Origin of the sequence: Vibrio sp. 2017_1457_13, assembly GCF_030851525.1 — a bacterium.
In the GTDB taxonomy this organism is placed as follows: Bacteria; Pseudomonadota; Gammaproteobacteria; order Enterobacterales; family Vibrionaceae; genus Vibrio; species Vibrio metschnikovii.
In genome coordinates this window covers 173,015-229,306 of sequence record NZ_VHTA01000008.1, presented here as the reverse complement: position 1 = coordinate 229,306, position 56,292 = coordinate 173,015, and the positions used below count along the sequence as shown (strand labels likewise).

Below are 56,292 nucleotides of genomic sequence, written 5' to 3'. Positions count from 1 at the left end.
TGCTCAAGCAAAACAATCTTTAGATAACGTTAAAGCGGTGGTTGAATCGGCAGGATTAACGGTAGGTGATATCGTTAAAATGACCGTGTTTGTCAAAGATCTCAATGATTTTGCGACCGTAAATCAAGTATACGGTCAATTTTTTGATGATCACAACGTCGCCAATTACCCTGCACGTTCTTGCGTTGAGGTGGCTCGTTTACCGAAAGATGTTGGGATTGAAATTGAAGCGATCGCTGTTCGTCGATAAGCGTTCTCGCGATAAAAAAGGTTGCTTGATAAGCAACCTTTTTTCTTTTCTCTGATGTATTAGCGAGACTTCAACGGCTCAGTGATTCTATAAAAGACAATTATCCACGAGCTGGTTGAGCATCTAATCGCGCCACTTCGGCATCAAGTTCAGCCAATTTGATTTGCATATCATGGTGACACTGCTTAGATAATTCACGGACTTGTTCTCGAGTTAACCCTTCCGTACTAACGGGCGGCAGCATTTCGACAATCACATGACCATTCTTCCAACGATTTAAACGTAAATGATTGGTAGAACTACAGACGATCGGAATAATCGGCACTTTCGCACCTATCGCAGCATGAAAAGCACCCGCTTTAAAAGGCAGTAACCCCCGGCCACGGGAACGCGTTCCTTCAGGGAACATCCAGACCGAAACGTCACTGTTATTCATACTATCCACCACTTGATCAATCGTGCCTTTGGCTTTGGCCTTATTGCTGCGATCAATCAAAATATTGCCGGTTAGCCAATACAACTGACCAAACAACGGCGTCCATAATAGGCTTTTTTTGCCTACCGTGACCACTTTAGGCGTTACCGCCGCAGAGACGGTAAAAAGATCCCAAGTATTTTGATGGTTAGCAATATAAATCGCCTGACCACGATGATAAGCATCCTCAGGAATACGCAGCTCTAAAGTAATACCAAATACCCGAGACATTTTGGCAAACAGACGGCCAAAGGTGAAAACGTGTTTTGGATTGCGCGGACTGAGCAAACAATAGCCACATCCAAAAACAAACATCACAACAGCAAATAGAGCTAATGCCAAAAGACGCAAGACAGCAATCATGCAGATTCTCCAATGGAGCTTAAATAAAAAAGCCGAAATCCTAAAATTTCGGCTCATTAACCCTTGAGCCCGTTAGTTTGGCTCACTGACACGTTCGATATGAGCCCCTAACGCCGACAATTTATCTTCGATGCGTTCATAGCCACGATCGATATGATAAATCCGATCAACGATGGTTTCACCTTTAGCAATACAACCCGCGATCACTAAGCTCGCGGAAGCTCGTAGATCCGTTGCCATCACTTGAGCTCCACTCAATGATTCGACATCACCACAAATCACCGTGTTCCCCTCAACTTCGGCTTTGGCTCCCATACGCATCAATTCAGGTACGTGCATAAAACGGTTTTCAAAGATGGTTTCGGTAATTTTACCGCCACCTTTGGCCATCATATTCAGGAGAGTAAATTGGGCTTGCATATCGGTCGGAAAACCAGGATGGGGAGCGGTGCGAATTGACACGGCTTTCAGCTCTCGCCCAGTCATGTCCAAACTTATCCAATCATCGCCAGTTTCAATTTCTGCGCCAGCTTCTTCTAATTTAGCGAGTACCGCTTCCAGTAAACTGGCTTTGGTATTGCGACAGAGGATCTTGCCATGAGAGACTGCCGCAGCAACTAAAAAGGTGCCCGTTTCAATGCGATCAGCAACCACAGCATGACGACCACCACCAAGACGTTCAACACCCTCGATAGTGATACTGTCTGTACCTGCACCGGTAATTTTAGCGCCGAGTTTATTTAAAAAGGCAGCAGTATCAACAATTTCCGGCTCTCGAGCAGCGTTATCTAATACCGTTTTACCTTCTGCCAATGTCGCGGCACACATGATGGTAATCGTGGCACCGACACTGACTTTGTCCATAACAATATGCGCACCTTGTAAGCGCCCATCAACGCTCGCTTTGACATAACCGTCTTCTAACGTAATCGTCGCACCCAATTGCTCGAGGCCATGAATATGCAAATCGACGGGACGTGCACCAATCGCACAACCACCGGGTAGCGAAACTTGGCCTTGACCAAAGCGCGCAACCAGTGGACCCAATGCCCAAATAGAGGCACGCATGGTTTTTACGAGGTCGTATGGCGCGCAATATTGGTTAATTTGGCTAGCGTCAACATGAACCGAACCATTACGTTCCACTTTTGCGCCTAAGCGTTTGAGCAGTTCCATCGTGGTATTAATGTCACGTAAGTGAGGGACGTTAGCGACTTCAATTGGTTCTTCGGCCAAAATGGACGCAAATAAAATAGGCAGTGCAGCATTTTTTGCACCGGAAATGGTCACTTCACCTTGCAGCGGCTTATCTGACCCAATAACTCGAAATTTTTCCATTAAAAAACCTTACAGCGACATCAACTTTTTATTGCGAGCCCACTCTTGTGGGGTGAACGTTTTGATTGATACCGCGTGAATATCATTACGCTGAATGTACGCCATTAATGGAGCATAAATCAGTTGCTGTTTTTTCACTCGACTCATCGTCTCGAAGCTCGCATCAATCGCGATCACTTCATAATGGCTACCCTCACCTTTGACATGTAGCTCTTCAAGGTTGAGCGCTTGTTGTAATAATTGTTGTACTTGTGTGCTATCCACAATTCACCCCTGCTAATGGTTGAATATGTTGAGCCATCATCGCTTCGATGTTGCTCAACTGAAATAATGTGCGCAGTTGTTGTGGCACAAAACTCAGCATTATATGACAGTTTTGTGTTTTTGCATGCTCTATTAAGTGAATGAGCATTACCATCCCCGCAGAATCGATACGTTGTACCTCTGCTAAAGAAATCTCGCATTGCAAAGCCGTCGGTTGCCAAGTTTGTAAATGACGCCACAAGTTAGGAACGGTTTCTCTATCCAGCGCGCCTTTTAATAAGGCGTGTTCAGGATTGGTCATTTGCCATTGCTCACTCATTGTGACTCACTCTCAAAACGGATCGGTTGCTCTGATAAGCGTTGCAACTCTTTCGCGACCGCTAAGATCCCGTCTTGACGGATTTTACCGCTCCACTCAGATTGCTTACTTGATAACAAACTGATCCCTTCTGCAATCATATCAAATCCTTTCCATTCTCCATTTCTCTCCTGACGCAGACGGAATTCAATTTTCACATTCGGTCTTGGTGGGTCGATCAGTTCCACCTGTACGCCAGTAATCCGTCGCCCTTCTGGGACTGGAACTTCAGGAGCAAACTCAACGCGCTGATCGTTATATTGAGTTAAGGCTTGTGCATAGCTTGTCACCATATAAGCGCGAAACGCCGTAATGAACTGGCCAACCTCTTCACGATTAGCCCCTTGTAAATGTGTGCCGAGTAGTTTCAACGCTGCATACTGCTCATTGATGTAAGGCATCAGCTCTTCTTCAACAATGACTTTAAGATACTCAGGATTGTCGCGAATCTTAGGTTGTTCGGCTTTTAAACGAGCAAATGACTTTTCTGCCACTTGTTTCATCATCTGATAAGGCTGCGTTTTATCAATCACTTCGGCTTGAATTGCCAATGAAAAAAACAGGCCTAGTACTAAAACCCAATACCGTTTCAACATGATTTACTCCTGTTTTTTACTGTCTGAACTGCCGACGCTGTACAGCACTTGGCCGATTAAATCTTCCAATACCAGCGCTGATTTGGTGTCTTCAATATGATCACCATCTTTGAGCATTTGCTCATCATCAAAGACAAATCCGGGCACTAAACCTATGTATTGCTCACCAATTAATCCTGAAGTGAGTATTTTCACACTGGAGTTTTCAGAAAACTGATCATATCGACTATCGATTGCCATGGTCACAACCGGCAATAAACGATGACGATCCAGCTGAATATCGGATACGCGCCCCACGACTACACCACCCACTTTGACTGGTGAGCGAACTTTCAAATTGCCGATATTATCGAACTCAGCGGTTAATGAGTAAGTATCGTTTGAACCTAACCCTTTCACGTCAGCTACGTGAAAAATCATAATAAGAATTGCGCAAATTCCTGCTAGCACAAAACTCCCTACCCAAAATTCTACTTTTCGTGTTTGCTGCATGTTTAATTCCCAAACATCAATGCGGTCAGAACAAAATCCAGTGCTAACACCGCCAAAGACGAGTGTACCACGGTACGTGTTGTCGCTCGGCTAATCCCTTCTGAAGTAGGAATAGCGTCATAACCGTTAAACAGCGCGATCCAAGTTACCGTGATCGCAAAGACCACACATTTGATCACGCTGTTACCAATATCTCTACCTAATTCAACCGACGATTGCATTACCGACCAAAAACTACCTTGATCAATACCTTTCCAATCAACGCCGACTAAATGCCCACCCCAAATGCCTACTGCCATAAAGATCATCGCCAGTAAAGGCATAGAAATCAGTCCAGCCCACAAACGTGGGGCAATGATTCGCTTAAGCGGATCCACGGCCATCATTTCTAAACTGGAGATTTGTTCGGTAGCTTTCATTAAGCCAATTTCCGCCGTCAACGCCGAACCGGCTCGTCCCGCGAACAGCAATGCCGTGACAACAGGGCCAAGCTCACGCAATAACGACAAGGCCACCATTTGCCCTAAGCTGGTTTCAGCCCCAAAATCAACTAGGATTACATAACCTTGCAAGCTGAGAACCATGCCAATAAACAGGCCTGAGACGATAATAATCGCCAGAGACTGTACGCCAACGCTGTACAATTGTTTAATCAGCAGAGGTAAATGTTGGATCGGTCTTGGTCTTCCCACCAGAGCCCCAAACAGCATCAAGCTCGCTCGCCCAAAAGATTCGCCAACGCCTAAACAGCGCCGACCAAAGCGACTGATTGCTTGCTCCCAATTATTGGCCATCAAACAAGTCCTTCTCTATCGACTGCGCAGGAAAACGAAAAGGAACAGGCCCATCCGCTTCACCGCGTAAAAATTGTTGCACGCGTGGATCTGGGTTATTTTCCAGTTCTTGCGGCGTACCAAAAGCAATCACCTTGCCATCCGCCAATAAATAAACCCAATCAGCAATACTCATCACTTCAGGCACATCATGAGACACCACCACCGACGTTAAACCTAATGCTTGATTTAAGTTACGGATCAGCTCAACCAGAACTCCCATGGTGATAGGATCTTGGCCAACAAACGGTTCATCGTACATGATCAGTTCCGGATCAAGCGCGATGGCTCGCGCCAAGGCGGCTCGACGTGCCATACCACCAGACAGCTCGCTTGGCATTAAATGGGCAGCTCCGCGTAAACCCACCGCTTCAAGCTTAAGAAGGACCAGTGTTTTTATCAACGCCTCGTTTAATTTCGTATGTTCGCGAAGTGGAAAGGCGACATTATCAAACACATTAAGATCGGTAAATAGAGCACCTGATTGGAAAAGCATGCTCATTTTTTTACGGGCTTGATAAAGCTGTTTACGTGATAAATGGGGAATATTATCGCCATCAAACCAAATGTCACCGGCTTCAGGCAGGAGTTGACCACCAATCAAACGTAACAAGGTCGTCTTGCCTATTCCAGAAGGCCCCATAATGGCGGTGATTTTCCCTTTCGGTACCTGCAGACTCACCTGATCAAAGATGAGACGATTGGCTCGGGAAAAGGTTAACTTATTGATGGTCACTAGATCAGTTTCGGACATACTCTCGATTCGCTGTTGTGGTTTTCCATCCAGATAATGCGCAATCATAAGCAGATTAGGCCTAAATTAAAAGCGCTGTTCAATTAGTCATTCGACAAGCCCTCTCTCCGGCCAGTGATATTTTGCTCTAATAACCTTACATCACTGACGATAAGAAGAGTGATGAAAACGTCATCGAACCTTTGACTATCCGGAAAAATCGGTAACAAAGTGTAAGTAAAGCGTCCGATTTCTCTCAATTAAGCGCAATCACGCATGAAAACCCTTGATAAAAATGCCACAATAAATGTTATCTTCGACTTCCCTTTTAGTGACCAACACGTCAAAATTAGCGGTTACTCATTCATTTTTTATTGAGATTAGGAATCGCCATGCTCGAAGCCACTGGATTACTGATTGTCGGCCTGATTCTACTGGTTTGGAGTGCCGATAAGCTGGTTTTTGGCGCTGCCGCCATCGCACGTAACGTCGGTATTTCTCCCTTAGTTATCGGGATGACTATTTTAGCGATGGGCTCATCAGCCCCTGAAATGATGGTTTCAGCTACCGCCGCTTTAGATGGCAAAACGGATACCGCGGTGGGTAACGTACTCGGTTCGAACATCGCCAATATTGCGTTGATCCTCGGCATCACGGCATTAATTAAACCATTATCAATCAGTTCAATGGTCTTGCGTCGCGAATTACCACTGATGGTTGGCGTGACGTTATTATCCGGTCTTCTGCTCTGGAATAGCTATTTAGGCTTTTATGAAGGTATTCTGCTGTTTGTTCTCTTTGCGGTGTTTATCTTAGCGATGTTACACATTAGTCGTAAAGAGCAGCAAAATGGTGATGCCTTATTGGCTGAATGTGAATCAGAGATTCCAAGCGATGTGAGTAATAAAAAAGCCATCATCTGGGTCGTTATTGGTCTAATACTACTGCCTTTTGCGGCCAGCATGCTTGTTGATAACTCAGTGATCATTGCCAAGTATTTTGGTATGAGTGATTTGGTTATCGGACTGACGATTATTGCCGTCGGAACCAGCTTACCAGAACTTGCTGCCTCGCTGGCTGGAGTATTAAAAGGTGAAGATGATATGGCCGTCGGCAATATCATCGGCTCGAATGTGTTTAATATTCTTGCCGTAATGGGTATTCCTGGGATTTTAAACCCATCGATACTGAGCGATAGCGTCATGGGCCGTGACTTTTGGGTCATGTTAGCGGTCTCATTATTACTAGTGATCATGGCCCTTGGTAAATCACGCAGTATTAACCGTCTCGAGGGTGCTGTACTGTTTATCATATTCATTGCCTATCAAGGGTATTTATTGATGAATATGGCTGCTTAATGTAGGGAATGGGAATGTCTGAAAACTTTGATTACCGCCGTGTTGCTCAGCAAGTGCTGGCCACTGAAATTGCCGGATTACAACAATTAGAACAGTACTTTAATGCTGATTTTACTCAAGCGTGTGAAATGATTATCGCGAATAAACAGGGTAAAGTCGCCGTAATGGGGATCGGTAAATCTGGGCATATTGGTAAAAAAATTGCCGCGACGTTAGCCAGTACAGGCACTTCGGCTTTTTTCGTACACCCAGGCGAAGCCTCGCATGGCGATCTTGGTATGATAGAACGCGGTGATATTGTGCTTGCCATTTCTAACTCTGGTGAATCTTCTGAGATTCTAGCGCTATTTCCGGTATTAAAACGGCTCAATAATCGCATCATCAGTATGACTGGTAACCCCCGTTCAACCATGGCGAACTTGGCCGATATCCATTTACAAATCACCGTTCCTGAAGAAGCCTGTCCGCTAGGTTTAGCGCCGACATCAAGCACCACAGCGACGTTAGTCATGGGCGATGCATTAGCCGTTGCACTTCTGCAAGCACGGGGGTTTACCGCTGAAGATTTTGCGTTATCACATCCTGGTGGTGCTCTTGGCCGTAAATTACTGCTTAAGCTATCGGATATCATGCACCAAGGAGAAGCGCTGCCTAAAGTTTCGCCTAATGCACTGATCAGAGAAGCACTACTAGAAATCAGTCAAAAAGGCTTAGGCATGACCGCCGTCGTCAGCGACGATGATCGCTTAGTGGGGATTTTCACTGATGGCGATCTGCGCCGAATTCTCGATAAACGAGTGGATATTCATAGCGCGACTATCGAGCAAGTCATGACGCAAAACCCAACCGTTGCTTCCCCCCACCTACTCGCGGTAGAAGGGCTAAACTTAATGCAAGAGAAACGCATTAATGGCTTAATGCTGGTCGATAACCATAAGTTGGTTGGCGCTTTAAATATGCACGATCTACTCAAAGCAGGAGTGATGTGATGACTCAACCAATCACCACTTTATATGGCCAAGTGGATGCCAACGTATTCGCCATCGCTAAGCAGATCCAACTGCTGATTTGTGATGTTGACGGTGTGTTCTCTGACGGGTTGGTCTACATGGGTAACCAGGGGGAAGAGCTAAAAACCTTCCATACCCGCGATGGCTATGGCGTAAAGTCTCTAATGAAAGCGGGAATTCAGATTGCGATCATTACAGGTCGTCAGTCAAAAATAGTCGAAAATCGCATGAAAGCGTTAGGTATTTCACTGGTTTACCAAGGCCAAGATGATAAGCTCAGTGCTTATCACGATATTTATCAAAAGCTGGCCATTGCCCCAGAACACACCGCTTATATTGGCGATGATCTGATCGATTGGCCCGTCATGGACAAGGTCGCACTCAAAGTATGTGTCGCTGATGGACACCCTTTGCTGGTTCAAAAAGCCAATTATGTCACTCATATTAAAGGGGGACATGGGGCGGTACGTGAAGTCTGTGATCTTATTTTACAAGCTCGAGATCAACTGGAAACCTATCAAGGTCTGAGCATATGAGCTTGACTCGTATCCTTTATCTTTGTTTATTTTTTGTTGCTGCTTGGTCGGGGTATTATCTGCTGGATAAAGATCAATCGACGGCGATTCAAGTTACCCCAAATTTTGAGCTGCCGATGTTCAGCGGCAAACATCTCAACAACGTCACCTACAATCAACAAGGTGTACGGAATTATGAGATTATCTCACAACACTTAGATTTTTATGCGGAAAGTGGCAACACGACGTTTGAGTATCCCGTCCTTAAAGTGTATCGAGATGGAACAACCCAAGAGTGGCAATTAACGGCAAAACGCGGAATTCTCACTAAACAGCAAGTGTTGATCCTTTATGATGACGTTGTGGCCCATAATTTATTGGCCGATTCTAGCTTTGAACGACTCACAACCAGTAAATTTAGCATTCAACTTGATAATCGTGACTTTTGGTCTGATAGCCAAGTCACGTTGATCGGGCCACAGTTTGAAACTCACGGGCAGGCGATGAAGGGTAATTTGTCTGACCATTCGGCGGTTCTCTATAACCATGTACAAGGTAGATATGAAACTTTCACACCTTAGTCTTTTGGCTTGTTTATTTGCTTCGGCACCGACATTGGCTCTGTCTACTGATACCCAACAGCCCATTCATATCAACTCAGATAGCCTGCAGTTGGATATGAAGAACAACCGAGTGACCTATATTTCTAATGTTAAACTGGTTCAGGGCAGTATTAATATCAATGCTGAACGACTGGTCGTGATTCGTAATCCGGAAAACGGCAAAATCGAACAAATTGAAGGTTATGGCAATCCTGCCACCTTTTCCCAGTTGACCGATGAGGGAAAAACCTTGCACGGTCAAGCAAAGCAGCTGTATTACAAAATGGCTGACGACGAACTGCTGATGATTGGTCAAGCGATGTTAGCTCAAGATGACAGCGAGATCCGGGGTCAGCAAATTCGCTATCAGATCTCATCACAAAAACTGATTGCTGATGGACAGGGATCGGAACGCGTCTCTACCATTCTTCAACCTCAAGCCGTGCAGCAAGATTAATTATGTCGATACTCAAAGCAGAACATTTAGCCAAAAGCTATAAAAAACGTAAAGTTGTCTCCGATGTGAGCCTACAAGTTGAATCTGGGCAGATCGTCGGTTTACTTGGCCCCAATGGTGCCGGTAAAACCACCTCATTCTATATGATTGTTGGCTTGGTCGCGCGCGATGAAGGTTCGATCATGATCGACGATAAAGACATTAGCATTTTGCCGATGCACAGCCGATCACGACTAGGCATTGGTTATCTACCGCAAGAAGCCTCGATTTTTCGCAAATTATCGGTCGAGGATAACATCATGGCGGTCTTACAAACGCGTGAAGAAATGACCCATGAAGAGCGACAAGATAAACTTGAAGATCTTCTCGAAGAGTTTCATATCCAACATATTCGTCATAGTGCCGGCATGGCACTGTCAGGCGGTGAACGCCGCCGAGTAGAAATTGCCCGCGCATTGGCTGCCAATCCGAAATTTATCTTACTCGATGAGCCATTTGCTGGCGTCGATCCGATTTCAGTCATTGATATTAAGAAAATCATTGAGCACTTGCGCGATCGTGGACTGGGTGTGCTGATCACCGACCATAACGTACGAGAAACCCTCGACGTGTGTGAAAAAGCCTATATTGTCAGTCAAGGACGTTTGATTGCCGAAGGTACACCACACGAAGTCCTGAATAATGAACAAGTAAAACAGGTTTATCTTGGTGAACAATTCCGTCTATGATTACAGTACGACTACTTATCGATGATCAGTAGGATAGGCATTAACGTCGCAGGATAAACATCAAGTAAGGCATCACCTAGACAAGGTAGTTAATACTGAATGAAACCTTCATTACAGCTCAAGCTTGGTCAACAGTTAGCCATGACTCCCCAGTTGCAGCAAGCCATCCGTTTGCTGCAACTCTCTACCTTGGATCTACAACAAGAGATCCAAGAAGCTTTGATCTCTAACCCGCTACTGGATGTTGAAGAGACCATTGAAGAGTTCTCCGCTAACGACAACTCTGCGCGCAATGAAGACCCAGCTCCCAGTGCAGAGGCGAGCGAACCAGAAGACAGTTCACAATTAATCGAAAAATCAGAAATCAGTGCCGAACTAGAAATGGACGCCACTTGGGATGATGTCTACAGCGCTAACAGTGGCAGTACGGGGTTAGCCTTCGACGATGACTTACCGGTTTATCAAGGAGAGACCACCGAAACGCTACAAGATTATTTATTGTGGCAACTGGATCTGACCCCCTTTAGTGATACCGATCGTACCATCGCCCGAGCGTTAATCGACGCGATCGACGATCACGGTTACCTCACTGTCCCGCTGAGTGAGATTTTAGAAAACTTCGCAGAACAAGAGATCGAACTCGATGAAGTAGAAGCGGTTCGCAAACGTATCCAACAGTTTGATCCCCTTGGCGTCGCGTCGATCAATCTGCAAGATTGCTTATTACTGCAATTGGCAACCTATCCGAGTGAGACACCTTGGTTAAGCGAAGCCAAACTGCTACTCACTGATTACATCGACCTGTTGGGTAATCGTGACTTTAAATTGATTGTTAAAGAGAGCAAACTCAAAGAAGAGGCCTTACGTGACGCGCTACAACTGATTCAACAGTTAGATCCTCGTCCAGGTAATCGAATCTCTCAAGAACAAGCAGAATATGTCGTTCCCGATGTCTCGGTTTATAAAGACCGAGGTAAATGGCAAGTCAGCATTAATCCCGATAGCGTCCCGAAATTAAAGATCAATCAGCAATACGCTAGTCTTGCCCGCGGTAATAATCCTGACAGCAACTACATTCGGTCGAATTTGCAAGAGGCAAAGTGGTTAATTAAGAGCCTAGAAAGCCGAAACGAGACCTTGCTCAAAGTTGCCAAGTGCATAGTTGAACATCAACGCGATTTCTTCGAATATGGCGAAGAAGCCATGAAACCGATGGTGTTAAATGACGTGGCACAGATCGTGGAAATGCATGAGTCAACCATTTCTCGAGTGACGACCCAGAAATACATGCACACCCCACGGGGTATTTTTGAATTAAAGTACTTTTTCTCAAGTCATGTCAGTACCGATAATGGCGGAGAGTGTTCATCGACTGCGATTCGCGCCCTGATTAAAAAATTGGTGGCGGCAGAAAACCCAGCGAAACCATTAAGTGATAGCAAAATCGCAGCCCTACTCGCTGATCAAGGGATTCAGGTAGCAAGACGGACCATTGCAAAATACCGTGAATCCTTGGCGATTGCGCCCTCGAGTCAGCGGAAACGCCTGTTATAAGGCCCAACAGAGAAGGAATGTCTATGCAAATCAATATCCAAGGCCACCACATTGATCTTACCGATGCAATGCAAGACTATGTTCATTCGAAGTTTCAAAAGCTTGAGCGCTTTTTCGAGCATATCAATACCACTCAAGTGATTTTACGGGTTGAAAAACTTCGCCAGATCGCCGAAGCTACGCTCCACGTAAACCAGGGAGAAATCCACGCGACGGCAGACGATGAAAATATGTACGCCGCGATCGACAGTTTAGTGGATAAACTCTCTCGTCAACTCAACAAGCATAAAGAAAAGCTAAGTAGCCATTAACATGCAATTAAGCGAAGTACTCTCATTGGACTGCACCAAAAGTGCAGTCCAATGTTCTAGCAAGAAACGAGCATTAGAAATCATCAGTGAAATCGCCGCTCAACATACTGGTCAAAATGCCACTGAGCTGTTTGAATGCATGCTCAGTCGTGAAAAAATGGGCAGCACTGGCATCGGCAATGGTATTGCGATTCCCCATGCCCGAATGACTGACAGTGAAAAGGCGGTCGCCGTATTGATTCAGTGTGCTGAACCGATTGAGTTTGATGCCATTGATAACCGACCGGTTGATCTTTTATTTGCTTTACTGGTTCCAGAAGAGCAGTGTAAAGAACACTTGAAAACCTTATCTTGCATGGCCGAACGCCTCAACGACAAGCAAATTCTTAAGCAGCTCAGACACGCCGAAAGCGACCAAGAGCTATACGATATTATGCTCAATCAACCTCAATAGGTCTTGTGATGCGTTTAATTGTAGTGAGTGGTCAATCTGGCGCGGGGAAAAGTGTCGCCTTACGAGTCCTTGAAGACTTAGGTTACTATTGTGTCGATAACCTGCCCGTTAGCTTATTAGATGCCTTCATACAATCGGTGCAAGACAGCAAACAAAATGTCGCGGTGAGTATTGATATACGTAACTTACCGAAAGAACCGAGTTTGGTGGAAGATGTCTTAGACCAACTCAAAAAAAATAATGATGTCAGTGTACTCTTTCTGGACGCCAGTAAAGAGACACTGCTCAAACGCTACAGTGAAACACGCCGCATTCATCCCTTATCATTACAAGATGATAAACCGACCTTAGCTCAAGCCATCGAGCGGGAAAAGTGTCTATTAGCGCCATTAAAAGAGCAGGCGGATCTGTTACTAGACAGCAGCAATCAATCTTTGCATGAGCTGAGTGAGACCGTACGTATGCGAGTCGAAGGGCGTGAACGGCGTGATTTAGTGATGGTCTTCCAATCCTTTGGCTTTAAATATGGTATACCAAGCGACGCGGATTACGTATTTGATGTGCGTTTTTTACCCAACCCTCACTGGGAGCCAGATTTACGCCCTCTCACTGGACTGGATGCACCGATCAAATCGTTTCTTGAAAGTCACAGCGATGTGATTGAATTAAAACTGCATATTCAACGTTTTTTTGAATATTGGTTACCGCTACTGGAAAAAAACAATCGCAGTTATTTAACCATTGCGATTGGCTGTACAGGCGGCAAACATCGCTCGGTGTATCTCACTCAACAGCTCGGTGAGTACTTCGCCCAACTGGGTCATCAAGTCCAGATACGCCATCATTCATTAGAGAAACATCAAGGATAATCCCTTATGGCACACGAGCATCGTACAGTCTTCATTCAAAATAAACTGGGGCTACATGCGCGAGCTGCCGTTAAACTGGTCGAGCTTGCTCAATCTTTTCAAGCTGTGATTACCATTAAAGGCGAAGATGAGAAGCAAGCCACCGCGGACAGTGTGATGGGCTTACTGATGCTCGAATCGGCTCAAGGACAGAGAATCTCTATTTGTGCCGATGGTGACGATGCCAGCACCGCTCTGGATGCGGTATGCCAACTGATTGAAAGTAAATTTGATGAGAGCGAATAAGCGTTATCGAATCTTCTTCACCTATCCCTACCGTCGAATGTTAATTCGTTGTTAATCCCATTGACATTGACCGCTCCAATATCTTCAGGTTACTTGATTCGTAAATTAAGTTACTATTCTGTCTATTGTCAAAAACTTAATAACCGTGAGGAGGAAGCATGGCCGAACCGATTGAATTTGACCAAGCTCATAACACCCTCCAAGAAATTACCGAAGCGCTAGAAAATGGTCGCTTTGTTCATGTGCGCAGGCAACTGCAGGACATGGAACCGGAAGATATCGCCCACCTGTTAGAAGCCTCTCCCCGCAAAGCTCGTGATGTTTTGTGGCAATTGACCGACCCTGAAGATTACGGCGAGATCCTTGAAGAGCTCAACGAAGACGTCAAAGATGCGTTAGTCTCGAAGATGGCCCCAGAGATGCTCATCGAAGCAACCGAAGGGATGCACAGTGACGATTTAGCTTATGTACTGCGTAGCTTACCAGATGACGTCTCTCGTGAAGTATTGGCACAAATGGATGCCGCCGAGCGTCAACGTGTCGAAACAGCAATGTCTTATCCAGAAGATACCGCTGGCGGTCTGATGAATACTGACGTCATCACTATTCGTGGTGACGTTGATGTTGATGTTGTGCTGCGTTATTTACGGATGAAAGGCCAACTGCCCTATGCCACAGACTCACTGTACGTCATTGACGAAGAGAGCAAACTGATTGGTTACCTACCTTTAGCCACCCTCATCACCACTCAGCCTGACATTCAAGTCAGTGAAGTGATGGAAGATGCCGATGAAGCGATTAAGGTCGATGCCAAAGACTCGGATGTCGCTAGTCTGTTTGAGCGACGTAACTGGGTCTCTGCTCCAGTGGTCGATGAGCACCAACATTTAGTAGGTCGAATTACCATCGATGATGTGGTGGATGTAATTCGTGAAGATGCCGAGCACTCAATGATGAGTATGGCGGGTATGAACGACGATGAAGATACCTTTGCCCCCGTGTTAAAATCAACTCGTAAGCGCAGTATTTGGCTGGGTGCCAACGTCTTAGCGGCACTGACCGCGGCTTCGGTGTCGAATATGTTTGAAGCAACATTGGAGCAAATGGCTGCCATTGCGGTATTAATGACCATCGTCCCCTCTATGGGGGGGGTAGCCGGTAATCAAACCGTAGCGTTGGTGATCCGTGGATTGGCTCTTGGCCACATTGGTGATAGTAATAAACGCGAACTGTTGCTTAAAGAGGCCGCGATCGGCTTTTTTAATGGCATATTATGGGCACTGATCATTGGTGCCATCGTCGTGTTATGGAAAGGAGAATGGCTGTTGGGTGGGATTATTTCTGCCGCCATGATGGCCAACCTATTCATTGCGGGCGTCGCGGGTGTGACGATTCCTATCCTACTCAAAAAAATGAATATCGATCCCGCATTAGCTGGTGGTATGGCATTAACCACCGTGACCGATGTAGTCGGTTTATCGGTTTTCTTGGGTTTAGCGACACTACTGATTTAGCGACATCGTTTTAATGTCGGATGACTCAAAGCGCTGATGGTATTCAGCGCTTTGTGGCCTAGCCGTTAGCGTTATTCGCCAGCAACTTTCATTGATTCGATCAACATCGAACCCGTTTGAATTTGTGAACGAGTTTCGACATCAGTTCCGACCGCCAGCAATTGCTTAAACATGGTTTTTAAGTTACCAGCAATGGTCACACCAGAAACGGGATACTGAATTTGGCCATCTTCCACCCAAAATCCTGCTGCGCCGCGAGAATAATCCCCAGTCACCGTATTCACACCTTGCCCCATCACCTCAGTAACCAACAAACCACTGCCCATTGTTTTGAGTAATTGATCAAAGTCTTGTCCTGTAGAGGTTATAAACCAGTTATGGATCCCACCGGCATGGCCTGTTGGCTGCATATTCATCTTCCGTGCGGCGTAGCTGGTTAATAAGTATGTTGCTAGAACACCATCGGTGATGATCTCTCGGTCAATCGTCGCCACCCCTTCACTATCGAAAGGGGTCGAAGCAAGGCCGCGCAATAAGTGTGGACGCTCATTAATCGTGAACCAACTAGGCAAAATTTGCTGACCTAAATGATCCAACAAAAAAGAGGATTTACGATACAGACTGCCACCACTGATCGCCGTCACTAAATGGCCCATTAAGCCAGTCGCGACTTCGGCAGCAAACATCACCGGATATTGACCCGTTTTCAGTTGGCGAGCATCCAAACGTTGGATGGTTTTCTCTGCCGCTTGTTGACCAACACGCTGGGGTGTCCATAAGTCATCCCGATGACGTGCCACCGTATAGCTGTAGTCACGCTCCATCTCGCCATTTTTGCCTTCACCGATGACGCTACAACTGATGCTGTGACGACTCGAAGCATAACTGGCTAATAAACCGTGGCTATTACCATAAACTTTGACGCCGTAGTGACTGTCGTAGCTCGCCCCATCGCTTTGTTTGATTTTACTGCTGTAGTTGAGAGCTTCACGCTCTGCAGCAATGGCAATCGAAGCAGCGCGATCAGGGTTTGGCTCATCAGGATGAAACAAATCTAACTCTGGAATATCTTTAACCATTAACGCTTTGGGCGCTGGGCCAGCATACGGATCTTCTGAGGTATAGTGAGCAATATCTAAAGCCGCTAATACGGTCTGATGAATGGCTTTCTCACTCAAATCAGAGGTTGATGCACTGCCTTTACGTTGACCTCGATAGACGGTAATCCCCAAGGCACCATCGCTATTAAATTCAACATTTTCCACTTCACACATATGAGTGGAAACACTTAACCCGGTACTTTTGCTGATTGCCACTTCGGCGGCATCCGCTTGAGCAGAGGCCATATCGAGTGCTTTAGCTACCGCCGCTTCAAGTTCGGCACGTTGGATCATCACTTGCTGTCTAATATCCATCTCTCATCCACAACTAATTGAGCTTTTATCGTCTTAGGATAACAAGAATTTCGCTTTCTCCCCACGATTCTTGCTAAAATAGCAGAGATAAATAACTAATTAGTGAAGACTATGGCGCGTAAAAACCAGAAAGCCCCTTGGGAAGAGGAAGAAGAGATCATCTTAGTCAGTAAGACTGAGCTGAAAAATGACATGATTGTCTTACAAAAACTCGGTGAAGAGTTGGTGGAGTTAAAACCATCTGCCTTGCAAAAAGTCCCGCTACCAGAAGAGTTAGCCGAAGCGGTGAAAGATGCACAACGCTTTAAAAACGAGGCACGTCGCCGTCAATTACAGTACATTGGTAAAATGATGCGCCACGTTGATCCGGAGCCGATTCAAATCGCTTTGGATAAATTGCGCAATAAACACGCTCAAACTACCGCTATCTTGCATAAGATAGAGCAATGGCGGGATAAAATTGTTGAACAAGGTGATAGCGCGATTGAAGCTTTGATGGAGCACTATCCTGAAGCCGATAGACAGCGTTTACGCCAATTGGCTCGTCAAGCCAGTAAAGAGAAACAAGGTCAAAAGCCGCCCAAAGCGGCGCGAGAAATTTATCAAATGATCAAAACCCTTTATGGGCAAGATAGCTAAACTTCTCAGCCGTAGGAATAAAAACGTTCGCCTTCAATAACCTTCACTCACGGGGGATTGAGGGCAAAACGGAGCAAAGGTTAACGAGCAGATCAACCGGTCATCGTGACCATTAGCTACGATGACTTCCTGCTCGAACAAACTCGCTAAATAATGGGTGAGCGTTGCGCTCGTGCAACTGCTCAATCTCGCCGGTCACCTGAACTTGACCTTGAGCTAAAAACGCAAAGTGACTAGCAATGGTTTGAGTATCGTTAAGATGATGCGTGACCATCAATACCGTCACTGAGCGCGCTTTAGCTAATGATTTAACTAATTCCAACATTTCTTCACGTAATAACGGGTCAAGAGCCGAGAAAGGTTCATCCAACAACCAAATAGGATGAGCTTGTACAAAACATCGCGCCAAGGCTACCCGTTGTTTTTGGCCGCCGGAGAGTTGCTCAGGCAAACGCGTTAGTAACGCTTCAAGCCCGACTTGCCGTGCGGCCTCAACCACTTGTTGTCGCTGGCTATCAGTTAATTTAAGACTTGGATTTAGCCCGAGTGCAATATTTTCCCAGACGGTGAGATGATGAAATAAATTGTGGTCTTGAAACAACATTGCAAAAGGTCGCTGATGCGGCGGTTGACCGAGCACAGAGTGCCCCTCAACCTCAACCTGACCACTTTGAGGGTCGATAAAACCGGCAATTAAACTGAGCAACGTTGACTTACCTGCCCCACTGGGTCCCATCAACGCCATGATACTGCCTTGCTTGATCGTTAAATCAAACATGAAACTCTCATCTTGATATTGATAAGTAAGCTTTGCAATATTTAGCATGATTTACTCTCTCTGTTTAATCTGCAATAGCCGTTCAACGCCGTAATAAAGCCCCACGCTAAAGACCAATAAAGCCAATGACACTACTGCGGCAGCCTGCATCTGATAGCTACCCATGAGTTGGTATAAGTACAGCGGGAGGGTGCGAAACTGCTGACTACCAAATAGCGCTACCGCACTCAGGTCCCCCATGGAGACTAAAAAACTAATGATGAAAGCGTGGGCAAACGGCTTTTTCAGCGCTCGCCACTCAATCAGTCGCAAACGCTGCCAACCCCTTAAACCAAGGCTGGCACACAATAAATGGTACTGCTGAGCAATATGCAACATCGGTTGCGATAAGGTTTTAATCACATAAGGCAGAGCCATAACACTATTGACGACGACCACCAACCAATAAGCCATGCTAAAGATATCGACCATTTGACGCAGCAACAAAAATAACCCGGTACTGATCACTAAGCCGGGCGTAACCAGAATAATGGTGCCAATCCATTCAATACTATTGGCTTTAATAGGTTGTTGATTGATTCGCCAATGACGACTCGTTATAACAATCGCACATCCTGCAAGTAACGCTATCGCACCGGTAACACTGGCCACTTGAAAAGAGGCTGCGGTGGCAAGCCAAAATTCCTGACTACTCAACACTTGCCACAGGTAGCTATTTAAACCACTTAAAACCACCATCAGTAAAGGAGGAATGACTAATAAGATCACCACACCAATCCACATTCCATCCCAGAGTTGTTTTAGTCGACTGTCCCCCCCCCAAACTTGGACAGGATAATTTCCCCCTTGAGTTGCGGGCAAACAACGACTAAACCATTGCATCGAAAAGTATAACAATCCACACAATAACATCTGCCAAATGGCTAACAGTGCCCCCGTAGCCAAATCAAAATCAAACTTAATCGCTTGATAAATCGCTAGCTCAATCGTTGTCGCTTTCGGTCCTCCGCCTAATGCCATAACCGTAGCAAAGCTGGTAAAACAGAGCATGAATACTAGGCTAGCGACATGAGGTAATTGTTGGCGCAGTCTTGGCCACTCAACCCATTTAAATTTTTGCCAACTGCTCATGCCTAAATGGGCGCATAACTTGTGCTGCTCAAGTGGAATCGCGACCAAACTTTGCAACAATAATCGACTTGCGTAAGGTAAATTAAAAAACACATGAGCCAATAAAATTCCGTTTAAACCATAAATCGAAAAAGGCAGACGGATGTGCCAATAGCCAAGTATCTTGGCGACTAATCCTTGATTACCGTAAATCGCGAGTAAACCAAATACCCCGACTAAAACGGGTAACACCAAGGTCATCGCAAACAGCTTGAGGAGAAGTTCTTTACCTTTAAAGCGGCGACGACTTAAAGCGTGAGCGACTGGAATAGCAAAGCCCACACTCAGTAACGTAGAAAAAAATGCTTGATAGAAACTAAACCAAGTAACATGACGGTAATAAGCGTCATGCCATAATTGACTAATCGCAAAAGAAGGGGCTTGCCACAATAAAGCGGCCAATGCACTAATAACTAGGGCCGCAACTAATGCTGCGACCCCTATACCTAATTTAGGCGTCGTTGATAAGATCATCGATTAAAAAGTCAATGCGTGTTGCCACTCACGAATCCAATGACGACGCTGTGCCGCTACTTCGTTGGCACTAAAGGTCAATGATTGGCTGGGTTGTTGTAATTCAGAGAAAGCGTCAGGCAAAGCTACATTGGTTACAGGATACATCCAGTTGGTGGTTGGGATAGCCGATTGGAAGGCATCACTGACGATAAATTGCATAAATTGAGCCGCTAATGCTTGGTTAGGACTACTTTTCACCTTAGCCGCGACTTCAACCTGCATGTAGTGACCTTCAGCAAAGTTAGCCGTGGTATAACGATGGTCATTTTCAGCCATCTTATGGTAAGCAGGAGAAGTCGTATAAGAGAGCACCATATCGGCCTCCCCTTTTAAAAACATTGAATAAGCTTCCGACCACCCTTTGGTCACCGTGACGGTTTTTTTCGCCAGTTGCTGCCATGCGGTGGCGACTTGATCACCGTAGACCGACTTCATCCATAGTAGCAATCCTTGACCTGGAGTTGAGGTCCGCGGATCTTGATAAATAATCGTCAAGTCATCGCGCTGTTCGACCAGTTCTCTCAGGCTCTGCGGTGGATGAGTTAAGGTTTGCTGGTTATACACAAACGCAAAATAGCCATAATCGTAAGGGATAAAGGTCTCATCACTCCAACCATTCGGCAGAGTCAGTGCTGATAAATCGACAGAATGAGGGGCTAACAGTCCTGTTTGTTCTGCTTCGGTCATCAAGTTATCATCTAAACCCAACAAAACATCGGCCTTAGTATGGCGACCTTCAAGACGTAAGCGATTTAAAATCGATACGCCGTCATCCAAACCAACCAAGTTCAGTTGACAGTTACACTCGGCTTCAAACGCTTTTTTAATCACCGGACCCGGCCCCCAATCCGCGATAAATGAACTATAGGTATACACCGTCAAGGTTGGTTTATCGGTTGTCGTGGGTGGCGCGGCAATCGCGAGGGAAGAACAGAATAGGCTAGTTAATGCGATGATAGAGTATTGATTTTTCAAGGCTTGCGCTCCATGGTGAGCGGCACAGGCTTGAGAAAGAGTGAGACAGCGTCCATGAGTCTGTGTCGAATCTCCTGCTCAATTCCTACGCCAGTATTATCTGGTTCAGGTGTTTAGTCAGTATCGCTTGACGGCCAAGGCGATGACTAATGCGGGTCCCAAGCATGGCTTGATCTCAGCGCCATTCGATGATGAATGGTTGGCTCCCCGATGAGTGAATAAGATTGTAATGCTAAAACATGAAAGAAGCTACTTAACGCTGATCATAACCCCAGCGCGGCACAAGTCCCTGTTCAATCCCTAGATGGTCGAGAATTCGAGCTACCATAAAATCAACCAAATCATCGATCGATTTAGGCTGATGATAAAAACCGGGCGCTGCCGGCATAATGGTAACGCCCATTTGCGATAATTTATGCATATTCTCTAAATGCAGGGTAGAGAACGGGGTTTCGCGAACCACCAGCAGTAACTGTCCTCGCTCTTTGAGCACCACATCTGCAGCGCGCTCAATCAAGTTGTCCGACATGCCATGAGCGATAGCAGCAACGCTGCCTGCTGAACAAGGACAAACCACCATTTTTTTCGGTGCCGCAGAGCCTGAAGCCACGGGGGAAAACCACTCTTCTTTGCCACAGACGATCAGTTTACTCGGATCGCAATTAAACTGCTTAACCAACTGCTGCTGCGCCGCTTGGGGTTGACTAGACAATTGCAAACCATGTTCCGTCGCTAATACCACTCTGGCGGCCGATGAGATAAGCAAATACACGGTGTGATCACTGGCGAGTAAACATTCTAAAAGACGCAGCCCATAGGGTGCGCCAGAGGCTCCGGTCCAGGCTAAGGTAATGGCTTGGCTATGTGTTGTCATGTCGGTCACTTTTTATTTAATGCCTAAAGTGTTACTGAGCGCGCTTTTTAAGCGTGGCAAGTAACTTGTTATGTATGCCGCCAAAACCACCATTACTCATCACTAAAATGTGCGTGCCCGGTTTGGCTGCTGCGCAAATTTTCTCAACTAAGTCGTCGATATTATTGCTCACATAAGCGGGTGAGGAGCATCGCTGAGCCACCTCATCAACCGACCACGCTAATTCGTTAGGCTGAAAAAAATAGACTGAATCAGCTTGCGCGAGTGATGCCGCCAGCGTGCCTTTGTGCACACCTAATTTCATGGTTGCAGAGCGAGGTTCGACGACAGCAATGATCTTCTCATTGCCGACCTTGTTACGTAAGCCAGACAAAGTTAGTTCAATCGCCGTCGGATGATGAGCAAAATCATCATAAACAGTCACGCCATTTTCCTGACCTTTTTGCTCTAAACGGCGCTTAGTATTGATAAAACTTGCTAATGCCTGACAGGCCAAATCTGGCGTAACGCCCACATGTCGCGCGGCGGCAATCGCCATTAAGGCATTATTTACATTGTGATCACCAATCAATGACCACTCAACGTCGCCCACTCGTTGATCTTGAAAATAGACCGCAAATTGTGAGCCTTGCGGGTTGTGCTTTTTAGCCTGCCATTGCCCCTGCTGACCCATTAATTCTCGTTCACTCCAGCATCCTCGACTCAACACATCCGCCAAAGCAGAGTCTTGCTGGGGAGCAAACACTCGTCCATTACCCGGTAAGGTGCGGATTAAGTGATGGAACTGACGCTTGATCGCTTCGAGATCATCAAAAATATCCGCATGATCAAACTCCAAATTATTCAAGATCAAGGTTCGTGGGTGATAATGAACAAACTTAGAACGCTTATCGAAAAAAGCACTGTCATATTCATCGGCTTCAACCACAAAAAACATGCTTTCTCCCAAACGGGCAGAGAGATCAAAGTTGCCTAATACGCCACCGACAAGAAAACCGGGCTGATAGCCACACTGTTCTAAAATCCACGTCAACATACTCGCGGTGGTCGTTTTACCATGCGTTCCCGCCACAGCCAGAACCCAACGATCTTGCAATAAGAAATCATGTAACCATTGCGGCCCAGAGGTATAACGTAAATTGTGGTTTAAAACATACTCAACACAAGGATTACCACGACTCATCGCGTTACCAATCACCACCAGATCAGGACGTGGGGTTAGCTGATCAGGATCAAAACCCTCAATAATTTCAATACCTTGTGATGATAACATCGTACTCATTGGTGGATAGACATTCGCATCACTGCCCGTCACTTGATGACCTAACTGACGAGCGAGGATCGCCAATCCGCCCATAAAAGTGCCACAAATCCCTAAAATATGAATATGCATCAACCTGATCTCACTTGTGCTGTTTGTCTGCCTGACCATTATCCTGATCCATACCATAAAAGCGAGTACCGCAAATCGCCATAATGTAATTTATCGAAAGTCGACATCTAAATTGAGATCTTCGGCAGTTAGTTTATTACTCGTAAAAAGTTCTAGGATTTAAAATCACCGCTATAACGAAACACCTTGAAAAGGTAGCTAAATTTGCTTTCTTCTCAAGGAGTAAGAACACCAACGCTGATGACCCTACTCTTTCGCGTTACCTTTCTCCCCCAGAACCAATAAGTGTTAAGGAAATAACATGTCGAAGATGCGCACCCTTGGTGAGTTTATTGTTGAAAAACAACACGACTTCCCCCATGCAAGCGGTGAACTCTCCTCTCTACTTGCGTCCATTCGTCTTGCCGCTAAAATCGTTAACCGAGAAATCAATAAAGCTGGATTAGCTGATATTACTGGCGCATCGGGTAACGATAATATTCAAGGTGAAGAGCAACAAAAACTGGATGTCTACGCTAACGATAAGTTTAAAGCGGCTTTAGAAGCGCGCGATCAAGTCTGCGGCGTAGCTAGTGAAGAAGAAGACGAGGCGGTCGCCTTCAATAAAGAGCTCAACCAAAATGCGAAATATGTCGTGTTAATGGATCCGCTCGATGGCTCATCGAATATTGATGTCAACGTTTCAGTGGGGACCATTTTCTCAATTTATCGCCGTATCTCTCCCGTTGGCGGACCACCAACCGCAGAGGATTTCCTTCAGCCTGGTCATAAACAAGTAGCCGCTGGCTATGTGATTTATGGCTCCTCGACTATGTTGGTGTACACCACCGGCAATGGCGTCAATGGCTTTACTTACGATCCGTCGATTGGTTCATTTTGTCTCTCTCATGAAAATATGCGCATCCCAGAGCAGGGCAAAATTTACTCCATCAACGAAGGTAACTACATTCGTTTTCCAACCGGCGTTAAAAAATACATTAAATACTGCCAAGAGAGCGTACCGGAAGATAACCGCCCTTACACCTCACGTTATATTGGTTCATTAGTCGCCGATTTTCACCGCAACTTACTCAAAGGCGGCATCTATCTTTATCCAAGCACTCAAAGTCACCCCAACGGTAAGCTGCGTTTGCTGTATGAATGCAACCCGATGGCACTATTGATTGAGCAAGCGGGGGGCTTAGCGACAGATGGCAGACAACGTATCCTTGATATCAAACCTACCGAGTTACACCAGCGTGTGCCGTTTTTTGTCGGTTCAAAACAGATGGTTGAAAAAGTCTCTCAGTTCCTTGAAACCTACCCAGATGAATAGTCATCTGAACGGGACTCAACTGACTGAGCGTTGTCGATAAATATCGAACAACCATAGAACAAATCTAACCCATAGCGCTGATCCTTAAAGTTAGCAGGAGCTAAAAGCCCATCGAGTTGAGCACTGCTACTTGGGTATCCGGCTTTTTACAGGTAAACTTCGCCTTTTTCTGCACGTCGGTTTTGCACCGACGTGCAGTTTGCATAATAATGAGCGACACTTTTTAAAATCCGGCTAACCAAAAGGAAACCGTAATGAGCTTAAATAATGTGCCAGCAGGAAAATCTCTGCCAGACGATATCTATGTAGTGATTGAGATCCCAGCGAACGCTGATCCAATCAAATACGAAGTAGATAAAGATTCTGGTGCTGTATTCGTTGACCGTTTTATGTCTGCGCCTATGTTCTACCCATGTAACTACGGTTATGTGAACCACACACTATCTCTTGATGGTGACCCAGTTGATGTATTGGTTCCAACACCCTACCCATTAATCCCGGGTTCTGTGATTCGTTGTCGTCCAGTGGGTGTTCTGAAGATGAGTGATGAGTCAGGTGAAGATGCCAAAGTCATCGCCGTTCCACACTCTAAGCTGTCTAAAGAGTACGACCACATTCAAGATGTGAATGATATTCCAGCACTACTGAAAGCTCAGATCACGCATTTCTTCGAGCGTTATAAAGAGCTAGAAAGCGGTAAATGGGTAAAAGTAGAAGGTTGGGAAGATGCCGCTTCTGCGCGTGCTGAAATCCTCTCTTCTTACGAGCGTGCACAGCAAAAATAAGGCTCTTTCCCCTGATTAAGTCAGGGTGAATAAGCTCAAAAAGCCAGCATTGCTGGCTTTTTTCATTGAGAAAACACGGCTTAAATACGTTGGCACCAATCGCCAGATTCAATTTCAGAATCAAGCCGCGACGCCTCTTGATAAATGTATATCCAAGCCAGACCGTAAGGAGTATCAATCGTTTCACGTCGATATTCAACGGGGACATCTTCTAATACATCAAGTTTTGCCAATGTGCGCTCATCAACTTGATACACTTCCCCTTTGATCGATTGCTGACCAGCAATCAATCCCGGATACGGACCAAGATCATGCAACGCATAGCTTGGCGGTGTTTCAAAATAGCCCAAAAGCTTACTTTCGCTTAAATAATCGTGATGGCTTTGCCCTTGTCGTAAGGTGCCATAAACAAACACTAGAGACAGCAATATAACCCTCCTTAGTTAAATTCGAAGCGATAGAGCAAATCAATCGCACTATCGACTCCAGAGACCGCCTCCAAATAGAGGTCCCTCATTAAACGATAACGAATGGTAAATTGACCGACAGAGTTGAAAATTCCCACCCCATATTTAACTTGTAAACCAGGTAAAATATAGCCACTCACAGTAATTTGTGCATCATCCCCCGAACCGGCAGTATCCAATTGCAGATCTTGTACGCCAAACTCCTCGCCAATTCGACCCACCACTTTACCGCTTTGCGCTAAGCTTAGCCCAATCAGCGTCATGGTCATCGCATTACCGCCAGCTTCACCATCAATATCTTGTCCACGTAATAAATAAGATAAAGCATTCGCTTGTGGCATCGCTGGCTCAGAGAAAATGGTGATCATCGGCTCATCAGCGGGCCCTGTTACTTGGATACCGGCAATCACACCATCTTGAGTATTATTTGGATTACGAATCGCTTTAATCGACACAAAAGGCTGATCGACTGGGCCATTCATTAAAATTTTACCTTCTTGGATCTGTAAATCCTGACCAAATGAGCGATACTGACCCTGCAAAATATTTATCTCACCAATCACCAATGGCCCACGATCGCGCTGCGTGACATTCAATCGGCCTCGTAGCCCACCTTCTAAGCCAAAAGCACTCAGACGAACATCGTCACCAATTACGATCTCAACATCCGTTTCAATGCGCAGTGGTAAACGGCTCTGCTCACTTAAAGGCTGTAAATCTTTACTCAGTATGACTTGATCTTTAGACACTTCGATGGCGCTCGGAGGTAGCTCTTCGACCGTAATCCGTCCCCAAGGAAGATGGATAGAACCGGTGACTTGTGCCACATCCGGTTGCATGGTTAAGGTTAAATCAGGGATCACCTTCATTTTTACAATCGGTGGCATATCCACCAACAGCGAATCGGCAAACACTCGACTGTTCACTCGCCACTCAGCCATGTTGTGCCAATCAGCATCACCAGTGACATTCAGTAAGCCCTCGGGCGTACCAATTTGTGCATGCAGCGCCGCTTGGTAACCAGAAAAGTCTAGCGTAACTTGGCCCGAATCCATATCAACCGGAGAGATATCACCTTTGAGCTGCAACCCCGTCAACTCAATATTACCCAGCACTTGAGGATGAAGCACGGCCCCTTGCAAACTTAAATCCGCCGTTATCGTCGCATCCGCTTGACTAAACTCACCGACTAATGGCTGTAGAAAATCAAGATGAAAGGGGGTCAGTTTTAGTCCGGCCTGCCACTGTTTTTCTTCTGCAGTGACATCGGGGATCTGTACATGACCAGAAAACTGACCATTATTTGTCACCTGCAACGACCAGTCCGCTTGTAAGGAATTATTGGCTAATTCAGCATTAAGCTGCATCGCATCCCATCCCAAAATAATCGGTTGTGACAAATTTTGCTCAACTTCGCCGGCTGGTAAGGTAACGGAAAGCTTAACTTGTGGTGCCGCCTGTGCTGACCACTGAGCCGATAACTGACCATTCAGTTCCCCCTTTATCTGGGTTTCTGATGGCAGTAATCCTTGAATTTGACTGAATTGGAAATGGTTGATAGCGAGTTGAACTGCACCGCTATCCCCTACACTGGCGCTTTCTTCAAGACACAGAGAGGCATCCGCTTGTAACCAACAGTGCGGCGCTATCATCGCACGAGCTTGGTCGAGGTCAACATTGATATCCGTAGCATGACTCAACTGCCATGGCCCTTGTATGGACTCGATATTCATACGCTCAAGCTGGCCATCCCAACGCCAAGCGGTCGACTCAGTAAGCCGTCCTGATATCGCCAGTTGGCTAGACACAAGGGGAGATTTAACCTCTAACGTCAAATGATGTTGCTCTTGCTGACCACTCAAGGATAACAAAAGTGACTCAATGCTCTGATCTTGATAATGAATATCAGCAACAGAGAGGTGTAAATCCGCTTGAGGTAAAGGCAGCGGCGTTAACTGGCCGACTAACGATAATTCACGAATCGTTGCCTCGTTTAACCAAGCCAACTGTTCGGCGCGAAGATCAAGCTGAATATCAGGTTTCGCCAATTGCCCACGTAGCGTCACTTGACCTGCTACTTGCCCCGATAGATCCGGCACTGTTTTCGCTAAATCCTTTAACGATAAAGCAATATCCATTTGCCACTGTTGGTCTAATTGGCCTTTAGCGGTCAATCGATTTGGTCCGTGCGCGAAGGTTAACCCAGAGGTAGAGATGCGATACTCCCCTTGACCTCGCGGATCGGCGGCGTTGAGTTGCCCTTTAATATCCAACGGATAGCCACGAAAATCACCATTAATAGCCAGTAATGGCAGGGCAATCTCAAAGCCGCCTTGCTCGGTCAACTTGCCAGAAGTGATTAACTGGCCGCTGATCATCCCTGGTGCTTCAGGCCATTGCAAACCGGGATTAATCTGCTTAACGTTGAGCTTGGCTTGCCAATCAATGTTTGGTTGCCAGTTGGCTTGCAGTTCGCCCTCAATCTCACCATTTAGGGTCTTCAAAAGCAGTGAATGCAAGGCTATCTGGGTCAATGAACCCTGTCCTTGAACTACCAAGCTCATCTCAGGGAGATCCAGTCCTGCTAGTGTTGCTTCGATGGCTAGCTGATAATCATTGAGCTTCCCCTTTGCGTTAAGCAAAGGGGCTTGCACAACATAATCGCCTTCACCGACCAGCGGCCACTGGGCTTTTAGCTGCTGCACCTTGATATCAAAAGGCATATCGGGTTGTAACGGTTTTAATTTCGCCTGCAACTGGGCCTGTGCCAGTCCGGCAAGTTGCGCCTCCAAAGCGAGATCGGCCATACTGCCTGAGGCCTTTAATTGTAAAGTTTGTCCCTTCGCTTCTGGTAACTTCAGCAATGACTGAAAAGTGAGATTCAGAGGATAATCACCACGCAAAGTCGCCCGCCCCGTTAGAGAGGCATCCAGCTCTGGCATATCAAGGGTTATGTTTTTTACGTCAATTTGAGACTGAAAGGCTTGAGCTTGTAGCACCAAGTGATTAATGGCGATCGGTGATGCTTGCTCGAGGAGAAAATCGCGCAATTCAAAGCGACTCAGCTCGATTCGCAATGGAATAATAACCTCAGGTAAGCTTATCGGCAGCGCATCGGATGAAGAAGCGCTCGTCGCAGCCGACGGCTCCGTCTGTTCTTCAGCCAACGCAATGCGTACGCCTCGCCATAACGTGCGATCAATCGTTAATCGATCGCCTTGTAGTGAGCCACTGGTCGTAAAGTGCTGCCAGTCAATCTGATTACCAAGCAGATTAAGCTGAATATTATTCAAGGTTAATCGGCCCAATTTGATTGGCACGGGTGTAGAAATCGCGGTCACTGGCGCTGATGCCGTCTCTGCCGATTGATGTGTTGAATCGGCAATAGATTCCAAATTAAACTGCAATCCCGAGACAATCACCTCATTAATACAGATCATCGGTTCGAGCAAACAGTTCGCATTTACCGCGAGCGTTAATTGCTCAAGCTGCAGATCAATAGCGGATGATGGCTCTTGATATTCAATGCCATAAAGAGTAAAACGGGGGAAAATAGCCCCTTGGGTCGATTGAACCGAGAAATCAGGTAACGCTTTTTGAGCACCCCAGACTAAGACATTTAAGCCACTGTTGGTAAAAAATAACCCAGCAAACAACAGCAACAAAAGCGTGACAATGCCAGCAAAGCTTGCGGATAACCAACCGGTCCATTTCATCGCTCGCTTAATCATAATTCAGGCCCTAACGTAAAATGCAGTTTGAATCGATCGCCGGGTTCAGAATCTAATCCCCATGCAAAATCAAGTCGCAGCGGCCCCACGGGTGAAACCCAACGCAAACCAAATCCGGTCCCCGTTTTCCAATCAGGGGTGTCATTAAAGGCGTCACCATAATCGACAAACAGCGCAGCCCACCAATTACCACCAATTCGATATTGATATTCTAATGAGCTGGTGGCCATGTATTTAGCCCCCGTTAACGAGCCACTGGCATCCCGCGGCGAAATAGATTGATAACCATAACCACGTAGATTGTTGTCTCCACCTGCAAAAAAACGCAGCGAAGGGGAGAGCTTATCGAACTCGTCGGCAAAGTTGGCACTACCGTCAATTCTGAATAGACCACGATGACGCTCACCTAAGCTTCTGACCCAAGAGCTACCAGCTTGGACTCGAGTGGCTCGCGTTTCCGAAATCACTGAGGGATCGGCGTATTCTAAGGTGATGGTTTGCTTATCGCCCCAAGTTAATAACGAGCGATTCAGCCGTGTACGAGTACGGGTATAAGTAATGCCTGGCATTAAAAATTGCGCTCCATCATCTTGTAAACCCTGCTCATAACTTTCAATCAGATAGCGCAAAAACACCGTTCGATGCCAGCTACTATCGAGCAACCAATGACGCTCTAGCACGAGATTAGATTCAAGACTTTCAGTATCTCGATTATCGACATGCTTCATCCCATATTGGATACGGTAATACTGCCGAAGTACATCTTCGAGAGGAATTTTATACCCTGCGGTAATACTCTGTTCAGGGCCCGATATCGATAGACTACTATCAAAACTGTGGCCATATTCATTTAACCACGGCTTCTTCCATTTTAATGAGCCTCTTACGCCAACATCGGTTGAATAACCAATACCCGTTTCTAGTTGATTACGCGCTTTTGGCGCTAAAGCAACCACCATAGGTAATTCACGCTGTTCAGGATTTAACTGTTCCAAATCGGGTTTGACGAATACCGATGAAAACCAATCCGTATTGGCTAGGTTAAGGTTAAATTGACCAACTTGTGAGACTAAATAAGGATCGCCTTGTTTAAACGGTTGCAGTGAACGAACACGAACCTCTTCAATTTGACTCCCAGAGATCGACGTGGCGCCAAAATGATAACGAATGCCACTGTCAAAGTGTAAACGAACAAATGCTTGATGCCGATCGGGAACCACTTCCAAACGACTTAACTGAAAATCGCCATCGAAATACCCCTTTTGGAGCGCTAAGTTACGCAAGGAGGATTTAAGGCTATCGTATTGGCTATGATTCAGTGTCTCACCAACCTTTAAGCCACTACGTTCAATCACGCGAGCAAAATCCGCATCTTGCTGCGCTTCTCCCTCAATCACGATCTCAACCACCGCCAAACGTACCACTTCTCCGGGAGAAACATGCACCGTCATCGCTCGATCCGGTTCCGTGACTTCAAAAACAAACGTCGGGTGATAATAACCTAGCGCATTTAATGCAGCGGTTATCCTTTGTTCTAGACGCGACTGAAAACGTAACTGGGTCGAGTAATCGCTGGTCGATATTGAGGACAGATAGGCATCGACGTTATCTTTTAGATCGCCGCTTAATCCTCGAATGGTTAAATCGACTTTCGCCAACACAGTGCAGGAGAAGAATAACGTCGCGAATAGTACATAGAATGGGAGTGATCTCATGTTAAATAGTGGTTAAGCGCCTTACCGCAATTCAGGTTAATAGACTTTAAATCATACCGACTATAGGATAAGAAGTCTGTAGGATAATCGCTCACGCGCCAATAGATTACACGCAGATGTGGCGATAAAGCGATCTCGGCACGTAAGACGAACAACGAACGTCATCACATCATCAATGCTGATATTCCAGAACAATACTCTGGATCAATCGCATCCGATGTTGAATAAAAATTGTATCAGTGAGACACAGAATTTCACTCAACGTTCCATTGACTATGACTAATAAGGAATTGCTATGCTCAACAAATCTTCGCTTATTTCAGCGGATCAAGCCTTACCAGGCCGTGCTACTCCCATCGAGTTTGAAGACAAACATTTTATCCATCATACCCCCCTAAGCAGCAAACCTAGCGCGGGACAAGAGCAATTACTGATTGGAATGGGCTGTTTTTGGGGAGCGGAACGTTTATTTTGGCGTTTAGACGGTGTCGTTTCTACTTCTGTCGGCTATGCTGGCGGCTTTACTCCAAACCCAACCTATCAAGAAGTTTGTACGGGTAAAACTGGCCATGCGGAAGTCGTCCGAGTGATCTACGATCCTAAGGTGTTACCCTTGAGAACACTGTTGCAAGCCTTCTGGGAAAATCACGATCCAACCCAAGGTATGCGCCAAGGCAATGATTTAGGAACTCAATATCGTTCTGTGATCTACACTTACACCGATGAACAGCAAACGCTAGCAGAGCAAAGCCGCGCAGAATATCAAGCTTTGCTAAACGAACACCATAAAACGGAGATCACCACCGAAATTACTCCTGCTGGCGCTTATTATTTTGCGGAAAGTTCTCACCAGCAATACCTCGCTAAAAACCCGCAAGGATATTGTGGCCTTGGTGGCACAGGGGTGTGCTTTTTGTGAGTAATAATCGAGCTCACTAATATAACGCTCGCTTCAGCAATATCAACGAAGCGAGCTGATTAATGGCTCATTAAATGATGAAAGAGCATTCTGTTATGATCAATTATTTAAGAACGAGCGTTATTTTTACTCTTTGCTATAGCCTCCCAATTTGCGCTATTGAGCTCAATCTGGGTCTACAATTAACCACCAACAACATTGATGTGCGCGACGAGTCCGATCAAAACATTGCACAAATGAATAATAAGCTCGCTCTTTCTCCAACGGTCTCTCTCTTATCAAAAGGCTATTATCTTTCAGAGCAAAGCTCGTTGGGCGTACAATTTCAACTGGATGGCAATCTCGTCAAAGTTAATCGACAAACGCTTCATCAAAACAATCAGCTAACCAATCTTGATACCAAAATATCTGGCTATGCGCTGTATGCGATGCCATTATTTTTTTACCATTTTAATCGCCACCAGCCAGAAAAATGGCAAGTAAAAACGGGGATTGGTATTGGGCTAGGTTATCTTAATCTGAGTGGTAATTATCAAATTACTCAGCCCCTACATCCCGAGTTTGGCGAGACAAAAAACATCAAACTTAGTGAGTTTGGTCAGGCGGTCGGGGTTTATTTAGAGATCAAAAAAGGCAAACATGCGTTCTTGCTCTATAATTTTAGTCCCTACGTCAATAACAGTAATTACCAATTTCAAGAACACAATGCGGTCCTTGCATACCGATACACCATCAACTTAAACCACTTATTTACTAAAACGGACTTACCATGATAAAAAAAATACTACTCACTCTATTGATCACCACTCATAGTCTCGTTGCGTCAGCACACAATCTAGTACTCGGTCAGCCACTCCCAGCCGTCGACGTCGCAAAATATGGCGAAGTGATATTGGAGGGTAAAGACACTCAGTTTGTACCATGGAGTAGCACTCAACTCCCAGGTAAGGTTCGAGTGATTCAAGCTATTGCTGGTCGAAGCGCCGCCAAGGAAATGAACGCCCCTCTCATGGCCGCCCTCACCGCAGCAGAGTTTCCTCGTGATGCATACCAAACTACAACGATCATTAATCAAAATGATGCGGTATGGGGAACGGGCTCGTTTGTAAAATCATCGGCTCAAAGCAGCAAAACCGATTTCCCTTGGTCGTCGATTGTCCTTGACCAAGCGGGTATCGTGGCACAAAGTTGGCAGTTACAAAACCGCTCATCAGCGATCATCGTGCTCGATAAACAGGGTATCGTGCAATTTGTCCAAGAAGGATCTTTAAATGACGATGCTATTCAAAACCTACTATCGCTCATTCAACAACAGCTAGAAAAATAACCTTAAGGCTTGCCAGACAAGAAGATTGTTATACTATAACAATCTTCTTGTTGTATTGGGTATAAGATGATGGTCAAACCACAGCCTTTACGTCTATCGACCAACACTGTCAGTATACTGGCCGTATTGTTGGTGCTGTGGCTCAATATCGCTGTGATAAATCATCAATTAGACATTCATCCAACTCAACATACCGATCATCATTGCCAACTGTTTTCCGTAATGAAACACGGCCTTGAGCATGCCACTCTGATCATCCCTATTTGGCCAGCACAGGGTTTTATACCAGCCATCGTTAGCCCATTTTGTTTGGTACTCGACTACATTACTTATGTAGCACGTTCACCACCAAAACGTTGAACCGTTCAATACATTAACCAACACAATATTTACTATCCCTATGTTATGGAATCAACACTATGCTAACTAAACCTTTGCTTGCCTTAAGTATTTCTGCCGTATTATCAACCGCCGCGTTTGCCCATCAAGAATTTCGTCAACACGATGCTCATGTTCATGGACAAGTTGAGCTTAACATCGCTCAAGATGGCACGGATTTGCTGATTGAGATCACTGCTCCGGGCGCAGATGTGGTGGGTTTTGAGCACGCACCACACAACGAAACCCAAGTTCAAGCACTTAATCGCGCATTAGATATCTTAGGACAAGCAGAATCACTGTTTACCTTAAGCTCGGCAGCGAAATGTCAATTGGAAGAAACCCATGTTAGCCACACCCTAAGTGGCGACAAAGATAACCATGATCATAGCGATCATGCTCATCATGATCACGGACATGATCATAAGCATGACCATGACCATGACCATGACCATCATAAGCATCACGATCACAAGCATCAACACGGTGAATTTACTGCGCAATATCACTATCAATGTGAAAATGTTGGCGCGCTCACTCAGATCAACACAGAATGGTTCGCCTTATTCCCAAGCACGGAAAAAATGCTGGTCAATTTACTCACCGAGCGTACACAAACTGCCGTTGAGCTGACCAAGCAACAAACTCGTCTGTCACTGTAAATGCATCAACCGATGTAAGCGTTCACGCCCCAATCGGGTAAGCCTGGCTTACCCGATTTTCCATCAAATAAGGATAAGTGATGAACAGCCAACCGCTGCCAAGCGCCACTCCCGTAATTGACCTTATCGATGTACAATTTCAGTGGCCAAATAATCCTCAACCGACCCTCCATATTGATGCTTTGAGCGTGCTTGCCAAGCAACATCTGTTTATAAAGGGGCCAAGTGGTTGTGGTAAATCGACCTTACTAAGCTTACTGACCGGAATTAATACCGCCACTCAAGGCCATGTCCACTTACTCGGTCATGACTTAGCTAAACTCAAATCTCGCCAACGAGATAAATTTCGCGCTGACAATATTGGTTATATTTTCCAACAATTTAACTTATTACCTTACTTATCAGTGATTGATAACGTCATCCTACCCTGTCAATTTTCAGCTCATCGCCGCGCGAACGTCTCTGGAGATATTCGCGAGCGAGCCAAACAGTTACTCGCTCAGTTGAAGCTCAGTGACACACTGCTTAATAAGCCGGTGACGGAATTAAGTATCGGTCAACAACAACGCGTCGCCGCGGCAAGGGCATTGATTGGCGATCCGCCACTACTGATTGCCGATGAGCCCACTTCCGCACTCGATTACGATAACCGCAGTGCCTTTATCGAACTGTTATTAGATGAAGCCAATCGTGTCGGCACAACCCTAGTTTTTGTTAGCCACGATCCAACTTTAGAGAAACTGTTTGAACGAAGTGTGTACTTACCTACTATTAATCAAGCACGAGGTGTTGCATGAGCGTAGTCACCAAGTTAGCGTGGAAAAGCTTACTGAATCGCAAAACTACCGCTTTATTAACCATTCTTACCGTAGCGATTTCCGTCATTTTATTAATGGGGGTTGAGCGCATTCGCACCCAAGCAAAGAGCAGTTTTGCTAATACCATTTCAGGTACCGATCTGATTGTCGGAGGGCGTTCAGGACAAGTGAATCTTCTGCTTTATTCGGTATTTCGGATTGGCAATGCGACCAATAATATTGATTGGAAAAGCTATCAAGAATTTAGCCAGCATCGCGCCGTAAAATGGGCTATCCCGATTTCACTGGGCGATTCGCACCGTGGTTTTCGTGTCATGGGCACCAACCATAACTACTTTGAACACTTTCGCTATGGAAGTAAGCAACCACTTACTTTTTCTCAAGGCAGAGAGTTTTCCGGCTTATTTGAGACTGTACTCGGTGCCGACGTCGCCAAACAACTCGGTTATCACTTAGGCAGTGAGATCATTATCGCTCATGGCATCAGCGATGTCGGCTTCAGTCGGCACGATAATCTGCCTTTTACTGTCGTCGGTATTTTAGCGCCAACCGGCACGCCGGTAGATAAAACCGTCCACGTCTCTCTTGAAGCCATTGAAGCTATCCATGTTGGCTGGGAGTCTGGGGCTAATTTAGGCAATACCCCGAGCAAAGAAGAGTTAAAGCAGCGCGAATTTGAACCGCAGCAAATCACGGCGATGCTACTCGGTTTGCATTCAAAAATTCAGACCTTTGCGCTACAAAGACAAATTAACCAATACCGAGCGGAACCATTAAGTGCCATTCTACCCGGTGTAGCACTGCATGAACTGTGGGGAATGATGTCCGTTGCAGAGCAAGCGTTAATGACGGTGTCGGTTTTTGTCGTTATTGCCGGGTTACTCGGCATGCTAAGTAGCTTACTGACTAGCCTACAAGAACGTCGTCGTGAAATGTCGATTTTACGTGCGATGGGGGCACAACCAAAACACATTTTTGCCTTACTGATCAGCGAAGCGAGTGTTTTAACCTTATTAGGCATTGTCACCGGTTTAATCGGCTTATATCTTGTTCTTGCGGTCGCTTCCCCTATCGTCGCGAGTCAATATGGTATTCAACTGCAACTCCAAGCCCTGACTCATTATGAGTGGCAACTGCTGGGCTATGTGCAAGTGGCTGGCACCATGATAGGCTTTATTCCTGCACTGCGTGCTTACCGTCAATCACTCAGTGATGGTATGACGATACGACTCTAGGAGAAACAATAAGATGTATAAATGGTTACTGAGCTTATTGGTGTCACTACTTACGGCGATAAGCTTTAACGTCTACGCCAATGGTGAACCGCTGCAATTAGACTGGATTGATCTCATTCCAGAAAATGAGCGCAACCAATTTAACGCGATGGGCATGCCGATGATCGATCACAACCTCGATCTACCCGCCCAACAAATCAAAGTGGGCAGTGTACGCAGTGAGCTCAATGGCAGTCAGGTAAAAATCCCAGGTTTTGTCATTCCTCTTGAGGGAGACGAAAACTCCATCACCGAGTTTTTACTGGTTCCCTATTTTGGGGCCTGTATTCATGTCCCACCACCGCCACCGAATCAGATCATTTACGTCAAGTACCCTCAAGGGGCTCCGATTCAACAGTTATGGGATGTGGTGTATGTGATAGGAACATTGAAAACCGAAGTGGTCAGTGCTGAGCTGGCGGAAACCGCCTATCTGATTGAAGGAACCGCGATCGAAGATTACGATGACATGTAACCATTTGTTAAATAATTGCTAACTCAAAGACCACCTTACTCGTTACATCATGTATTTGGCTAAATAACTTAATAACCCCAAATAGATCAAAAACAGTAAAGTGGTCGATAGATGCTTAAACCAGCGATTTTCTTTATCGTACTTCATTGCGTCAGTGTGCCCCCACAGTTGTTGATAACAATTTTAACAAGTTATTATCATTTATGATAGCGCAAATTTGTGCGCTATCACCAAGAGTTTCACTGGTTACCTTAGCCAATCCACGGTACATTTTAGAGTATGATTCAATGGTAAAATTTGGTAACCCATGGCTGAGCTGAAATCCTCGGTTGTGATTGAGCATCCAACCACAACCCATTCCAATACAGAGAAAAAATCCAGTTATCTAAAAGATAGCGCGAGTCGTATCTCATCGATTGCTCAGCAACATGGGTTAGATGCCTTATTACTGGATGAGAAGCCGCAAAAAACGCCGTTAGATAGAGCGTTAAAACGTGAGCGAGAGAGAAAAGAGCAGCGACAAAAAAATCTGGAGCAAATCGTACGTCTTGCACATCTCTCGTGTCATAACGAAACGGCGGGAGACCCTGACCAAGACTGGCTATACCGTTTCTTCGATATGGCGCAAGATATTCATAACTCATCAATGCAGCGTCTGTGGGCGCAAGTTCTGAAACGTGAAGTGACCAACCCAGGGTTTACTTCAATGAAAGCACTGAGTATTTTGCAAAACATGACTCCCAAAGAAGCGCAAATTTTACAACGTGCCGCCGGTTTGAGTTGCAGTTTCGGCAGCGATCCGAGTTTAAAATTACTGTTTGGTCTTAAAGTACAAAACAGTATTTTTAGTTTAGGCAAACGCAATATCACCTCAACATTAAATATTGGTAGTCACCAATTACCTTATTCCAGCTTACTGGTATTAATCGAACTTGGCTTACTGCATGCCACAGAATTAGAATCGGGGGCAATTGAATTTGATCCGCCGCTAACGCTAAGCTACCAAGGTAAACAGCTCACATTAAACGTCACTGCCAAAGGGGTGCACTTGCTGTACTATCGCTTCACTCCTACCGGCAATGAACTCTGCCGACTATTAGGCAATAAACCCAATAGTGGTTACTATGATCAACTGATCGCTCTGTTAGGACAAAAATTTATTGTCCATAGTGACGCCAGCAGTACCATTCATCACACGGTATAAATCGCACACATAAAAAAAGCCACTCATCAGGATGAATGGCTTTCACGATCAAAGGGTGAGTGGTATCGCTTTAACCAATAATCCCTCGTTGCTGTAACGCCACAATGCAGCGCTCAACCAATGCCTCGACCGGCTCTTCACCAGCGGGCAAATCAATCTCTGCCTCCAGCGGCGCTTCATACACCGAATCAATCCCAGTAAACTGAGTCAGTTCACCCGCTCGTGCTTTCTTATACAACCCTTTTGGATCACGCTGCTCACACACCGCTAAGTGAGTATTCACAAACACTTCCAAAAATTCACCTTCAGGCATTAATGCTCGAACTCGTTGCCTTTCAGCACGATGCGGTGAGATAAAAGCCGTTAACACAATCAATCCTGCATCGGCCATTAACTTGGCAAGCTCACCGATGCGGCGAATGTTCTCCCGGCGATCTTGCTCTGAAAAACCTAAATCTGCGCACAATCCGTGACGCACATTATCGCCATCCAATAAATAGGTATGGTAACCAAGCTCAGCAAGGCGTTGTTCTAGAGCTCCCGCAATGGTTGACTTTCCAGCTCCAGATAGCCCAGTGAACCACAATACCGCTGGGCGCTGTTGTTTCAATCGTGCTCGATGGGCTTTATCAACATGATGCTCATGCCAAACGATCGTCGGTTCAGTGACATTATCGATAGTGTGCATTATTGCCCCTTGAACTGGCTGAGATCTTTCGCATCCCAATGAGGGAAATGTTTTCGGACCAACGCATTAAATTCTAACTCAAAAGCCGACAATCCCGTTGCAGTTGGTAAATCTACGGCTTGCAGCGACTCGCGAATCAAACCCGCTCCGACCGTGACGTTAGTCAAACGATCAATAATAATAAAACCGCCAGTATCCGCACAATCTTGATAGTTATCCACCGCCAGTTGATGGGTAAAGCGCCATTGACAACGGGCAATACCATTCAGTGGTAGCTGTTCAGTATTGAAGGTGCTTAGCTGATTAATATCGTATTGATGCTCAATGTTGGTCACTCGACCCAGAGTTTTCTTACCTGCGATTTTAATGTCGTATTCACGATCAAGTTGTAGTGGCTGCTCTGTCATCCATACCACATCCGCGACGAGTTGCGAGGTTAGCGAAACATCAGCATCGGCCAACACTAACAGATCACCACGACTGATATCGATCTCATCTTGTAACGTCAAGGTGACCGCTTGTCCAGCATTGGCATGGCTTAAGTCTCCGTCAAAAGTAACAATCCGCGTAATCGCAGAGGTTTTTCCAGACGGTAACACTTTGACCTTATCACCAACATGAATTGTGCCCGCGGCAACCGTACCAGCAAAACCACGAAAATCTAAATGGGGACGATTGACATACTGAACGGGAAAACGAAAATCTGCGTTGAGACTCGGTGGCTTAATCTGCACGTTTTCTAGTCGCTCGAGCAGTGATTCACCTTGATACCAAGACATAAATTGGCTTTTCTCGACGACATTGTCACCTTCTAGCGCAGAGATAGGAATCAACTGAATAGCAATATCTTGGGCAAGATGCTTTGAAAAATCAGCGTATTGCTGAGCAATTTCTTCAAATCGCGCTTGGGAATAATCCACTAAATCCATCTTATTGATCGCGACGATAAAGTGTTTGATCCCCAATAAATGGGCAATAAACGAATGTCGGCGGGTTTGATCTAATACCCCTTTACGAGCATCAATCAAGATAATCGCTAAGTCGCAGGTCGACGCCCCGGTAGCCATATTACGCGTATACTGTTCATGCCCTGGGGTATCGGCAATGATAAATTTGCGTTTTTGAGTGGAAAAATAGCGATAAGCGACGTCGATAGTGATTCCTTGCTCACGCTCGGCTTGTAAGCCATCGACCAATAGCGCAAGATCGGGCCGCTCTCCGGTGGTTCCCACGCGCTGACTGTCCGAATGAACCGCGGCGAGCTGATCTTCATAGATCTGCTTAGAATCATGCAACAGACGACCAATTAACGTACTTTTTCCATCATCAACCGAGCCGCAGGTTAGAAAGCGTAATAATGATTTATGTTGATGTTGGCTGAGGTATCCTTCAATACCCAGCTCAGCAAGTTGAGCATGCACTGCACTGTTCATTTTCTTTCCTCAAATCCTTAGAAGTAACCCTGGCGTTTTTTCAGTTCCATCGATCCAGACTGATCGTGATCGATCGCCCGCCCCTGTCGCTCACTGGACGTTGCCACCAACATCTCTTCAATAATCCCGGTCAACGTATCGGCTTCAGATTCTACGGCTCCGGTTAGGGGATAGCAGCCGAGGGTTCTGAACCGAACTCGCTTGTATTGAACCTCTTCACCCGGTTGCAATGGCATCCGCTGATCATCGACCATAATTAACATGCCATTTCGTTCAACTACCGGGCGGACATCAGCAAGATACAGCGGCACAATATCGATGTTTTCTAGATAGATGTATTGCCAAATATCCAATTCCGTCCAGTTCGATAAAGGGAATACGCGAATACTTTCCCCTTTATTAATTTGCCCGTTATAGGTTTTCCATAGCTCTGGACGTTGGTTTTTCGGATCCCAAGTGTGGTTTTGATCTCGAAACGAATACACTCGCTCTTTAGCTCGGGATTTTTCTTCATCACGACGAGCACCACCAAAAGCGGCATCAAACCCATAATGGTTCAGCGCTTGTTTAAGCCCCTGAGTTTTCATGATGTCGGTGTGTTTCGAGGAGCCATGCACAAAAGGATTAATCCCCATCGCCAATCCTTCTGGGTTTTTATGTACCAAAAGCTCAAAGCCATACTTTTCAGCTGCCGCATCACGAAACTCGATCATCTCGCGAAATTTCCAATCCGTATCCACATGCAGTAAAGGAAAAGGAATTTTTCCCGGATAAAATGCTTTGCGAGCCAGATGCAACATCACGGAGGAGTCTTTACCTATCGAGTACATCATCACTGGGTTCGCAAATTCTGCTGCCACCTCGCGAAGAATATGAATACTCTCCGCCTCAAGCTGCTGTAAATGGGTTAAACGTTGTGGATCCATTCTGTCGGTTTCCTTTTCGCTGCCTCGTCATTGTCTCGAACAAGAAAATGGCAAGAGTAAAATAATCAATTAGGCATAGTGGTAGTGAGTGGGACGCTCAGTTTGCTCTCCAAACCAAGCCAATTTATCGGCTAACGCGACCACCTCACCAATCACAATTAAGGCCGGTGATTGCGCTTGAGTCGCTAATTGGGGTAAATCTTGCAAAACGCCTCGAAAGACTTTTTGGGCTTGTTGAGTACCGCGCTCGATGATCGCAATCGGCGTCGAGGCTTGACGTCCATGTAGGAGGAGTTGTTGCGTGATCATCGTGGCATTCATCAATCCCATATAGATGACTAAGGTTTGATGACCGCGCGCTAAGGTCGGCCACTCCATCTCATCAATGGTGTCATTTTTTAAGTGTCCGGTAATAAATAAAGCCGATTGTGCATAATCACGGTGGGTTAATGGAATACCAGCGTACGCGGTCGCTCCTGCTGCTGCAGTAATACCAGGGATCACTTGAAATGCGATGCCAGCATCCGCCAACACTTCCAACTCTTCACCACCACGACCAAACATAAAAGGATCACCGCCTTTGATCCTCACCACGCGATGACCCAATTGGGCAAAATCGACCAGCAGTTGATTGGTTTTTTCTTGTGGAACACTATGATGACCAGCCCGTTTCCCCACACAAACTAAAATGGTTGTGCTGGGGATCAGCGCCATAATGTCCTCTGAGACCAAATAGTCATAGAGCACAACATCCGCTTGTTGTAGATAATTGAGCGCTTTGACCGTCAGCAGTTCAGGATCGCCAGGACCGGCACCAATCAACGCCACTTCGCCGGCGCGCAATTGACTACGAGACAGGCGAGTATAAGGGCTCGATGTTGCCCCTCCATCCAATGCCACCAGCGTTGCCTGTTTGACCTTTGTGGTCGTAACGTGTTGAAAACCCGCCATCGTTGTCATCCTTAACTCAAATTGATGACGTCATTATGAGCGGTGGATGTTATTACTCGAAATTCTAAAATTTCATTTTTTATACTAAAAGCTGATAAGCAGTCACTCACCTGACTTTTAAGCGGTAAAAGACCCGGAATAACTCACACTTTGTGATGTTCAGTCCGACACATTGCATCACAATTTGTTACATTTGCAGCCATTGCCAATGAGGTAACTCAAACCGTACCCCAGATAATCAACAGGAAATTACCTATGCCATCAGTACATCACTCTTTATCCATCGCCGTGTTAACGGGTCTTTTAAGCATGGCAGGACCAGCAATGGCGGAAACACTCCAACTCAGGATTATTGAAACTACTGATATTCATACCAATTTAATGGATTATGATTACTACAAAGATATGCCATCCAAACAATTAGGGTTGGCTCGTGCGGCAAGCTTAGTCAAGCAAGCTCAGCAAGAAGTGACCAACTCGGTACTGGTCGATAACGGTGATTTACTGCAAGGTAGCCCTATGGGTGACTATATGGCGGCAAAAGGCATCACTCCAGGCGAGATTCACCCGGCTTATAAAGCAATGAATCAACTCGGCTACGATGTGGGCAATATTGGTAACCACGAGTTTAATTACGGTTTAGATTTTCTCCAGCAGGCGATCAAGGGAGCGGACTTTCCTTACATTAATGCCAATGTGTTTGATCAACACACTGGCAAGCACTATTTCCAACCCTATTTGATTAAAACCCATACTTTTACTGATCAAAGTGGTCAATCTCAAACCGTGAAGGTGGGTTACATTGGCTTTGTCCCTCCGCAGATCATGGTCTGGGATAAGAAAAATCTTGAAGGCAAAGTGTTTGCTAAAGACATTAAGCAAACCGCAGAAACGCTCATTCCACAAATGAAACAGCAAGGCGCCGAGGTGATCATCGCGATTCCTCATTCAGGGATCTCGACCGATCCTTATCAAGCTGGGGCGGAAAACTCGGTTTATTATCTCACCCAAGTCAAAGGTATTGATGCAATCGCCTTTGGACACTCACACGCGGTATTCCCAAGTGCAGACTATGCCAACTTACCAGGTGCTGATATTAATCAAGGTACTATCAATGGCATTCCTGCTGTGATGCCCGGTCGTTGGGGTAGCCATGTCGGCGTGATGGATTTAACCTTAAAAAATGAACATGGCCAATGGCAAGTGGTCAATGGACGTGCAGAAGCACGGCCAATTTTCGATCGTAAAACGCAACAAGCACTGGTGTCGGCAGATAAGAATATCGTCAAAGCCTTAACTAATGACCATCAAGCAACACGAGAGTTTGTCAATCAACCCATAGGTAAAGCCGATGATGTGATGTACAGCTTTTTAGCTCTAGTGCAAGATGACCCAACCATACAAATCGTCAACTTAGCCCAAAAAGATTATGTCGAGCGCTTTATTCAAGGCGATGCTAATCTGGCTGGATTACCCGTTTTATCAGCAGCTGCCCCTTTTAAAGTCGGGGGTCGTAAAGATGATCCTAATGGCTTCACTGAAGTCGAAGCTGGACAACTGACCTTCCGTAACGCGGCGGATCTTTATCTCTACCCTAACACACTGGTGGCGCTGAAAATGACCGGTAAAGAGGTCAAAGAGTGGTTAGAGTGCAGTGCTGGTCAATTTAATCAGATTGACCCACACAGTACAGAGCCACAAAGTCTGATTAATTGGCAGGGTTTCCGTACTTATAATTTTGATGTCATCGATGGGGTCAATTATCAAATTGATATCACTCAACCGGCAAAATACGACGGTGATTGTAAGCTAATCAATAAAGAGGCTGAGCGTATTGTCGGTTTAACTTATCAAGGTCAACCGCTGGATCTTAAGCAAACGTTTTTGGTTGCTACCAATAACTATCGCGCCTACAGTAATAAATTTGCTGGTACGGGCAGTGAGTTTGTTGCCTTTGATTCACCAGATGAAAACCGCACCGTGGTAGCAAGCTATATTTCGCGCATCAGCGCAGAAAAAGGCCACGTTACCCCTAGTGCTGATAACAATTGGTCATTTGCGCCTATCAAAACCAATGCTCGCTTAGATGTGCGTTTTGAAACCTCGCCTAGCGACAAGGCGGCACAATTTATTGAGGCCAAAGGCCAGTACCCCATGCAAAAAGTCGCTCGCGATCCACTCGGCTTTGCTATTTACCGGATTGATCTCACCCAATAAGTTTTTTATCGCTTACCCATGAACCGAATAATGAGGTTCATGGGTTTTGATGATGTTAACTGACCTTCAAGTTCGTCTCGTCTCACCACACAACATGACATTGCCAGTCGACGCTAAATAAAGCTATCTCTATCAGTATCAATAACGATGTCATTGAGCGAACGAAGCTAACCAATACCGCTACAATTTCAGGTAATATGGCGATATCAATTTCTTATTTCAATTGGACAGCCTGATATGTATGTCGAGTTTGAACAACAACTCTCAAGTGATGGATTTGAACCACATGAGATCAATCAATTAATTTCATGCAGCCAACCACTTGAACTACCGACGCGACATATTTTAATTCACCAAGGCGACATCCCCCAACAGATCTATTTCGTGTTAGAGGGCGTGTGTCATGCTTGCTATCTAACCGAGCAAGGTAAGTCGTTCAGTAAAGAATTTTATTGGGCTCAAGACTGGGTAATTGGTTTTGAAAGTCTCATCAAGCATCAAGCTTCTCCCTATTTATTAGAAACGTTAACCCCGGTGCGTTTAATTGAATTGCCGATCCACATCTTACATTCTTGGCGCGCAACTCGTCACTCTCTCTACCTCAAACTACTGGAAACTCAGTTGATGCATAAAGAAAATAAAGAACGCTTTATGCTGCTTTATAGCCCCGAAGAACGTTATCAACTTTTTAATGACCATTTTTCAGCCCTTAAAAAACAGTTGACCAATGGTCAGATTGCCGCCTACTTAGGGATCACTCCCATCAGCTTAAGTCGAATTAAAGCCCGCATAAACGCAAAAGCCAGCGATTAAACGCTGGCCTTGTCGCAACACCGCAGGGCGGCTTTATTTCAATAAACGAGCGCGAAATTGGCGGCCTTTCATTTTCCCGGTTTCCATTTTCTGCAACGCTCGTTTAGCCACCGACTTATGCACGGCAACATAAGCGCGCATCGGCAAAACATTAATCTTACCGACGAACTGGCCATCGATCCCATCATCACTGGTTAAAGCGCCTAAAATATCACCTGGACGAACTTTTTGTTTTTTACCACCATCGATCTGGATCGTCACCATATTCGCTTGATAAGGCGCGGCATTCTGTCCACTCATGTCTGGCAATTGAGCTGGCTCAATCGGCATATCCATGTATTCATCAATCATCGCCACGCGATGCATCTCATTGTCGCTAAAGAAACTGATCGCTAATCCTTGACTACCAGCGCGCCCCGTACGACCAATACGATGCACATGCACTTCAGGATCGCGGGACAACTCAAAGTTAAACACGGCATCTAAGTTATCGACATCCAGTCCACGAGCGGCCACATCGGTAGCGACCAAAATCGAGATACTTTTATTGGCAAACTGCACCAAGGCTTGGTCACGATCGCGCTGCTCTAAATCACCGTGTAGCTCAATCACACTGAACCCTTTATGCTTTAACTGCTCGGCAACATGAGTCACTTCCTTTTTGGTATTACAAAATACCACCGCTGATTCTGGTTGATGATGCAATAACAACTGGGCTAACGCTTTATCTCGCGCCTCCGCACCTTCAAGTTTATAAAAGTATTGTTTAATTGTGGTTGAGCTATGGGTAGATTCAACTTTAACCATTTCCGGATTACGCATGATCCGCTCAGCCACCTGCTTGATTTGTGCAGGAAAAGTGGCACTGAATAGTAAGGTTTGTCTGACTGTTGGCGCTTGAGCAATAATCGCATCTAATGCATCTTGAAAGCCCATCTCCAACATTCGATCTGCTTCATCGAGTACTAAAGTGTTCAGCTCGGAAAGATCAATCCGTCCTTTTTCAAGATGATCCAAAATACGTCCTGGTGTGCCAACCAGAATATGCGCGCCATGCTCTAATGAACCGATTTGCGGCCCCATCGGCATACCACCGCACAAGGTGAGAATTTTAATATTATGGATAGCGCGACCTAACGTACGGATTTCAGTCGCCACTTGATCGGCTAACTCACGAGTAGGACAGAGCACTAGCGCTTGCACGCGAAAGCGTTTGACATCAAGATTGGATAAAACGCCTAATCCAAAAGCGGCCGTTTTCCCTGAGCCTGTCTTTCCTTGGCCGATAACGTCCCTGCCCGCTAAAATGGTCGGTAAACTTAATGCCTGAATGGGAGTCATTTGGGTGTATCCCAACGTCTCAAGGTTAGAAAGTAGTTCAGGTTTTAGTGGTACGGTCGAAAATGCACAATTACTCAAGGGGCGTCCTTTGGTTAGACGAAATTAAACGTCTATTATCGTTATTTAACCTCGTGTGGCTAGTGAATCTTTAATGATCTATACCCAAACAACGTGGAGTTGCAGATGGGCGGCAAGTGAGTTCATCTCCATGAACATAGAAAGACTCTATGATTGGGGTGAACGAACGTAGCCAACACCCCGCAGCTTCAAGTAGAAAGGGGATAGCGGTGAAATTCTTCATCAATATTAACCTTTGTTAATGAATCCTGTTGTTAAGCTTGCTAGAGTCAAGTTTTCATTTTCAAAGGAAGCTCACGATGATCACTTGGCAATGCCTTCCCTTTACGGGTTTAACCACTCAACAATTGTATGAATTACTCAAACTGCGAGTGGATGTGTTTGTCGTCGAACAAGCCTGCGCTTATCCGGAACTCGATGATAAAGATATTCAGTCTGACGTATGGCATTTGTTAGGCTATCAAGATCAATCCTTGATTGCTTATGCAAGACTACTCGCTCCGGGAATCAGCTACCCTTCTGCAAGTATTGGCAGAGTCGCCACCCAACAACAAGCAAGGGGAAACGGCCTTGGACGTCAATTGCTAGATCAAGCATTGGTCGAGTGCCAACATCAATGGCCAGATAAGGACATAGAAATCGGTGCACAGCATTATCTAGAGAATTTTTATCAGAGCTATGGTTTCCAACCAACCTCTGCTGTCTACTTAGAAGATGGTATTCCTCACATCGATATGAAGCTGGTTAAGTAGCGTGTTTATCACTCTCGATTATTGACTGCGCCCAAAACCGCCATCCGATAATCGGAAAAACATCACTGACTGATTATTACGTTCTAACTGTAAAATATCCAGTTGCCCATCTGCGGCTAACTTAAAACGGATCCGTTGCCCTTGCTGTATTTGACTCAAGGGCTTATCACTACCTTCAATTCTCACTAACGCATTAAGATCAGCTAAGGGCAAGTTGTTGCTTCTAAACACCTGTGACAAAGTATCCCCTTGCTTAATAATATATTCTTGCCATACCTTTTCCTGAGGGGTCGCAGAGATAGTCACCGCTGTAGGTTGCTCGACGCTTTGTTCACTTAAACCTTGGGTATTAAGAGCAATCGAGACTCGAGTACTGGCTGGTGCGGGAGTACGAGTTGGAGCATCCTGTTTCGGTGAGGAAGGGAAAAATAACAACAAGATCACAACCGGAATCAAAACCATTAAGCCGCGTTGATGATAAACAGGCAGTTGCCCCCAAAGAAGCTTAAGACGTAACCAGATAGGATACTGAGCCAGCCGCTTAGCATAAGATCGCCAATCAATAGCCGCCCACTGATGCAACCATTGTTGTTTAATTTTCCCCAGAGAATGGGGCTGTTGCTTTTTTCTGTGTCGACGATTCATTTTTATCCGCCCTTCATTGACTTGGTACAGTATAAAAACTCATGCGCTAAGAGTATAGAGCATGACCCTGCTTCAACCAAAGGTTGACACAATCTTGAAGATTAAAGCTTGAAGTCTCGATCTGAATCACACCTTGGCACCTTTATAACATGAATCTTCGTCAAGCATTTCATCATAGCGCTGAAGCTGGTATTCTGTGGGCTTTCTTTTTGTGACAAAGAGTGACGTGTATGTCTGACGTAAAATTTGAAACCGTAGAACAAAAAGCCAGCTACGGTATTGGTCTACAAATGGGCCAACAACTAGCGGGCAGCGGCCTTGAAGGGCTAAATGTGGATGCCATTGCTGCTGGTATCGCGACAGCGCTTGTCGGTGATATGCCGGCAATTGAAATCGACGAAATTAACCAAGCCTTACAAGCGATGCATATGCGTGCTGAAGAAGCAATGCAAGCGGCCGCTAAAGTCGCTGCTGCAGAAGGTGAAACGTTCCTTAAAGATAATGCTCTACGCTCAGAAGTTACCGTGCTTGACTCAGGCTTACAGTATGAAGTGATCACTCAAGGTTCTGGTGAAATTCCGACGTCTGATAAATCTGTCCGTGTCCATTATCATGGTGAGCTGACGGATGGTACCGTTTTTGATAGTTCAGTTTCTCGTGGCCAGCCTGCAGAGTTCCCTGTAACTGGCGTTATTAAAGGCTGGGTCGAAGCCCTACAATTGATGCCTGTAGGCTCAAAGTGGAAACTGTATATTCCACATGATCTCGCATACGGTGAACGTGGCGCTGGCGCAGCAATTCCACCCTTTGCCGCACTCGTGTTTGAAGTAGAATTGCTCGATATTCTTTAATCATCATTAATACGCTATTCTATTGTTAAGCGGTGCAATGCACCGCTTTTTTTATACGAATTTTCTGAGATTAATCGCCAGAGATGAATCAGTCATCATAGGTTTGCTACACTGTTCAGACACATAACCTCTATTTACGACAAAAAGTGATCAATAGCATTTTAGGAGCCTATCCCCCCATGAACAAAACCTTATTCCGTACACTACTGATCTCAACGCTACTCAGTAGTACACCTAGCATGGCTTTTATCAAAATTGGTGGACAATCAAATCAAGACCTAGCCACATTAGTTGGTAGTGGCTTATTGGAAACCAAGCAACATACCACACTGATTAACCAAGTAAAAAGTCAACTTCCAATCTCAGACCAACAGGCTGGTGGTGGAATAGCAGCATTATTAGCCCTCGCCGAGAATCAATTAGCGGATCAACATCAAACTGAACTTAACGGATTAATCCCTAATCTTGAGCAACTCACTCAATTAGGCTTATCGACAACCGGTTTATCGCCAGCAAGGATGGCTAATCTCAGCGACGTTACTCATGTCTTTAACCAATTAGGTTTGGATGCCAATATGATCGGACAATTTACACCAATTATTATTCAGTATTTAACAAGTCAGGGCGCTGGAAGCAGTTTAGTTGGTGCGTTGCAAGGTCTCTGGAAATAACAACAAGAGAACGGTCCAATATTAAAGGACAAAGAAAATCCAAGCAGAGGATCGGAAGACAAGATTATGTTTGACGTGAGCTATAGATAAGATACCCCGATAGGGTAATAAAAAAGCCGAGCTAATGCTCGGCCTTTTATTCGCGAACTGATTACTCAGCAGCAGCTTCAACAGCTACTTCTGGGCGGTCAACAAGCTCAATGTAAGCCATTGGAGCTTTATCGCCAGCACGGAAACCACACTTAAGAATACGAGTGTAGCCACCTTGACGTGCAGCAAAACGTGGACCTAATTCGTTAAATAGTTTTGCAACAACTTCGTTATCACGAGTACGTGCAAATGCAAGACGACGGTTAGCAACACTGTCAGTCTTAGCTAGTGTAATCAAAGGCTCAACGACGCGACGCAGCTCTTTCGCTTTTGGCAAAGTAGTCTTGATAACTTCATGACGTACTAAAGAGCTAGCCATGTTGCTGAACATCGCTTTGCGATGACTGCTGTTGCGGTTGAGTTGACGACCACTCTTACGATGGCGCATGACCAAATCCTTCTAACTAATATCGATTAATCTTCAGCGATTGACGCTGGCGGCCAGTTTTCTAGGCGCATGCCCAGAGAAAGACCACGTGATGCAAGCACGTCTTTAATCTCAGTAAGAGATTTCTTACCAAGGTTAGGCGTTTTCAGTAGCTCAACCTCAGTGCGCTGTACTAGATCACCGATGTAGTGAATCGCTTCTGCTTTCAAACAGTTAGCAGAGCGAACTGTTAGTTCAAGATCGTCTACAGGACGCAGTAGGATCGGATCGAATTCTGGCTTCTCTTCCTTCTCCTCAGGAACGCGTACATCACGAAGATCTACGAACGCATCCAACTGTTCAGCAAGAATCGTTGCTGCACGGCGGATAGCTTCCTCAGGTTCTAGAGTACCGTTCGTTTCCATATCGATGACGAGTTTGTCTAAGTCTGTACGTTGCTCAACACGAGCAGCATCAACAGAGTAGGCAATTTTGTCTACTGGGCTGAATGTTGCGTCGACAAGCAAACGACCGATTGGACGTTCATCTTCTTCAGTATGAATACGAGCAGAAGCAGGAACATAACCACGTCCACGTTCTACTTTGATACGCATAGCGATCTCAGCGTTGTCATCAGTGAGATGACAAATAACGTGTTCAGGGTTTACGATCTCTACATCACCATCATGGGTGATGTCACCTGCAACCACAGGGCCCGAGCCTGATTTATTTAATGTAATGAACACTTCATCTTTATTTTCGCCTAAGCGAACAGCCAGTCCTTTCAGGTTAAGAAGAATCTCAAGGATATCTTCTTGTACACCTTCTTTGGTACTGTACTCATGAAGTACGCCTTCAATTTCTACCTCTGTTACGGCACAACCCGGCATAGATGATAAAAGAATTCGGCGAAGTGCATTACCAAGAGTATGGCCGAAACCACGCTCTAATGGCTCAAGAGTTACTTTTGCGTGTGTCGTGCTGACCTGTTCGATATCAACAAGACGTGGCTTAAGAAATTCTGTTACAGAACCCTGCATTGTGTCCTCTCTTTAGTTTAAACCTTACTTAGAGTAAAGCTCGACGATCAATTGTTCGTTGATGTCAGCAGATAGGTCTGAACGTTCAGGCTTACGCTTGAATGTACCTTCCATCTGGCTTGCATCTACTTCAATCCAAGTTGGTTTTTCGCGTTGTTCTGCAACTTCTAGAGCTGCTTTAATGCGAGATTGCTTTTTCGCTTTCTCACGGATTGCAACAACGTCGTTAGCCGCAACATTGAAAGAAGGTACGTTTACAACGCTACCGTTTACTAGGATAGCTTTATGGCTAACTAGCTGACGAGCTTCAGCGCGAGTCGCACCAAAACCCATACGGTAAACTACGTTGTCCAAACGGCCTTCAAGAAGCTGAAGTAAGTTTTCACCTGTGTTACCTTTTAGGCGAGCAGCTTCTTTGTAGTAGTTACGGAATTGTTTTTCTAGAACGCCATAGATACGACGAACTTTTTGCTTCTCACGAAGCTGAACGCCATACTCAGATAGACGACCGCGACGAGCGCCGTGTACACCTGGTGCGTTATCAATTTTACACTTGGTATCAATCGCACGAACGCCTGACTTAAGGAACAAGTCAGTACCTTCGCGGCGGCTAAGCTTCAGCTTAGGACCCAAATATCTTGCCATGATCTTTCTCCAATGTTCCCAGAAACGTTAAACGCGACGTTTCTTAGGTGGACGACAACCGTTATGAGGGATTGGTGTCGCATCAACGATGTTTGTGATACGGAAACCAGCAGCATTCAGTGCGCGAACTGTAGATTCACGACCTGGACCTGGACCCTTAACCATAACCTCTAGGTTCTTTAGGCCATATTCTTTAGCCATTTCAGCACAACGTTCAGCAGCAACCTGTGCAGCAAACGGTGTTGATTTACGAGAACCGCGGAAACCTGAACCACCAGCAGTAGCCCAAGCTAATGCGTTACCTTGACGGTCAGTGATGGTTACGATTGTGTTGTTGAAAGATGCGTGGATATGCGCTACGCCATCAGCAACTTGCTTGCGTACACGCTTACGTGCGCGAGTTGGTTGTTTAGCCATTGTACTCTACCCTTCCCGATTATTTCTTGATCGGCTTACGCGGACCCTTGCGGGTGCGAGCGTTGGTTTTAGTACGCTGTCCACGTAGTGGTAGACTGCGACGATGACGAAGACCACGGTAACAACCAAGGTCCATAAGACGCTTGATGTTCATGGAAACTTCACGACGAAGATCACCCTCTACAGTGTATTTAGCTACACCATCACGCAGTTGATCGATCTGCTCTTCAGTTAGTTCACTGATCTTAACACTTTCAGCAATACCCACGTCAGCTAGGATAGCTTTTGAACGGGTTTTACCGATGCCGTAGATTGCAGTTAATGCGATCACAGCATGCTTTTGATCAGGAATGTTAATGCCTGCTATACGGGCCACTATTCACTCCTAGTACTTTCTATAAAAGAATTATCCGCAGCAAAGCCCGTCGAGGATACGCTGCGGGATACTACTTCTTTTGCACGCAAAAGGTAGGCCGAGAAATATACTCGACCACCCTTTAATTTTCAAGTAAAAATTTCTGCTTATTAGCCTTGGCGCTGCTTGTGCTTTGGCTCACTGCAAATCACGCGAACGACACCGTTACGCTTGATAACTTTACAGTTACGGCAGATTTTTTTAACGGAAGCACGAACTTTCATTGCTAAACTCCGTAAATCTAACTTAAATGGCGACCGTATTAGCGGCCATAGCCTTTTAAATTTGCCTTTTTCAACACAGAGTCATATTGATTTGACATCAAATGAGTCTGTACCTGTGCCATAAAGTCCATAATAACCACTACTACAATCAGTAATGATGTACCGCCGAAGTAGAAACGTACGTTCCACGCGACCATCATGAACTCAGGGATCAGACAGATAAAGGTAATGTATAACGCACCGGCTAGGGTTAAACGAGTCATTACTTTATCAATGTATCTTGCTGTCTGTTCGCCTGGGCGGATACCGGGTACGAATGCACCTGACTTCTTCAGGTTATCAGCTGTTTCACGTGGGTTGAAAACCAACGCCGTATAAAAGAAACAGAAGAAAATAATCGCTGCGGCATAAAGCATTACATACAATGGTTGACCAGGGCTAAGCGCTAATGATACGTCGGTTAACCAACCGAACCATTGGCTCTCACCATTTTGACCAAACCACTGAGCGAGTGTTCCTGGGAACAAAATAATGCTTGATGCAAAAATTGCAGGTATAACACCAGCCATATTGATTTTTAATGGCAAGTGAGTACTTTGCGCTGCAAAAACTTTACGACCTTGTTGACGTTTTGCGTAGTTAACAACGATACGACGTTGACCACGCTCCATGAAAACAACAAAGTAGATAACAGCAAAAGCTAATACCGCAATCAACAACAGAAGAAGCACATGCAGTTCACCTTGACGCGCTTGCTCGATAGTATGTCCTATTGCCGATGGCAATCCAGCAACAATACCTGCAAATATAAGAATGGAGATACCATTCCCAATCCCTCGCTCTGTAATCTGTTCACCTAACCACATCAAAAACATGGTACCGGTTACTAAACTCACGGTCGCAATCAGGGTAAACATGGTTTGGTCAATAACAACCAGATTGTTGACCATGTTTGGTAGGCCTGTTGCAATACCTATCGCTTGGAATGTTGCAAGTACAAGCGTGCCGTAGCGTGTATATTGGCTTATCTTACGACGGCCTGCTTCACCCTCTTTTTTGAGCTCGGCTAACGCTGGATGAACTACAGTTAGCAACTGGACAACAATTGACGCCGAAATATACGGCATGATGCCCAGTGCTAATATAGATGCACGCTCAAGAGCACCACCAGAGAACATGTTAAACATTTCTATGATGGTACCTTTTTGCTGTTCGAACAAATCGGCAAGTACAGCAGCGTCAATACCAGGAATCGGCACAAAAGAGCCCGCTCGGAATACTAAAAGTGCACCAATTACGAATAATAAGCGCGACTTTAACTCACCTAAGCCGCTCTGAGCACTACGAAAATCTTGTCCTGGTTTCTTAGCCATCTGTACCTCAATCCTCGAGATTATTCCTCGATTTTACCGCCTGCAGCTTCGATTGCAGCTTTAGCGCCTTTAGTCACGCGTAGACCTTTAACAGTCACTGCTTTATTGATCTCGCCAGAAAGAACAACTTTAACGAATTCAATATTCTTCGTTACAAGGTTTGCTGCTTTCAAGCTGTTTAGATCAATAACATCACCCGTTACTTTCGCTAGCTCAGCTAGACGAATTTCAGCAGTCACAAGGCTCTTACGAGAAGTGAAACCGAATTTAGGTAGACGTTGTTTCAGAGGCATCTGACCGCCTTCAAAACCTGGACGAACACCGCCGCCAGAACGTGACTTTTGACCTTTGTGACCACGGCCACCAGTTTTACCAAGGCCAGAACCGATACCACGACCTAAACGCTTCTTAGAAGGCTTAGAACCCGCAGCCGGCGATAGAGTATTCAAATGCATTCTGATTACTCCTCAACTTTAACCATGTAGTAAACCTTGTTGATCATACCGCGTACACACGGTGTATCTTCAAGTTCTACTGTATGGTTGATTTTACGAAGACCTAAACCGCGCAAAGTAGCTTTATGCTTTGGTAGGCGACCAATTGAGCTTTTAGTTTGAGTTACTTTAATCGTTGCCATGTGTTCTTACTCCGAAATCGCTTCAACAGTTAGACCACGTTTAGCTGCAACCATTTCTGGTGACTTAACATCTACTAGAGCATCGATCGTAGCACGAACGATGTTGATAGGGTTCGTAGAACCGTATGCTTTAGATAGAACGTTATGTACACCGGCAACTTCAAGTACAGCACGCATCGCACCACCGGCGATAACACCTGTACCTTCTGCAGCTGGCTGCATGTAAACTTTAGAGCCCGAGTGGCGACCTTTCACTGGATGGTGAAGAGTGCCTTCGTTAAGTGCGATAGTAAACATGTTACGACGCGCTTTTTCCATTGCTTTTTGAATCGCTGCAGGTACTTCACGTGCTTTGCCGTAACCGAAACCTACACGACCATTACCGTCACCAACAACTGTTAGTGCAGTGAAGCTCATGATTCGACCACCTTTAACCGTTTTAGAAACACGGTTAACTGCGATTAATTTTTCTTGCAAATCATTCGCTTGAACTTGTTGTTCTTTAGCCATCTTCCAACCCTACCTTAGAATTTCAGACCAGCTTCGCGAGCAGATTCTGCTAGCGCGGCTACTCGACCGTGGTATTGGAAACCAGAACGATCAAACGCAACTGACGATACGCCTTTTTCAAGCGCACGCTCAGCAACAGTTTTACCTACTGCTTTTGCTGCATCGATGTTACCAGTATTCTTCACTTGCTCACGGATCGCTTTTTCTACAGTAGAAGCTGCGGCGATAACCTCAGAGCCATTAGCTGCAATCACTTGAGCGTACACGTGACGAGGAGTACGGTGTACTACTAGGCGAGTTGCACCCAGTTCTGCAATCTTACGACGTGCGCGTGTAGCACGACGGATGCGAGATGCTTTCTTATCCATAGTGTTACCTTACTTCTTCTTAGCTTCTTTAGTACGCACATTTTCATCTGCGTAACGAATACCTTTACCTTTATAAGGCTCAGGCGCGCGGTAAGAACGAATGTCAGCCGCAACTTGACCAACTTCTTGCTTATCACAACCAGTTAGGACAATTTCAGTTTGGCTTGGACATTCGGCTTTAACACCCGCTGGCAACTCGTGCTCAACTGGGTGAGAGAAGCCTAGAGTTAGACCTACAGCGTTGCCTTTCATAGCAGCACGGTAACCTACACCCTTAAGAACGAGCTTCTTAGTAAAGCCTTCAGTAACACCAACAACCATATTGTTCACTAGAGCACGAGCAGTACCTGCTTGAGCCCAAGCGTTTGCGATTCCCTCACGAGGACCGAACGTTAGGTTGTTTTCTTCCTGTGCGATCACGACGCCAGTATGAACTACACGAGATAGTTCACCTTTAGGACCTTTAACCGTGATCTCTTGGCCGTTTAGTTTCACCTCTACGCCAGCTGGAATAGCGACAGGTGCTTTAGCAACACGAGACATGTTCTACTCCTATTTATTAAGCTACGTAGCAAATGATTTCACCGCCAA

The 56,292-nt window shown here is 45.6% G+C and carries 65 protein-coding genes and 1 pseudogene (2 of these 66 only partly in view); 30 read left to right on the top strand and 36 right to left on the bottom strand.

Translation table 11 applies throughout. The annotated features are described in order from the left end of the window. On the top strand, nt 1–250 hold the 3' portion of the coding sequence (locus tag FKN88_RS13310) for a RidA family protein (RefSeq protein ID WP_004394597.1). It extends 140 nt beyond the left edge of the window; 250 of the gene's 390 nt are visible here — the last part of the coding sequence; its start codon lies off the left edge, out of view; it ends in the stop codon at nt 248–250. A 100-nt stretch (nt 251–350) separates the two neighbouring features. On the opposite strand, the gene FKN88_RS13305 is transcribed toward FKN88_RS13310, so the two are convergent. The 8 genes from FKN88_RS13305 to mlaF all read right to left on the bottom strand — a co-directional run bounded on the left by FKN88_RS13305 (nt 351) and on the right by mlaF (nt 5,723). Then, on the bottom strand, nt 351–1,088 hold the full coding sequence (locus FKN88_RS13305; protein ID WP_306687541.1) for a 1-acylglycerol-3-phosphate O-acyltransferase: 738 nt from the start codon (nt 1,086–1,088) through the stop codon (nt 351–353). A gap of 72 nt (nt 1,089–1,160) precedes the next feature. After that, a complete protein-coding gene (murA, locus tag FKN88_RS13300; RefSeq protein WP_154170075.1) occupies nt 1,161–2,426 on the bottom strand; it encodes a UDP-N-acetylglucosamine 1-carboxyvinyltransferase in 1,266 nt (421 codons plus the stop codon). A gap of 9 nt (nt 2,427–2,435) precedes the next feature. After that, nucleotides 2,436–2,690 carry a BolA family iron metabolism protein IbaG gene (gene ibaG, locus FKN88_RS13295; protein ID WP_004394594.1) on the bottom strand — a complete coding sequence of 85 codons (255 nt, stop codon included), beginning with the start codon at nt 2,688–2,690 and terminating at the stop codon, nt 2,436–2,438. Next, complete coding sequence (locus FKN88_RS13290) at nt 2,683–3,009, bottom strand: lipid asymmetry maintenance protein MlaB (protein ID WP_040904013.1); 327 nt, start codon at nt 3,007–3,009, stop codon at nt 2,683–2,685. Before FKN88_RS13290 ends, ibaG begins: the two co-directional genes overlap by 8 nt. After that, on the bottom strand, nt 3,006–3,644 hold the full coding sequence (locus tag FKN88_RS13285) for a phospholipid-binding protein MlaC (RefSeq protein ID WP_154170073.1): 639 nt from the start codon (nt 3,642–3,644) through the stop codon (nt 3,006–3,008). The genes FKN88_RS13290 and FKN88_RS13285 overlap by 4 nt, the downstream gene beginning before the upstream one ends. A 3-nt stretch (nt 3,645–3,647) precedes the next feature. After that, nucleotides 3,648–4,136 carry an outer membrane lipid asymmetry maintenance protein MlaD gene (gene mlaD / locus FKN88_RS13280; protein ID WP_154170071.1) on the bottom strand — a complete coding sequence of 163 codons (489 nt, stop codon included), beginning with the start codon at nt 4,134–4,136 and terminating at the stop codon, nt 3,648–3,650. A 2-nt stretch (nt 4,137–4,138) separates the two neighbouring features. Continuing rightward, complete coding sequence (gene mlaE / locus FKN88_RS13275) at nt 4,139–4,930, bottom strand: lipid asymmetry maintenance ABC transporter permease subunit MlaE (protein ID WP_154170069.1); 792 nt, start codon at nt 4,928–4,930, stop codon at nt 4,139–4,141. After that, nucleotides 4,920–5,723, bottom strand: a complete 804-nt coding sequence (gene mlaF / locus FKN88_RS13270; RefSeq protein ID WP_040904029.1) for a phospholipid ABC transporter ATP-binding protein MlaF — start codon at nt 5,721–5,723, stop codon at nt 4,920–4,922. The genes mlaE and mlaF overlap by 11 nt, the downstream gene beginning before the upstream one ends. A 371-nt stretch (nt 5,724–6,094) precedes the next feature. Between mlaF and FKN88_RS13265 the strand changes: the two genes are divergently transcribed. From FKN88_RS13265 to mgtE, 12 genes are all read left to right on the top strand, one after another. Beyond that, nucleotides 6,095–7,060, top strand: a complete 966-nt coding sequence (locus FKN88_RS13265) for a calcium/sodium antiporter (RefSeq protein ID WP_154170067.1) — start codon at nt 6,095–6,097, stop codon at nt 7,058–7,060. A 14-nt stretch (nt 7,061–7,074) separates the two neighbouring features. Further along, the gene (locus FKN88_RS13260; RefSeq protein ID WP_004394588.1) at nt 7,075–8,049 is read left to right on the top strand and encodes a KpsF/GutQ family sugar-phosphate isomerase; all 975 of its coding nucleotides are present in this window, start codon (nt 7,075–7,077) and stop codon (nt 8,047–8,049) included. Next, entirely contained in the window at nt 8,049–8,606 is a 558-nt protein-coding gene (gene kdsC / locus FKN88_RS13255) for a 3-deoxy-manno-octulosonate-8-phosphatase KdsC (RefSeq protein ID WP_154170065.1), read from the top strand. The genes FKN88_RS13260 and kdsC overlap by 1 nt, the downstream gene beginning before the upstream one ends. After that, a complete protein-coding gene (gene lptC, locus FKN88_RS13250) occupies nt 8,603–9,166 on the top strand; it encodes an LPS export ABC transporter periplasmic protein LptC (protein ID WP_306687540.1) in 564 nt (187 codons plus the stop codon). The genes kdsC and lptC overlap by 4 nt, the downstream gene beginning before the upstream one ends. Further along, nucleotides 9,147–9,644: a lipopolysaccharide transport periplasmic protein LptA gene (gene lptA, locus FKN88_RS13245; RefSeq protein WP_040904005.1), complete on the top strand. Its 498-nt coding sequence runs from the start codon at nt 9,147–9,149 to the stop codon at nt 9,642–9,644. Before lptC ends, lptA begins: the two co-directional genes overlap by 20 nt. A gap of 2 nt (nt 9,645–9,646) precedes the next feature. Then, nucleotides 9,647–10,372 carry an LPS export ABC transporter ATP-binding protein gene (gene lptB / locus FKN88_RS13240; protein WP_004394585.1) on the top strand — a complete coding sequence of 242 codons (726 nt, stop codon included), beginning with the start codon at nt 9,647–9,649 and terminating at the stop codon, nt 10,370–10,372. A gap of 99 nt (nt 10,373–10,471) precedes the next feature. Beyond that, the gene (locus tag FKN88_RS13235; RefSeq protein WP_004394584.1) at nt 10,472–11,926 is read left to right on the top strand and encodes an RNA polymerase factor sigma-54; all 1,455 of its coding nucleotides are present in this window, start codon (nt 10,472–10,474) and stop codon (nt 11,924–11,926) included. Nucleotides 11,927–11,949: 23 nt separating this feature from the next. Then, nucleotides 11,950–12,237 carry a ribosome hibernation promoting factor gene (gene hpf, locus FKN88_RS13230; protein WP_004394583.1) on the top strand — a complete coding sequence of 96 codons (288 nt, stop codon included), beginning with the start codon at nt 11,950–11,952 and terminating at the stop codon, nt 12,235–12,237. Between the two features lies 1 nt (nt 12,238). After that, nucleotides 12,239–12,691 carry a PTS IIA-like nitrogen regulatory protein PtsN gene (ptsN, locus tag FKN88_RS13225; RefSeq protein ID WP_004394582.1) on the top strand — a complete coding sequence of 151 codons (453 nt, stop codon included), beginning with the start codon at nt 12,239–12,241 and terminating at the stop codon, nt 12,689–12,691. 8 nt (nt 12,692–12,699) lie between these two features. Further along, nucleotides 12,700–13,560 carry an RNase adapter RapZ gene (gene rapZ / locus FKN88_RS13220; RefSeq protein WP_154170061.1) on the top strand — a complete coding sequence of 287 codons (861 nt, stop codon included), beginning with the start codon at nt 12,700–12,702 and terminating at the stop codon, nt 13,558–13,560. A 6-nt stretch (nt 13,561–13,566) separates the two neighbouring features. Next, on the top strand, nt 13,567–13,845 hold the full coding sequence (locus FKN88_RS13215; protein ID WP_154170059.1) for an HPr family phosphocarrier protein: 279 nt from the start codon (nt 13,567–13,569) through the stop codon (nt 13,843–13,845). 158 nt (nt 13,846–14,003) lie between these two features. Then, a complete protein-coding gene (mgtE, locus tag FKN88_RS13210) occupies nt 14,004–15,359 on the top strand; it encodes a magnesium transporter (protein WP_004394579.1) in 1,356 nt (451 codons plus the stop codon). A 71-nt stretch (nt 15,360–15,430) separates the two neighbouring features. Here the strand turns inward: mgtE and pmbA are convergent, their stop codons facing one another. Continuing rightward, entirely contained in the window at nt 15,431–16,774 is a 1,344-nt protein-coding gene (gene pmbA, locus FKN88_RS13205) for a metalloprotease PmbA (RefSeq protein ID WP_154170057.1), read from the bottom strand. Between the two features lie 111 nt (nt 16,775–16,885). On the opposite strand from pmbA, the gene yjgA reads away from it, so the two are divergent. Next, nucleotides 16,886–17,413, top strand: coding sequence for a ribosome biogenesis factor YjgA (yjgA, locus tag FKN88_RS13200; RefSeq protein ID WP_154170055.1), 528 nt, complete (start codon nt 16,886–16,888; stop codon nt 17,411–17,413). Nucleotides 17,414–17,525: 112 nt separating this feature from the next. Here yjgA and thiQ read toward each other — a convergent pair whose 3' ends face one another. The 5 genes from thiQ to mpl form a co-directional block, all read right to left on the bottom strand. Next, nucleotides 17,526–18,239: a thiamine ABC transporter ATP-binding protein gene (thiQ, locus tag FKN88_RS13195; RefSeq protein WP_004394576.1), complete on the bottom strand. Its 714-nt coding sequence runs from the start codon at nt 18,237–18,239 to the stop codon at nt 17,526–17,528. Nucleotides 18,240–18,242: 3 nt separating this feature from the next. Further along, nucleotides 18,243–19,835, bottom strand: a complete 1,593-nt coding sequence (gene thiP, locus FKN88_RS13190; RefSeq protein ID WP_217541286.1) for a thiamine/thiamine pyrophosphate ABC transporter permease ThiP — start codon at nt 19,833–19,835, stop codon at nt 18,243–18,245. 3 nt (nt 19,836–19,838) lie between these two features. Then, the gene (gene thiB, locus FKN88_RS13185) at nt 19,839–20,852 is read right to left on the bottom strand and encodes a thiamine ABC transporter substrate binding subunit (protein WP_306687539.1); all 1,014 of its coding nucleotides are present in this window, start codon (nt 20,850–20,852) and stop codon (nt 19,839–19,841) included. Nucleotides 20,853–21,105: 253 nt separating this feature from the next. After that, on the bottom strand, nt 21,106–21,726 hold the full coding sequence (locus tag FKN88_RS13180) for a flavin prenyltransferase UbiX (protein WP_154170051.1): 621 nt from the start codon (nt 21,724–21,726) through the stop codon (nt 21,106–21,108). 31 nt (nt 21,727–21,757) lie between these two features. Beyond that, entirely contained in the window at nt 21,758–23,119 is a 1,362-nt protein-coding gene (mpl, locus tag FKN88_RS13175; protein ID WP_154170049.1) for a UDP-N-acetylmuramate:L-alanyl-gamma-D-glutamyl-meso-diaminopimelate ligase, read from the bottom strand. 301 nt (nt 23,120–23,420) lie between these two features. Between mpl and fbp the strand changes: the two genes are divergently transcribed. Next, nucleotides 23,421–24,434 (top strand): class 1 fructose-bisphosphatase, encoded by a 1,014-nt coding sequence (gene fbp / locus FKN88_RS13170; RefSeq protein WP_004394571.1) that lies wholly within the window; start codon nt 23,421–23,423, stop codon nt 24,432–24,434. 254 nt (nt 24,435–24,688) lie between these two features. Then, nucleotides 24,689–25,219 (top strand): inorganic diphosphatase, encoded by a 531-nt coding sequence (gene ppa, locus FKN88_RS13165; protein ID WP_004394570.1) that lies wholly within the window; start codon nt 24,689–24,691, stop codon nt 25,217–25,219. 80 nt (nt 25,220–25,299) lie between these two features. Here the strand turns inward: ppa and FKN88_RS13160 are convergent, their stop codons facing one another. Genes FKN88_RS13160 through FKN88_RS13150 form a run of 3 tightly spaced genes read right to left on the bottom strand, consistent with a single transcriptional unit; the run spans nt 25,300 to nt 31,132 of the window. Beyond that, nucleotides 25,300–25,647: a gamma-glutamylcyclotransferase gene (locus FKN88_RS13160; RefSeq protein WP_306687538.1), complete on the bottom strand. Its 348-nt coding sequence runs from the start codon at nt 25,645–25,647 to the stop codon at nt 25,300–25,302. Between the two features lie 11 nt (nt 25,648–25,658). After that, entirely contained in the window at nt 25,659–29,417 is a 3,759-nt protein-coding gene (locus FKN88_RS13155) for a translocation/assembly module TamB domain-containing protein (protein WP_306687537.1), read from the bottom strand. Further along, nucleotides 29,414–31,132 (bottom strand): autotransporter assembly complex family protein, encoded by a 1,719-nt coding sequence (locus FKN88_RS13150; protein ID WP_306687536.1) that lies wholly within the window; start codon nt 31,130–31,132, stop codon nt 29,414–29,416. The genes FKN88_RS13155 and FKN88_RS13150 overlap by 4 nt, the downstream gene beginning before the upstream one ends. A gap of 295 nt (nt 31,133–31,427) precedes the next feature. Between FKN88_RS13150 and msrA the strand changes: the two genes are divergently transcribed. From msrA to FKN88_RS13105, 9 genes are all read left to right on the top strand, one after another. Then, nucleotides 31,428–32,051 (top strand): peptide-methionine (S)-S-oxide reductase MsrA, encoded by a 624-nt coding sequence (gene msrA, locus FKN88_RS13145; RefSeq protein ID WP_154170045.1) that lies wholly within the window; start codon nt 31,428–31,430, stop codon nt 32,049–32,051. A gap of 95 nt (nt 32,052–32,146) precedes the next feature. Beyond that, nucleotides 32,147–32,824: a hypothetical protein gene (locus FKN88_RS13140; protein ID WP_154170043.1), complete on the top strand. Its 678-nt coding sequence runs from the start codon at nt 32,147–32,149 to the stop codon at nt 32,822–32,824. Then, on the top strand, nt 32,821–33,378 hold the full coding sequence (locus FKN88_RS13135; protein WP_154170041.1) for a YtfJ family protein: 558 nt from the start codon (nt 32,821–32,823) through the stop codon (nt 33,376–33,378). Before FKN88_RS13140 ends, FKN88_RS13135 begins: the two co-directional genes overlap by 4 nt. A 66-nt stretch (nt 33,379–33,444) precedes the next feature. Next, a complete protein-coding gene (locus FKN88_RS13130; protein WP_233268182.1) occupies nt 33,445–33,738 on the top strand; it encodes a DUF2607 family protein in 294 nt (97 codons plus the stop codon). Nucleotides 33,739–33,797: 59 nt separating this feature from the next. Continuing rightward, a complete protein-coding gene (locus tag FKN88_RS13125) occupies nt 33,798–34,418 on the top strand; it encodes a DUF2796 domain-containing protein (protein ID WP_154170038.1) in 621 nt (206 codons plus the stop codon). 80 nt (nt 34,419–34,498) lie between these two features. Further along, a complete protein-coding gene (locus tag FKN88_RS13120) occupies nt 34,499–35,215 on the top strand; it encodes an ABC transporter ATP-binding protein (protein ID WP_154170036.1) in 717 nt (238 codons plus the stop codon). After that, nucleotides 35,212–36,471 (top strand): FtsX-like permease family protein, encoded by a 1,260-nt coding sequence (locus FKN88_RS13115; RefSeq protein WP_154170034.1) that lies wholly within the window; start codon nt 35,212–35,214, stop codon nt 36,469–36,471. Before FKN88_RS13120 ends, FKN88_RS13115 begins: the two co-directional genes overlap by 4 nt. A gap of 13 nt (nt 36,472–36,484) precedes the next feature. Next, nucleotides 36,485–36,985 (top strand): DUF3299 domain-containing protein, encoded by a 501-nt coding sequence (locus tag FKN88_RS13110; protein WP_154170032.1) that lies wholly within the window; start codon nt 36,485–36,487, stop codon nt 36,983–36,985. A gap of 307 nt (nt 36,986–37,292) precedes the next feature. Then, a complete protein-coding gene (locus FKN88_RS13105) occupies nt 37,293–38,189 on the top strand; it encodes a TIGR03899 family protein (RefSeq protein WP_154170030.1) in 897 nt (298 codons plus the stop codon). A 70-nt stretch (nt 38,190–38,259) separates the two neighbouring features. On the opposite strand, the gene cysC is transcribed toward FKN88_RS13105, so the two are convergent. The 4 genes and pseudogenes from cysC to cobA form a co-directional block, all read right to left on the bottom strand. After that, nucleotides 38,260–38,877: an adenylyl-sulfate kinase gene (gene cysC, locus FKN88_RS13100; protein ID WP_154170028.1), complete on the bottom strand. Its 618-nt coding sequence runs from the start codon at nt 38,875–38,877 to the stop codon at nt 38,260–38,262. After that, nucleotides 38,877–40,310, bottom strand: a complete 1,434-nt coding sequence (gene cysN / locus FKN88_RS13095) for a sulfate adenylyltransferase subunit CysN (protein ID WP_154170026.1) — start codon at nt 40,308–40,310, stop codon at nt 38,877–38,879. The genes cysC and cysN overlap by 1 nt, the downstream gene beginning before the upstream one ends. Before the next feature lie 17 nt (nt 40,311–40,327). Continuing rightward, a pseudogene (cysD, locus tag FKN88_RS13090) lies at nt 40,328–41,239 on the bottom strand (sulfate adenylyltransferase subunit CysD); the annotation flags it as partial. 66 nt (nt 41,240–41,305) lie between these two features. Then, on the bottom strand, nt 41,306–42,187 hold the full coding sequence (gene cobA, locus FKN88_RS13085) for a uroporphyrinogen-III C-methyltransferase (RefSeq protein WP_040903987.1): 882 nt from the start codon (nt 42,185–42,187) through the stop codon (nt 41,306–41,308). Between the two features lie 255 nt (nt 42,188–42,442). Here cobA and cpdB point away from each other — a divergent pair, with 255 nt between their 5' ends. Then, on the top strand, nt 42,443–44,404 hold the full coding sequence (cpdB, locus tag FKN88_RS13080) for a 2',3'-cyclic-nucleotide 2'-phosphodiesterase (protein WP_306687535.1): 1,962 nt from the start codon (nt 42,443–42,445) through the stop codon (nt 44,402–44,404). 237 nt (nt 44,405–44,641) lie between these two features. Next, nucleotides 44,642–45,217 carry a Crp/Fnr family transcriptional regulator gene (locus FKN88_RS13075; RefSeq protein WP_040903982.1) on the top strand — a complete coding sequence of 192 codons (576 nt, stop codon included), beginning with the start codon at nt 44,642–44,644 and terminating at the stop codon, nt 45,215–45,217. Nucleotides 45,218–45,250: 33 nt separating this feature from the next. Here FKN88_RS13075 and dbpA read toward each other — a convergent pair whose 3' ends face one another. Next, nucleotides 45,251–46,636 carry an ATP-dependent RNA helicase DbpA gene (dbpA, locus tag FKN88_RS13070; RefSeq protein ID WP_158144645.1) on the bottom strand — a complete coding sequence of 462 codons (1,386 nt, stop codon included), beginning with the start codon at nt 46,634–46,636 and terminating at the stop codon, nt 45,251–45,253. A gap of 299 nt (nt 46,637–46,935) precedes the next feature. On the opposite strand from dbpA, the gene FKN88_RS13065 reads away from it, so the two are divergent. Beyond that, nucleotides 46,936–47,388: a GNAT family N-acetyltransferase gene (locus FKN88_RS13065; protein ID WP_040903979.1), complete on the top strand. Its 453-nt coding sequence runs from the start codon at nt 46,936–46,938 to the stop codon at nt 47,386–47,388. Between the two features lie 18 nt (nt 47,389–47,406). Here the strand turns inward: FKN88_RS13065 and FKN88_RS13060 are convergent, their stop codons facing one another. Then, nucleotides 47,407–48,033 carry a LysM-like peptidoglycan-binding domain-containing protein gene (locus FKN88_RS13060; RefSeq protein ID WP_004394552.1) on the bottom strand — a complete coding sequence of 209 codons (627 nt, stop codon included), beginning with the start codon at nt 48,031–48,033 and terminating at the stop codon, nt 47,407–47,409. A 230-nt stretch (nt 48,034–48,263) separates the two neighbouring features. Between FKN88_RS13060 and FKN88_RS13055 the strand changes: the two genes are divergently transcribed. Together FKN88_RS13055 and FKN88_RS13050 are read left to right on the top strand one after the other, a co-directional pair. After that, the gene (locus tag FKN88_RS13055; protein ID WP_072670429.1) at nt 48,264–48,884 is read left to right on the top strand and encodes an FKBP-type peptidyl-prolyl cis-trans isomerase; all 621 of its coding nucleotides are present in this window, start codon (nt 48,264–48,266) and stop codon (nt 48,882–48,884) included. A 179-nt stretch (nt 48,885–49,063) separates the two neighbouring features. Then, nucleotides 49,064–49,555, top strand: coding sequence for a DUF2780 domain-containing protein (locus FKN88_RS13050; RefSeq protein WP_154170020.1), 492 nt, complete (start codon nt 49,064–49,066; stop codon nt 49,553–49,555). Nucleotides 49,556–49,706: 151 nt separating this feature from the next. On the opposite strand, the gene rplQ is transcribed toward FKN88_RS13050, so the two are convergent. The 13 genes from rplQ to rpsH all read right to left on the bottom strand — a co-directional run. After that, entirely contained in the window at nt 49,707–50,093 is a 387-nt protein-coding gene (gene rplQ, locus FKN88_RS13045; RefSeq protein WP_001216361.1) for a 50S ribosomal protein L17, read from the bottom strand. A gap of 26 nt (nt 50,094–50,119) precedes the next feature. Next, entirely contained in the window at nt 50,120–51,112 is a 993-nt protein-coding gene (locus FKN88_RS13040; RefSeq protein WP_004394549.1) for a DNA-directed RNA polymerase subunit alpha, read from the bottom strand. Nucleotides 51,113–51,136: 24 nt separating this feature from the next. Beyond that, entirely contained in the window at nt 51,137–51,757 is a 621-nt protein-coding gene (gene rpsD, locus FKN88_RS13035; RefSeq protein WP_040903976.1) for a 30S ribosomal protein S4, read from the bottom strand. A gap of 27 nt (nt 51,758–51,784) precedes the next feature. Next, the gene (gene rpsK, locus FKN88_RS13030; protein ID WP_001118870.1) at nt 51,785–52,174 is read right to left on the bottom strand and encodes a 30S ribosomal protein S11; all 390 of its coding nucleotides are present in this window, start codon (nt 52,172–52,174) and stop codon (nt 51,785–51,787) included. Between the two features lie 19 nt (nt 52,175–52,193). After that, on the bottom strand, nt 52,194–52,550 hold the full coding sequence (rpsM, locus tag FKN88_RS13025; RefSeq protein ID WP_004394544.1) for a 30S ribosomal protein S13: 357 nt from the start codon (nt 52,548–52,550) through the stop codon (nt 52,194–52,196). 149 nt (nt 52,551–52,699) lie between these two features. Further along, complete coding sequence (gene rpmJ / locus FKN88_RS13020) at nt 52,700–52,813, bottom strand: 50S ribosomal protein L36 (RefSeq protein ID WP_000868186.1); 114 nt, start codon at nt 52,811–52,813, stop codon at nt 52,700–52,702. A 38-nt stretch (nt 52,814–52,851) separates the two neighbouring features. Next, nucleotides 52,852–54,186 (bottom strand): preprotein translocase subunit SecY, encoded by a 1,335-nt coding sequence (gene secY / locus FKN88_RS13015; protein ID WP_004394541.1) that lies wholly within the window; start codon nt 54,184–54,186, stop codon nt 52,852–52,854. Between the two features lie 20 nt (nt 54,187–54,206). Continuing rightward, nucleotides 54,207–54,641 carry a 50S ribosomal protein L15 gene (gene rplO / locus FKN88_RS13010; protein WP_004394540.1) on the bottom strand — a complete coding sequence of 145 codons (435 nt, stop codon included), beginning with the start codon at nt 54,639–54,641 and terminating at the stop codon, nt 54,207–54,209. Between the two features lie 5 nt (nt 54,642–54,646). After that, entirely contained in the window at nt 54,647–54,823 is a 177-nt protein-coding gene (gene rpmD, locus FKN88_RS13005; protein ID WP_000201159.1) for a 50S ribosomal protein L30, read from the bottom strand. Between the two features lie 6 nt (nt 54,824–54,829). After that, the gene (gene rpsE, locus FKN88_RS13000) at nt 54,830–55,333 is read right to left on the bottom strand and encodes a 30S ribosomal protein S5 (protein WP_004394539.1); all 504 of its coding nucleotides are present in this window, start codon (nt 55,331–55,333) and stop codon (nt 54,830–54,832) included. Between the two features lie 14 nt (nt 55,334–55,347). Further along, a complete protein-coding gene (gene rplR, locus FKN88_RS12995) occupies nt 55,348–55,701 on the bottom strand; it encodes a 50S ribosomal protein L18 (RefSeq protein WP_004394538.1) in 354 nt (117 codons plus the stop codon). Between the two features lie 9 nt (nt 55,702–55,710). Continuing rightward, nucleotides 55,711–56,244, bottom strand: a complete 534-nt coding sequence (gene rplF, locus FKN88_RS12990) for a 50S ribosomal protein L6 (RefSeq protein WP_004394537.1) — start codon at nt 56,242–56,244, stop codon at nt 55,711–55,713. Between the two features lie 16 nt (nt 56,245–56,260). Next, a protein-coding gene (gene rpsH, locus FKN88_RS12985) for a 30S ribosomal protein S8 (RefSeq protein ID WP_004394536.1) crosses the window boundary here: on the bottom strand, nt 56,261–56,292 show its 3' end. The gene runs 361 nt beyond the window's last position; only the last 32 of its 393 coding nucleotides appear in the window; its start codon lies off the right edge, out of view; the stop codon is at nt 56,261–56,263.

Coding starts and splice junctions, on each gene's coding strand:
- lptB (WP_004394585.1), top strand. CDS start 9,647: ATGTCGATACTCAAAGCAGAACATTTAGCCAAAAGCTATAAAAAACGT.
- kdsC (WP_154170065.1), top strand. CDS start 8,049: ATGACTCAACCAATCACCACTTTATATGGCCAAGTGGATGCCAACGTA.
- mlaD (WP_154170071.1), bottom strand. CDS start 4,136: ATGCAGCAAACACGAAAAGTAGAATTTTGGGTAGGGAGTTTTGTGCTA.
- FKN88_RS13105 (WP_154170030.1), top strand. CDS start 37,293: ATGGCTGAGCTGAAATCCTCGGTTGTGATTGAGCATCCAACCACAACC.
- FKN88_RS13050 (WP_154170020.1), top strand. CDS start 49,064: ATGAACAAAACCTTATTCCGTACACTACTGATCTCAACGCTACTCAGT.
- lptC (WP_306687540.1), top strand. CDS start 8,603: ATGAGCTTGACTCGTATCCTTTATCTTTGTTTATTTTTTGTTGCTGCT.
- rpsD (WP_040903976.1), bottom strand. CDS start 51,757: ATGGCAAGATATTTGGGTCCTAAGCTGAAGCTTAGCCGCCGCGAAGGT.
- FKN88_RS13180 (WP_154170051.1), bottom strand. CDS start 21,726: ATGACAACACATAGCCAAGCCATTACCTTAGCCTGGACCGGAGCCTCT.
- FKN88_RS13150 (WP_306687536.1), bottom strand. CDS start 31,132: ATGAGATCACTCCCATTCTATGTACTATTCGCGACGTTATTCTTCTCC.
- FKN88_RS13215 (WP_154170059.1), top strand. CDS start 13,567: ATGGCACACGAGCATCGTACAGTCTTCATTCAAAATAAACTGGGGCTA.
- FKN88_RS13110 (WP_154170032.1), top strand. CDS start 36,485: ATGTATAAATGGTTACTGAGCTTATTGGTGTCACTACTTACGGCGATA.
- rplR (WP_004394538.1), bottom strand. CDS start 55,701: ATGGATAAGAAAGCATCTCGCATCCGTCGTGCTACACGCGCACGTCGT.
- thiP (WP_217541286.1), bottom strand. CDS start 19,835: ATGATCTTATCAACGACGCCTAAATTAGGTATAGGGGTCGCAGCATTA.
- FKN88_RS13065 (WP_040903979.1), top strand. CDS start 46,936: ATGATCACTTGGCAATGCCTTCCCTTTACGGGTTTAACCACTCAACAA.
- rpmD (WP_000201159.1), bottom strand. CDS start 54,823: ATGGCAACGATTAAAGTAACTCAAACTAAAAGCTCAATTGGTCGCCTA.
- FKN88_RS13040 (WP_004394549.1), bottom strand. CDS start 51,112: ATGCAGGGTTCTGTAACAGAATTTCTTAAGCCACGTCTTGTTGATATC.
- FKN88_RS13120 (WP_154170036.1), top strand. CDS start 34,499: ATGAACAGCCAACCGCTGCCAAGCGCCACTCCCGTAATTGACCTTATC.
- FKN88_RS13285 (WP_154170073.1), bottom strand. CDS start 3,644: ATGTTGAAACGGTATTGGGTTTTAGTACTAGGCCTGTTTTTTTCATTG.
- FKN88_RS13260 (WP_004394588.1), top strand. CDS start 7,075: ATGTCTGAAAACTTTGATTACCGCCGTGTTGCTCAGCAAGTGCTGGCC.
- ptsN (WP_004394582.1), top strand. CDS start 12,239: ATGCAATTAAGCGAAGTACTCTCATTGGACTGCACCAAAAGTGCAGTC.
- FKN88_RS13130 (WP_233268182.1), top strand. CDS start 33,445: ATGATGGTCAAACCACAGCCTTTACGTCTATCGACCAACACTGTCAGT.
- FKN88_RS13135 (WP_154170041.1), top strand. CDS start 32,821: ATGATAAAAAAAATACTACTCACTCTATTGATCACCACTCATAGTCTC.
- lptA (WP_040904005.1), top strand. CDS start 9,147: ATGAAACTTTCACACCTTAGTCTTTTGGCTTGTTTATTTGCTTCGGCA.
- cobA (WP_040903987.1), bottom strand. CDS start 42,187: ATGGCGGGTTTTCAACACGTTACGACCACAAAGGTCAAACAGGCAACG.
- thiQ (WP_004394576.1), bottom strand. CDS start 18,239: ATGCTAAATATTGCAAAGCTTACTTATCAATATCAAGATGAGAGTTTC.
- secY (WP_004394541.1), bottom strand. CDS start 54,186: ATGGCTAAGAAACCAGGACAAGATTTTCGTAGTGCTCAGAGCGGCTTA.
- cysN (WP_154170026.1), bottom strand. CDS start 40,310: ATGAACAGTGCAGTGCATGCTCAACTTGCTGAGCTGGGTATTGAAGGA.
- cpdB (WP_306687535.1), top strand. CDS start 42,443: ATGCCATCAGTACATCACTCTTTATCCATCGCCGTGTTAACGGGTCTT.
- FKN88_RS13140 (WP_154170043.1), top strand. CDS start 32,147: ATGATCAATTATTTAAGAACGAGCGTTATTTTTACTCTTTGCTATAGC.
- rplO (WP_004394540.1), bottom strand. CDS start 54,641: ATGCATTTGAATACTCTATCGCCGGCTGCGGGTTCTAAGCCTTCTAAG.
- murA (WP_154170075.1), bottom strand. CDS start 2,426: ATGGAAAAATTTCGAGTTATTGGGTCAGATAAGCCGCTGCAAGGTGAA.
- rpmJ (WP_000868186.1), bottom strand. CDS start 52,813: ATGAAAGTTCGTGCTTCCGTTAAAAAAATCTGCCGTAACTGTAAAGTT.
- FKN88_RS13125 (WP_154170038.1), top strand. CDS start 33,798: ATGCTAACTAAACCTTTGCTTGCCTTAAGTATTTCTGCCGTATTATCA.
- rpsK (WP_001118870.1), bottom strand. CDS start 52,174: ATGGCTAAACAACCAACTCGCGCACGTAAGCGTGTACGCAAGCAAGTT.
- FKN88_RS13265 (WP_154170067.1), top strand. CDS start 6,095: ATGCTCGAAGCCACTGGATTACTGATTGTCGGCCTGATTCTACTGGTT.
- FKN88_RS13075 (WP_040903982.1), top strand. CDS start 44,642: ATGTATGTCGAGTTTGAACAACAACTCTCAAGTGATGGATTTGAACCA.
- rpsE (WP_004394539.1), bottom strand. CDS start 55,333: ATGGCTAAAGAACAACAAGTTCAAGCGAATGATTTGCAAGAAAAATTA.
- mpl (WP_154170049.1), bottom strand. CDS start 23,119: ATGCATATTCATATTTTAGGGATTTGTGGCACTTTTATGGGCGGATTG.
- yjgA (WP_154170055.1), top strand. CDS start 16,886: ATGGCGCGTAAAAACCAGAAAGCCCCTTGGGAAGAGGAAGAAGAGATC.
- msrA (WP_154170045.1), top strand. CDS start 31,428: ATGCTCAACAAATCTTCGCTTATTTCAGCGGATCAAGCCTTACCAGGC.
- mlaE (WP_154170069.1), bottom strand. CDS start 4,930: ATGGCCAATAATTGGGAGCAAGCAATCAGTCGCTTTGGTCGGCGCTGT.
- FKN88_RS13060 (WP_004394552.1), bottom strand. CDS start 48,033: ATGAATCGTCGACACAGAAAAAAGCAACAGCCCCATTCTCTGGGGAAA.
- FKN88_RS13115 (WP_154170034.1), top strand. CDS start 35,212: ATGAGCGTAGTCACCAAGTTAGCGTGGAAAAGCTTACTGAATCGCAAA.
- ppa (WP_004394570.1), top strand. CDS start 24,689: ATGAGCTTAAATAATGTGCCAGCAGGAAAATCTCTGCCAGACGATATC.
- cysC (WP_154170028.1), bottom strand. CDS start 38,877: ATGCACACTATCGATAATGTCACTGAACCGACGATCGTTTGGCATGAG.
- rapZ (WP_154170061.1), top strand. CDS start 12,700: ATGCGTTTAATTGTAGTGAGTGGTCAATCTGGCGCGGGGAAAAGTGTC.
- mgtE (WP_004394579.1), top strand. CDS start 14,004: ATGGCCGAACCGATTGAATTTGACCAAGCTCATAACACCCTCCAAGAA.
- FKN88_RS13055 (WP_072670429.1), top strand. CDS start 48,264: ATGTCTGACGTAAAATTTGAAACCGTAGAACAAAAAGCCAGCTACGGT.
- FKN88_RS13305 (WP_306687541.1), bottom strand. CDS start 1,088: ATGATTGCTGTCTTGCGTCTTTTGGCATTAGCTCTATTTGCTGTTGTG.
- FKN88_RS13155 (WP_306687537.1), bottom strand. CDS start 29,417: ATGATTAAGCGAGCGATGAAATGGACCGGTTGGTTATCCGCAAGCTTT.
- FKN88_RS13290 (WP_040904013.1), bottom strand. CDS start 3,009: ATGAGTGAGCAATGGCAAATGACCAATCCTGAACACGCCTTATTAAAA.
- rplQ (WP_001216361.1), bottom strand. CDS start 50,093: ATGCGCCATCGTAAGAGTGGTCGTCAACTCAACCGCAACAGCAGTCAT.
- FKN88_RS13235 (WP_004394584.1), top strand. CDS start 10,472: ATGAAACCTTCATTACAGCTCAAGCTTGGTCAACAGTTAGCCATGACT.
- rplF (WP_004394537.1), bottom strand. CDS start 56,244: ATGTCTCGTGTTGCTAAAGCACCTGTCGCTATTCCAGCTGGCGTAGAG.
- hpf (WP_004394583.1), top strand. CDS start 11,950: ATGCAAATCAATATCCAAGGCCACCACATTGATCTTACCGATGCAATG.
- pmbA (WP_154170057.1), bottom strand. CDS start 16,774: ATGGATATTAGACAGCAAGTGATGATCCAACGTGCCGAACTTGAAGCG.
- fbp (WP_004394571.1), top strand. CDS start 23,421: ATGTCGAAGATGCGCACCCTTGGTGAGTTTATTGTTGAAAAACAACAC.
- mlaF (WP_040904029.1), bottom strand. CDS start 5,723: ATGTCCGAAACTGATCTAGTGACCATCAATAAGTTAACCTTTTCCCGA.